Source organism: Niallia sp. Marseille-Q9988 (genome assembly GCF_976954375.1).
In genome coordinates, this window is sequence record NZ_CDRJSZ010000006.1 from 57,672 (window position 1) to 115,342 (window position 57,671).

55 protein-coding genes and 1 other annotated feature (1 of these 56 only partly in view) are annotated in these 57,671 nt (G+C 35.1%); of the genes, 49 read left to right on the forward strand and 6 right to left on the reverse strand.

From position 1 onward, the window contains the following. The first annotated feature begins 124 nt into the window (after window positions 1-124). Complete coding sequence (locus ACWNMZ_RS12165; RefSeq protein ID WP_284561821.1) at window positions 125-1,840, forward strand: sensor domain-containing diguanylate cyclase; 1,716 nt, start codon at window positions 125-127, stop codon at window positions 1,838-1,840. A gap of 98 nt (window positions 1,841-1,938) precedes the next feature. Here ACWNMZ_RS12165 and ACWNMZ_RS12170 read toward each other — a convergent pair whose 3' ends face one another. The 3 genes from ACWNMZ_RS12170 to ACWNMZ_RS12180 are packed head-to-tail and all read right to left on the reverse strand — an operon-like array spanning window position 1,939 to window position 4,585. Further along, on the reverse strand, window positions 1,939-3,627 hold the full coding sequence (locus ACWNMZ_RS12170; RefSeq protein WP_284561820.1) for a hypothetical protein: 1,689 nt from the start codon (window positions 3,625-3,627) through the stop codon (window positions 1,939-1,941). A gap of 18 nt (window positions 3,628-3,645) precedes the next feature. Continuing rightward, on the reverse strand, window positions 3,646-4,101 hold the full coding sequence (locus tag ACWNMZ_RS12175) for a PilW family protein (RefSeq protein WP_251627432.1): 456 nt from the start codon (window positions 4,099-4,101) through the stop codon (window positions 3,646-3,648). A 13-nt stretch (window positions 4,102-4,114) separates the two neighbouring features. After that, window positions 4,115-4,585 carry a type IV pilus modification PilV family protein gene (locus ACWNMZ_RS12180; RefSeq protein WP_251627434.1) on the reverse strand — a complete coding sequence of 157 codons (471 nt, stop codon included), beginning with the start codon at window positions 4,583-4,585 and terminating at the stop codon, window positions 4,115-4,117. 196 nt (window positions 4,586-4,781) lie between these two features. On the opposite strand from ACWNMZ_RS12180, the gene ACWNMZ_RS12185 reads away from it, so the two are divergent. From ACWNMZ_RS12185 to pheA, 28 genes are all read left to right on the forward strand, one after another. Then, window positions 4,782-5,561, forward strand: coding sequence for a hypothetical protein (locus ACWNMZ_RS12185; protein ID WP_449598640.1), 780 nt, complete (start codon window positions 4,782-4,784; stop codon window positions 5,559-5,561). Between the two features lie 73 nt (window positions 5,562-5,634). Then, window positions 5,635-6,966 (forward strand): VanW family protein, encoded by a 1,332-nt coding sequence (locus ACWNMZ_RS12190; RefSeq protein ID WP_284561818.1) that lies wholly within the window; start codon window positions 5,635-5,637, stop codon window positions 6,964-6,966. A gap of 69 nt (window positions 6,967-7,035) precedes the next feature. Next, on the forward strand, window positions 7,036-8,691 hold the full coding sequence (locus ACWNMZ_RS12195) for a GspE/PulE family protein (protein WP_031537085.1): 1,656 nt from the start codon (window positions 7,036-7,038) through the stop codon (window positions 8,689-8,691). Window positions 8,692-8,702: 11 nt separating this feature from the next. Beyond that, on the forward strand, window positions 8,703-9,755 hold the full coding sequence (locus ACWNMZ_RS12200) for a type IV pilus twitching motility protein PilT (RefSeq protein WP_284561816.1): 1,053 nt from the start codon (window positions 8,703-8,705) through the stop codon (window positions 9,753-9,755). After that, entirely contained in the window at window positions 9,742-10,953 is a 1,212-nt protein-coding gene (locus tag ACWNMZ_RS12205; RefSeq protein ID WP_284561815.1) for a type II secretion system F family protein, read from the forward strand. Before ACWNMZ_RS12200 ends, ACWNMZ_RS12205 begins: the two co-directional genes overlap by 14 nt. A 103-nt stretch (window positions 10,954-11,056) precedes the next feature. Then, window positions 11,057-11,539 carry a competence type IV pilus major pilin ComGC gene (locus ACWNMZ_RS12210; protein ID WP_284561814.1) on the forward strand — a complete coding sequence of 161 codons (483 nt, stop codon included), beginning with the start codon at window positions 11,057-11,059 and terminating at the stop codon, window positions 11,537-11,539. A 16-nt stretch (window positions 11,540-11,555) separates the two neighbouring features. Then, entirely contained in the window at window positions 11,556-12,302 is a 747-nt protein-coding gene (locus tag ACWNMZ_RS12215) for a prepilin peptidase (RefSeq protein ID WP_235247739.1), read from the forward strand. Window positions 12,303-12,313: 11 nt separating this feature from the next. Then, complete coding sequence (pilM, locus tag ACWNMZ_RS12220) at window positions 12,314-13,300, forward strand: type IV pilus biogenesis protein PilM (RefSeq protein WP_284561813.1); 987 nt, start codon at window positions 12,314-12,316, stop codon at window positions 13,298-13,300. Then, window positions 13,301-13,930, forward strand: a complete 630-nt coding sequence (locus tag ACWNMZ_RS12225) for a hypothetical protein (protein ID WP_284561812.1) — start codon at window positions 13,301-13,303, stop codon at window positions 13,928-13,930. It abuts the gene before it with no gap. Then, on the forward strand, window positions 13,927-14,673 hold the full coding sequence (locus ACWNMZ_RS12230) for a hypothetical protein (RefSeq protein ID WP_284561811.1): 747 nt from the start codon (window positions 13,927-13,929) through the stop codon (window positions 14,671-14,673). The genes ACWNMZ_RS12225 and ACWNMZ_RS12230 overlap by 4 nt, the downstream gene beginning before the upstream one ends. A gap of 118 nt (window positions 14,674-14,791) precedes the next feature. Further along, a complete protein-coding gene (locus ACWNMZ_RS12235) occupies window positions 14,792-15,889 on the forward strand; it encodes a hypothetical protein (protein WP_284561810.1) in 1,098 nt (365 codons plus the stop codon). Window positions 15,890-16,190: 301 nt separating this feature from the next. Beyond that, window positions 16,191-16,769: a Maf family protein gene (locus ACWNMZ_RS12240; protein ID WP_031537095.1), complete on the forward strand. Its 579-nt coding sequence runs from the start codon at window positions 16,191-16,193 to the stop codon at window positions 16,767-16,769. Between the two features lie 70 nt (window positions 16,770-16,839). Next, window positions 16,840-17,514, forward strand: a complete 675-nt coding sequence (radC, locus tag ACWNMZ_RS12245) for a RadC family protein (RefSeq protein WP_031537096.1) — start codon at window positions 16,840-16,842, stop codon at window positions 17,512-17,514. 169 nt (window positions 17,515-17,683) lie between these two features. Continuing rightward, on the forward strand, window positions 17,684-18,706 hold the full coding sequence (locus ACWNMZ_RS12250; protein ID WP_031537097.1) for a rod shape-determining protein: 1,023 nt from the start codon (window positions 17,684-17,686) through the stop codon (window positions 18,704-18,706). Window positions 18,707-18,727: 21 nt separating this feature from the next. Then, window positions 18,728-19,615 carry a rod shape-determining protein MreC gene (gene mreC / locus ACWNMZ_RS12255; protein WP_031537098.1) on the forward strand — a complete coding sequence of 296 codons (888 nt, stop codon included), beginning with the start codon at window positions 18,728-18,730 and terminating at the stop codon, window positions 19,613-19,615. After that, entirely contained in the window at window positions 19,612-20,127 is a 516-nt protein-coding gene (gene mreD / locus ACWNMZ_RS12260; protein WP_031537099.1) for a rod shape-determining protein MreD, read from the forward strand. Before mreC ends, mreD begins: the two co-directional genes overlap by 4 nt. 747 nt (window positions 20,128-20,874) lie before the next feature. Continuing rightward, window positions 20,875-21,552 (forward strand): septum site-determining protein MinC, encoded by a 678-nt coding sequence (gene minC / locus ACWNMZ_RS12265; protein WP_031537100.1) that lies wholly within the window; start codon window positions 20,875-20,877, stop codon window positions 21,550-21,552. Between the two features lies 1 nt (window position 21,553). Beyond that, the gene (minD, locus tag ACWNMZ_RS12270) at window positions 21,554-22,357 is read left to right on the forward strand and encodes a septum site-determining protein MinD (protein WP_031537101.1); all 804 of its coding nucleotides are present in this window, start codon (window positions 21,554-21,556) and stop codon (window positions 22,355-22,357) included. A 369-nt stretch (window positions 22,358-22,726) separates the two neighbouring features. Continuing rightward, entirely contained in the window at window positions 22,727-23,497 is a 771-nt protein-coding gene (locus tag ACWNMZ_RS12275) for a M23 family metallopeptidase (protein ID WP_284561809.1), read from the forward strand. Then, window positions 23,490-24,356, forward strand: coding sequence for a M50 family metallopeptidase (locus ACWNMZ_RS12280; RefSeq protein WP_031537103.1), 867 nt, complete (start codon window positions 23,490-23,492; stop codon window positions 24,354-24,356). The genes ACWNMZ_RS12275 and ACWNMZ_RS12280 overlap by 8 nt, the downstream gene beginning before the upstream one ends. A 167-nt stretch (window positions 24,357-24,523) precedes the next feature. Continuing rightward, on the forward strand, window positions 24,524-25,960 hold the full coding sequence (locus ACWNMZ_RS12285) for an Rne/Rng family ribonuclease (protein WP_284561808.1): 1,437 nt from the start codon (window positions 24,524-24,526) through the stop codon (window positions 25,958-25,960). A 79-nt stretch (window positions 25,961-26,039) separates the two neighbouring features. Then, window positions 26,040-26,120 (forward strand) — a sequence feature (ribosomal protein L21 leader region). A 15-nt stretch (window positions 26,121-26,135) separates the two neighbouring features. After that, window positions 26,136-26,444 (forward strand): 50S ribosomal protein L21, encoded by a 309-nt coding sequence (rplU, locus tag ACWNMZ_RS12290; RefSeq protein WP_016201698.1) that lies wholly within the window; start codon window positions 26,136-26,138, stop codon window positions 26,442-26,444. A gap of 12 nt (window positions 26,445-26,456) precedes the next feature. Continuing rightward, a complete protein-coding gene (locus ACWNMZ_RS12295; RefSeq protein ID WP_031540640.1) occupies window positions 26,457-26,789 on the forward strand; it encodes a ribosomal-processing cysteine protease Prp in 333 nt (110 codons plus the stop codon). 17 nt (window positions 26,790-26,806) lie between these two features. Continuing rightward, window positions 26,807-27,097, forward strand: coding sequence for a 50S ribosomal protein L27 (gene rpmA / locus ACWNMZ_RS12300; protein WP_016201696.1), 291 nt, complete (start codon window positions 26,807-26,809; stop codon window positions 27,095-27,097). Between the two features lie 501 nt (window positions 27,098-27,598). Beyond that, a complete protein-coding gene (locus tag ACWNMZ_RS12305; RefSeq protein ID WP_031540639.1) occupies window positions 27,599-28,150 on the forward strand; it encodes a Spo0B C-terminal domain-containing protein in 552 nt (183 codons plus the stop codon). A gap of 214 nt (window positions 28,151-28,364) precedes the next feature. Then, window positions 28,365-29,654 carry a GTPase ObgE gene (gene obgE / locus ACWNMZ_RS12310; RefSeq protein ID WP_284561807.1) on the forward strand — a complete coding sequence of 430 codons (1,290 nt, stop codon included), beginning with the start codon at window positions 28,365-28,367 and terminating at the stop codon, window positions 29,652-29,654. Window positions 29,655-29,855: 201 nt separating this feature from the next. Beyond that, window positions 29,856-30,311 carry an ACT domain-containing protein gene (locus tag ACWNMZ_RS12315; protein ID WP_284561806.1) on the forward strand — a complete coding sequence of 152 codons (456 nt, stop codon included), beginning with the start codon at window positions 29,856-29,858 and terminating at the stop codon, window positions 30,309-30,311. 118 nt (window positions 30,312-30,429) lie between these two features. Next, a complete protein-coding gene (gene pheA / locus ACWNMZ_RS12320; protein WP_031540636.1) occupies window positions 30,430-31,284 on the forward strand; it encodes a prephenate dehydratase in 855 nt (284 codons plus the stop codon). Window positions 31,285-31,851: 567 nt separating this feature from the next. On the opposite strand, the gene ACWNMZ_RS12325 is transcribed toward pheA, so the two are convergent. Continuing rightward, the gene (locus tag ACWNMZ_RS12325) at window positions 31,852-32,394 is read right to left on the reverse strand and encodes a transcription repressor NadR (protein WP_031540635.1); all 543 of its coding nucleotides are present in this window, start codon (window positions 32,392-32,394) and stop codon (window positions 31,852-31,854) included. 479 nt (window positions 32,395-32,873) lie between these two features. Here ACWNMZ_RS12325 and safA point away from each other — a divergent pair, with 479 nt between their 5' ends. The 11 genes from safA (at window position 32,874) to yajC (ending at window position 43,479) form a co-directional block, all read left to right on the forward strand. After that, on the forward strand, window positions 32,874-34,667 hold the full coding sequence (gene safA / locus ACWNMZ_RS12330) for a SafA/ExsA family spore coat assembly protein (protein ID WP_446715485.1): 1,794 nt from the start codon (window positions 32,874-32,876) through the stop codon (window positions 34,665-34,667). Beyond that, complete coding sequence (locus ACWNMZ_RS12335; protein WP_284561805.1) at window positions 34,657-35,637, forward strand: phosphotransferase; 981 nt, start codon at window positions 34,657-34,659, stop codon at window positions 35,635-35,637. The genes safA and ACWNMZ_RS12335 overlap by 11 nt, the downstream gene beginning before the upstream one ends. 110 nt (window positions 35,638-35,747) lie before the next feature. After that, on the forward strand, window positions 35,748-36,395 hold the full coding sequence (locus tag ACWNMZ_RS12340) for a YhcN/YlaJ family sporulation lipoprotein (protein ID WP_284561804.1): 648 nt from the start codon (window positions 35,748-35,750) through the stop codon (window positions 36,393-36,395). Window positions 36,396-36,679: 284 nt separating this feature from the next. Beyond that, window positions 36,680-37,603 (forward strand): NAD-dependent epimerase/dehydratase family protein, encoded by a 924-nt coding sequence (locus ACWNMZ_RS12345; RefSeq protein ID WP_284561803.1) that lies wholly within the window; start codon window positions 36,680-36,682, stop codon window positions 37,601-37,603. Window positions 37,604-37,749: 146 nt separating this feature from the next. Next, a complete protein-coding gene (locus ACWNMZ_RS12350) occupies window positions 37,750-38,280 on the forward strand; it encodes a BofC C-terminal domain-containing protein (protein WP_449598641.1) in 531 nt (176 codons plus the stop codon). Window positions 38,281-38,489: 209 nt separating this feature from the next. Further along, on the forward strand, window positions 38,490-39,101 hold the full coding sequence (gene ruvA / locus ACWNMZ_RS12355) for a Holliday junction branch migration protein RuvA (RefSeq protein ID WP_235247732.1): 612 nt from the start codon (window positions 38,490-38,492) through the stop codon (window positions 39,099-39,101). A 114-nt stretch (window positions 39,102-39,215) separates the two neighbouring features. Continuing rightward, window positions 39,216-40,211, forward strand: a complete 996-nt coding sequence (ruvB, locus tag ACWNMZ_RS12360; RefSeq protein WP_251627457.1) for a Holliday junction branch migration DNA helicase RuvB — start codon at window positions 39,216-39,218, stop codon at window positions 40,209-40,211. Between the two features lie 361 nt (window positions 40,212-40,572). Further along, window positions 40,573-40,779 carry a DUF2905 domain-containing protein gene (locus tag ACWNMZ_RS12365; RefSeq protein WP_031540626.1) on the forward strand — a complete coding sequence of 69 codons (207 nt, stop codon included), beginning with the start codon at window positions 40,573-40,575 and terminating at the stop codon, window positions 40,777-40,779. A gap of 37 nt (window positions 40,780-40,816) precedes the next feature. After that, entirely contained in the window at window positions 40,817-41,845 is a 1,029-nt protein-coding gene (gene queA / locus ACWNMZ_RS12370; protein WP_284561802.1) for a tRNA preQ1(34) S-adenosylmethionine ribosyltransferase-isomerase QueA, read from the forward strand. Window positions 41,846-42,006: 161 nt separating this feature from the next. Continuing rightward, entirely contained in the window at window positions 42,007-43,146 is a 1,140-nt protein-coding gene (gene tgt / locus ACWNMZ_RS12375) for a tRNA guanosine(34) transglycosylase Tgt (RefSeq protein WP_031540624.1), read from the forward strand. Window positions 43,147-43,176: 30 nt separating this feature from the next. Continuing rightward, window positions 43,177-43,479 (forward strand): preprotein translocase subunit YajC, encoded by a 303-nt coding sequence (gene yajC / locus ACWNMZ_RS12380; protein WP_031540623.1) that lies wholly within the window; start codon window positions 43,177-43,179, stop codon window positions 43,477-43,479. Between the two features lie 81 nt (window positions 43,480-43,560). Here the strand turns inward: yajC and ACWNMZ_RS12385 are convergent, their stop codons facing one another. Continuing rightward, the gene (locus ACWNMZ_RS12385; RefSeq protein ID WP_449598660.1) at window positions 43,561-43,980 is read right to left on the reverse strand and encodes a TIGR04086 family membrane protein; all 420 of its coding nucleotides are present in this window, start codon (window positions 43,978-43,980) and stop codon (window positions 43,561-43,563) included. Between the two features lie 231 nt (window positions 43,981-44,211). Between ACWNMZ_RS12385 and ACWNMZ_RS12390 the strand changes: the two genes are divergently transcribed. Then, window positions 44,212-44,853 carry a DUF421 domain-containing protein gene (locus ACWNMZ_RS12390; RefSeq protein WP_031540621.1) on the forward strand — a complete coding sequence of 214 codons (642 nt, stop codon included), beginning with the start codon at window positions 44,212-44,214 and terminating at the stop codon, window positions 44,851-44,853. An 87-nt stretch (window positions 44,854-44,940) separates the two neighbouring features. Here the strand turns inward: ACWNMZ_RS12390 and spoVB are convergent, their stop codons facing one another. Further along, window positions 44,941-46,485 (reverse strand): stage V sporulation protein B, encoded by a 1,545-nt coding sequence (spoVB, locus tag ACWNMZ_RS12395; protein WP_031540620.1) that lies wholly within the window; start codon window positions 46,483-46,485, stop codon window positions 44,941-44,943. Window positions 46,486-46,700: 215 nt separating this feature from the next. Between spoVB and ACWNMZ_RS12400 the strand changes: the two genes are divergently transcribed. From ACWNMZ_RS12400 to ACWNMZ_RS12435, 8 genes are all read left to right on the forward strand, one after another. Continuing rightward, window positions 46,701-47,000 carry a post-transcriptional regulator gene (locus ACWNMZ_RS12400; protein WP_031540619.1) on the forward strand — a complete coding sequence of 100 codons (300 nt, stop codon included), beginning with the start codon at window positions 46,701-46,703 and terminating at the stop codon, window positions 46,998-47,000. A 389-nt stretch (window positions 47,001-47,389) separates the two neighbouring features. Then, entirely contained in the window at window positions 47,390-49,642 is a 2,253-nt protein-coding gene (secDF, locus tag ACWNMZ_RS12405) for a protein translocase subunit SecDF (protein WP_449598642.1), read from the forward strand. Window positions 49,643-49,760: 118 nt separating this feature from the next. After that, on the forward strand, window positions 49,761-50,060 hold the full coding sequence (locus tag ACWNMZ_RS12410) for a LapA family protein (protein ID WP_031540617.1): 300 nt from the start codon (window positions 49,761-49,763) through the stop codon (window positions 50,058-50,060). Between the two features lie 212 nt (window positions 50,061-50,272). Then, window positions 50,273-50,566, forward strand: a complete 294-nt coding sequence (locus tag ACWNMZ_RS12415) for a hypothetical protein (protein ID WP_449598643.1) — start codon at window positions 50,273-50,275, stop codon at window positions 50,564-50,566. Between the two features lie 729 nt (window positions 50,567-51,295). Then, a complete protein-coding gene (gene ltrA, locus ACWNMZ_RS12420; RefSeq protein WP_449598644.1) occupies window positions 51,296-53,188 on the forward strand; it encodes a group II intron reverse transcriptase/maturase in 1,893 nt (630 codons plus the stop codon). A 129-nt stretch (window positions 53,189-53,317) separates the two neighbouring features. Further along, window positions 53,318-55,432, forward strand: coding sequence for a single-stranded-DNA-specific exonuclease RecJ (gene recJ, locus ACWNMZ_RS12425; RefSeq protein WP_449598645.1), 2,115 nt, complete (start codon window positions 53,318-53,320; stop codon window positions 55,430-55,432). After that, entirely contained in the window at window positions 55,423-55,935 is a 513-nt protein-coding gene (locus ACWNMZ_RS12430; protein ID WP_031540612.1) for an adenine phosphoribosyltransferase, read from the forward strand. The genes recJ and ACWNMZ_RS12430 overlap by 10 nt, the downstream gene beginning before the upstream one ends. Window positions 55,936-56,449: 514 nt before the next feature. After that, window positions 56,450-57,671, forward strand: the 5' portion of a protein-coding gene (locus ACWNMZ_RS12435; RefSeq protein ID WP_449598646.1) for a RelA/SpoT family protein. Its footprint extends 974 nt past the window's final position; 1,222 of the gene's 2,196 nt are visible here — the first part of the coding sequence; its start codon is at window positions 56,450-56,452; the stop codon falls past the right edge of the window.

The following is a 57,671-nucleotide window of genomic DNA, read 5'->3' on the forward strand; positions in this document are numbered from 1 at the left end:
GTTTGAAATGTGGGAATTTTAAGAATATGGTAAAATATTCTCTATTTAACGATATATTATAACAAAATGAATACCTATTATACTTGCAATACGAATATATTGGTTCAAAAGAAGGGGGAAGAGAATGGTAAAACCAAGCTATAAAAAAATAATATGGGCAGTTTGGATATTCCTTCTCCCTTTTGGTCTATGGTTCTCTCATAATATCTATCCTCCGCAAATTCGGGGGAATGAATGGGAGATTCTTGCATTTCTAATATTTATGACAGTTGTGGCGAGTATGCCAATGATCATAAATGGTACGCCGGTATTTTTCTTACAGTGGGCGACATTGTCTGTTTTTCTAATATTCGGATTATTTTTTGAAATTATCCTCGTTCAAATTGCGTTAATAGCAGTATTATATCAAGCGAAGTTGGATAAAAAGACACTTTTTCGTTTGCCTATGAATTCAATCATGTTTTTTCTTGTCTCTTTTTTTAGTGGCATTATCTACTATAGTTTTGGAGGAAAACACGGATTCGATTTAGCTTTCAATTTCCATTTATTTGTTTTGATAAGTTTGTATCTTGTTTCCTATTTGTTGCTTAATACGTTGGGAATCTTTTTGATAGACCGTTTTATCTATAAAAGAAAAGATCGTTTCATTAAAAAGGATTTAATATGGGAAATATTTACAACGATTATTACCTATCCAGTAGGTATTGCGTTATATATTATGTATCAATATGTTGGGCTTGCTGCATTACTTCTAATAGGTGTGCCTTTTATAAGCCTATCGCTCATTTTAAAGCTGTATCATTCAAGTCAAACTGCCAATGACTATTTAAGAAAAACAGCAGAAATTGGACATCAACTTTCTCAAAACTTGTATGTGAATGAAACCGTTGAGTTTTTTATTGAAAAGCTATATGAGTTATTTAAAGTTGATTTTGTGTTTATTCATCAAGTAAATGCTAATAATCAATTAGAAATGATTTCGCGTGTGGAGCAACAGGAAAAGCTACCAATTTTTTCTGAAGTGATGCATGAAAACGAAGGCATATGTGGTCGAGTGTTAGCCTCCCAAAAATCAAGTGTATTTCATTCTAAGCAAGATTGGCAGAATGTAAATAAGGGCTATATGCCTGAAGGAATTCAAAGTGTATTATGCATGCCGCTCATTAAAAATAAAAATGTGATTGGTGTATTATTATTGGGAAGTAAAAAAAAGAAGGCATTTGCCAATATAAAATTAATGGTATTGGATCTTTTATGTACCCAATTTGCCATTGCGCTAGAAAATGCAAAGTACTTTGAGCAAACAAAGGAAAATAGTGAGAAATGTGCTTTAACCAAGCTGTATAATTACCGCTATTTCGAAAAGCTATTAAGTGACCAGTTCAAGGAGCTTAATGAGGAGAAATTGGACAATCTTGCGCTGATTATGCTAGATATTGATCATTTTAAATCGATAAATGATCAATATGGTCATCAGGCAGGAAATGAAATTTTAAAAGCTTTTGCTAAAAGAATTCAAAAGCTTATTGGTGACCACGGAATTGTTGCTAGATACGGAGGAGAAGAGTTTGTGATTCTTCTGACCAATATTGCAAAAAAAGAAGCGCTTGATCTAGCTGAGTTTATCCGCAAGATGATTGCATCTAGACCCTTTGTTATTCAACAAAATATAGACGATTGTCAAAAAATAAAAAATGTAAATATCACAGCTTCATTAGGGTTAGCATATGCTCCAGAAGATGCTGATGAGTCGTTGGCATTGATTCGACATGCAGATAGAGCATTATATGTGGGAGCAAAAAGAGCAGGGCGTAACCGTGTTGGCAGTTATGTGAAATGACTGGAATAAAAAAGAAACAGGGAGTATGGATGAAACCCATCCACTCTTCCTGTTTTCTTTACATTTACAGTTATTATAATCGGGAAGATACTTTGAAATTAATAATTATAATCGACATTAATTTCACTATTCTCTACTCGTAAATCATTAGTGATCGCTGGTATATAAACAGTTTCTGGTGTATTGCTTCCTCCATCATTTTCATCCCCATCGCTAAATCCACTATTACAATTCGTTGCAAAATTATTGGGATTTGTATCAATTTTACTTCTATTGTTGTTATTTGTATCTGAAGATATTGCCGAAGCATACACTTTGCCATTTCCATTTAGATTAAAGTTTCTAGGGATACTTATAGTGCCTCTTACGCATATTTTTGAATCATTACCCATATTTATATCGTTAATTGTTCCATCACCACCAATATAAATAGCTGTTTTTGAGGGGTTATTTATAACCGAAATGGTAGCATTCCCTAAAATACTAATTATACTATTATCTCCAGGGTTATTAATATGATTGATAGTTGCTTTTCCTTTTATTGAAAGAACTGTATTACTAAAGGAACTATTTATATTATCGATCTCTGCCGTGCCGCCAATTGAAATAATGCTATCAGATGTATTATTCCAATTTTTGCTTTCAAAATCACCTTTTACTTCTAATTTGGTTTTTGTGAAGCTATTTCCATTTCTAAACGTAGCTTTCCCACCAACATAAATAGAGGAGTCAATTGTACTAATGTTTTCGAAAGTTCCATCCTTTGCTACTTCAATAATTGAATTATTTAAGGAACTGTTTAAATTGTTAAATTTCGCCTCTCCACCTACATGAATTTTAATTGAAGAAATCCCATTTAAATTTCCAGTAACATTCAAATTATTAGTTGTATAAATGGTGGAATTAGAAAACTGATTAACGTTAGAAGAAATAGTTAATGACCCACTTGTTTTTAAAATTGTACTTATTATATCTGTATTTTTTGTAATCGTTGTATCTTCATTATATTGACAGTTGTTATTGAATTGATAGTTATTTGGAATAGGACTCACGCAAGCTGTCAATACTCCAGGGTCTGGAATATCGTTCCCAGTCAAACCTGTCTTTACAGTGGCTTGGTCATCTGATGTGTCAGTGCTGCCCTCATTAGTACCATCTCCTGTTTCTGTACTAGCTTCTGCTTCCAATACAATGGGATCAAGTTTTATTGGAATGGTAAAGACCGATGATAATGTGATTTCTTTATCTCCATCGATTCCTTTACTATCAAATGTATAGGTAATCCCATCCTGATTACTAGTTTGCTTTATATTTGAAATAATAAAAGAGCTCCCCGCCGAACTATCAACAGAAACAGCTACGTTTTGAAAAAAGGTGCGATTTATTGTTTCTAGTTCCGTTTTTATTTTCTCCATATATTGATTGGAAGCAATTGCAGTTAATTTATTAAAATAAGCGGATTTATTGATTTCTGCTTCTGTAGCTTCCTTATTATTAGCTGTAATTTTTCCGAATGTGTCACTTATTTGTTTTGAAATCGATTGATTGATACTATCCTTAAAAGCACTATTTGCTTTTACTTCGCTACTTTTATTGTATAAGGCTGTTTTATAATAGGTGATTCCCATCTCGGCAATGGAAACAGCTTGTGCATTATCTTCTGTTATCGTAATCTGTTTAGAATTAGTAATCGATACACCAACAATAGAGATATAAAGAATACTAAAGACGGATATAAGGACAAGAATCAATATAAGTGTATTTCCTTTTTCGTTAAAATAACGCAATGACAAATTCCCTCCTTTCTATTTTAATCGTGATAATGTTGCGGTTGTTTGATAGGTTTGGTTTTCCTTATCTTTGCTCGTAATTTTAATCGTTAGGATGACATCCTCTTTGAGAGGATTAACAGTAAATGAATTAGGAATATAGGTATTATTTGTTCCATTTCTACTCATCAGCTCATATCGAAATTTTTTATTCTGAAAGGTAATCTTTTGCTTCCCATCCACCGTAATATACGAAGCATTTGGATTTTGATCAAATGTAATAGAATACGAATCAGAAGTCTGATGTATTTTTGTCATACTTGAAACCATATAGTTCGCTTCTTGCTGTAATAAGGTTTTATCATTGACTACTTTCGAGAAGTGAATTCCTTGAAAAAAGAACTGATAGATAAGGACTAGCACAATCGAACCGAGTGCAATAGAAATTAGCAATTCAATTAAAGTAAGTCCTCTTTCGTTTTGAATCGACATCTTTTTTCTCCCTTTATTTTTTCGTAATATATCCGTATATATTGCTGTTTAATTTATCTTGTTCATCAAAAACGTCAATCCGTATTTTATAAAGCGTATTTGCTCCCTTTAATGTTTCCTCCCGGTAAAATAGATAAAGATGAATAAAATAGTTATTTTCTTTAAAGATTAATTCTATAACATCTGAATTGCGATTTATATTTGTTAATAAATCTAAATCGCTTGTATTTATGGATGCAGATGGATTATCTGTTAGATTAATCAATTGTTTATGTAAAGTACTTTCACTATTTTGAGCTTGGACTAACCAACTCTTTGCTAGTGTAACACTTGTTAACTTCTCATCTGTCTTCTGATTAAAGGAAGATACTTGAGGAAAAAAAGTGAGAAAGGACGTAATGAGAATACTTAATAAAACAATCGAAACTAAAATTTCTATTAATGAAATGCCTTTATCATTTTGTATGAAACGCTTAAATGGCATGCTTTTGCCTCCACTCCTAGATGGAAATTTAAAATAGAAAGTATAAGAAAAATATTATGTGAAACTTTTGACCTATTCTTTTAAAATAATTGATTCTATTATACAATACATAGGATAAGAAAAAACGAAAAATTGTAGGACTAAATGCATTGGAAAATAGATAAGCTCTAGTTTGTTCTTACTATTTAGAATAGTGGTGATTAAAATGCAAGTATTATTAATCTCTATCGTTTGTTTACTAATTATTACAATAATTTTTGTTGTTTTTCCTTCTAGTATGACAATCAAGGGAAGATTTGTAGTGGTTGTGGTTGCTTTTGTGCTATCAAATATCGGCTTGGCTGTGCAATATTTATATGAGAATTATATGATTAGTTTAGGTAGTCTGTTGCTTTTAGTTTTGATGCTACCTTTATTAATGCAAAAAAGCGCTCGTTTTTTCTTTAAAGAAGAAATACATAGTGAATACATTACAACGTATACGGCAAAAGACATGAATAAGCAGAATATAGAATTAGAAGAAGAACTGTTAATTATGGATAAAGGGAAGCCTGCATTAAAAAAAGAGGGAAAAATAACATCTAACACAATAGTGGAAGAAGTAGAACAAGCCGAACGAAAACCTATTAAGGAAGTAGAATTTCCGCCCATTAAAGTGGACAACAACTCTAGTGTAATGGTTTCTTCAGAGGAAACAGAGAATGTAAAAAAGCAAGAAGAGGAAAAGGATTGGGTCTATGCTACATTAAATACTACCGAGGCTCATCCAAAAGAGGATTATTGGAAAAATGATAATGTAATGGTCAGGGAAAACTCGATTGAAGCTTTTTTAGAAGAATTAAATGCTAATAAAGATAATGATAAAGAGGAAGAACAACTAGAGGAAATAGAAGAAAAGCCAAACAGACGATATTTAGAGAGGTTAGAAAAAATTAGAATTTTAGACAACAGTAATTTACCAAAAGATAAGGATTAAAAACTGATCTGAAAATTTAAGTGCAAACAAAAGGAGTCTCTAAAGCCGTTTTTTTAGAAAGGTAGAATACAGAATGGATAAAAAAACTTTCACTTTATTTATTAGGCTTTTTATAGCAACATTTTTCCTTTTTGGAGGCACCAGTTTAGGTGTTTACGCCTTTCAGAAGGCAGATAAAGAAGAGCTTTACCCCATTAATACAAGTGTAGCTGGGATAAGCATTGGAGGATTAACAGAATTAGAGGCAAAAAATATGCTTGAAAATCATCTTATTGGTTGGAAAGCCAATGCTAAATATGAGTTTCAATATAAAGAAAAAACGGTTCAGATAAGTAATGATATATTTGCCTTTGATGTAGAACAAACACTAAAGAATATAACGGAAAACAGTGCAAATGATTTTGTTGTAAATGTAAGGGAAGAAGTTTTACAAACGGAATTGGAACAGTATAATTCGTTTTCCATGGAAGATATCGATATTGATCTTTTCAAATCAGCATTATTAGAAGCCGCATCCATTCTTCAAGTAGATAAGAAATTAGCTGTAGAAGAATACTTTGCTTCCTATGTTTCCGGAAAAGATTTGTTAAATACCGTCGAAATGACAGTGCCTGATCAAATAGAAGAATTGGAATCCGTTATTCCATCTATTAAAGAAATCACTATATTACCAAAAACAACTTTTTCTTTATTAGGATTATTAGAGGATGTAAATCAGAAAGGTGCAAAGGATGAAACGGTAAGTATACTGGCAACAGGTATTTATCAATTAGTTCTTCAAACCAATTTTGACATAAGAGAGCGTACAATAAGCAAGGAGCTTCCTGATTATGTAGATGTTGGTTATGAAGCGAAAGCAAGCTTTCGTAGTCAACTAGATTTACGCTTTACTAATCCAAATGAACATGCTTATATTATCGCTCTTAAGGTAGAGGAGAATCAATTAATCCTTCAATTAAAAGGGCAGGAATTTCCGAATCGTTATGAGATTGTTATAGAGGAGAAGGAAGAATATGAACCAAAAACAATTGTCCAATTTGATTCTTTGCTTGAGGGAGATCAGGTAAAGGTTAAACAGGAAGGGAAAAATGGTATCTCTGTTGTTGTCATCAAAGAAGTACTGGATAAAAACGGAGATCAGGTAAAAAGAGAATCAATCGCTACGGACTATTATCCACCTGTTTATAGGGAAGAAGTTCGAGGATTGCCAAATAACAAGGACATAGAGCAAACAGATAGTAAGGAAGATGGCGAAGAGGCACCAATAGAGGAAGATTTAAATGATCATGCAATAGAAGATTCCACAATGGACGAAGAGAATAATCCAAATCAAGAAATCGATCAGGAAAAGGAAGATGATGATCTAAACGATTCGATAGAGGATGACCAAATTATTGAAAAATAGCCAAGTAACATCCATTAAGGAAAATGTCGTTTTTCATACATAATACCAAATAGGTAAAGGAAGATGATAATGAAGAATACTCGTAAACGACTAGGGGATTTATTAATAGAGGCTAATCTGATAACACAAGAGCAATTAGACGAGACATTGGCTAGAAAAAGTTCTAATCAAAAGCTTGGAGATGCGTTACTTAAAGAGGGATTAATCACGGAACAGCAGCTTATAGAAGTGCTGGAATTTCAGCTTGGAATTCCTCATATTAGTTTATATCGGTATCCTTTTGAGCAAAATCTTTTTTCACTCGTACCAAAGGAAACAGCCAAAAGAAATATTCTTATTCCTTTAAAAATTGAGGGAGATAAACTTTTTGTTGCGATGGCGGATCCTATGGATTATTTTGCCATTGACGACCTTCGCCTAACGACTGGATTTCAAATTGAGCCGGCAATAGCAACAAGAGATGATATTATTCGGGCCATTAATAAATACTATGATGTGGATGATGAGTTTAAAGAATTGCTTTTTCCTGTGGAACAAGAGGAAGAAGTTGATTTAGATGTTGTTCAAGATTCTCCCATTATTAGGCTAGTCAATCAGCTAATAACAAATGCTATTCATGCAAAAGCAAGTGATATTCATATTGATCCCCATGAAACAAAGGTAACGATTCGTTATCGGATTGATGGAGTTCTTCGCACAGAAAGAATTTTGCCAAAGCATATGCAAAGTGTTTTGATTGCCCGGATAAAAATATTGGCTAATCTGGATATTACCGAATATCGTCTACCACAGGACGGCAGAATTAAGTTTAATCTGGAATTGCACCCAGTAGATTTGCGCATTTCCTCCATCCCGACTGTATATGGGGAAAAAATTGTAATGCGGATACTTGACTTAGGGAGTGCTTTAAATGACATTACAAAGCTTGGATTTCATCCCTACAATCTCCAATTATTTAATAAAATGCTTAAGAAGCCGAATGGGATTGTGTTGATAACAGGTCCAACAGGATCAGGTAAATCATCCACTTTATATGCAGCATTAAATCAGTTGAATAATGAGGAAGTCAATATTTTAACCATTGAAGATCCAGTAGAATTTCAATTGGAAGGGATTAATCAAATTCAAGTAAATGTAAATACAGGCATGGACTTTGCAGTTGGTTTGCGTTCTATTTTAAGGCAGGATCCAAATATTATCATGGTCGGAGAAATTCGTGATAAGGATACAGTAGAAGTGGCCATTCGCGCTTCCTTAACTGGTCATTTAGTGCTCAGTACTCTTCATACGAATGATTCTATAGGAACGATTACCCGCTTAATTGATATGGGAGTAGAGCCATTCTTAGTAGCATCTTCTTTAAATGGAATCGTTGCACAGCGATTAGTAAGAAAAGTATGTCGAGATTGCAAAAGAGAAGAAGCGGCTACCAAAAGAGAAATAGAGATTTTTGCAAGAAGAGGTATGTCTATCGAGCATATTGTTCGCGGAAAAGGCTGTTCTTCTTGTAATATGACAGGTTATCGCGGCCGAATCGCGATTCATGAGGTTCTAGTTATGAATGAAGAGATAAGAAAATTGATCATGAACGGTGAATCTTTTCTAAAGGTAAGAGAGCAAGCAGAAAAGGATAAAACCGTGTTTTTAATTGATGATGGGTTATTAAAAGTGAAACAAGGGATTACAACAACGGAAGAAGTACTAAGAGTCGTTCTTCCTGAATAGAGGGGAATATCTTGAAAGAGAAATTAGATGAGATTTTGAAGACTGCTTATGAAAATCGAGCTTCTGATGTTCATTTAACGGTAGGGATACCGCCTGTTATCCGCATAAATGGAGAATTGAAAAGGATTGGTGAAAAAAGCTTGGTGAAAGCTGAAACAGAAGGAATGGCAAAGGAAATTACTCCTGAAACGTTATGGGAAACTTTTTTAGAAAAAGGGGAATTAGATTTCTCCTATGAAATAAAGGGTCTTTCTCGCTTCAGAGTCAATATCTTTAAACAGCGTGGACAAGTATCCATTGCCTTGAGAATTGTGCCAACAGCCATTCCGACGATTGAACAGCTTGGTATGCCAGCTATACTACGTAAAATAGCGGAAAAACAACAAGGTCTTGTACTTGTAACAGGTCCTACTGGTAGCGGAAAATCGACCACTTTAGCAGCAATGATTCGGTATTTAAATGAGACATCCCATAAGCATATTATTACTCTTGAAGATCCAATTGAATATTATCATTCACATGGAATGTCGATTATTGACCAACGAGAGGTTGGCTTTGATACAAATAATTTTGCAAATGGGCTGCGTGCAGCATTAAGGCAAGATCCAGATGTAATCTTAGTAGGGGAAATGCGAGATTTAGAAACGATTCAAACTGCAATTACTGCTGCGGAAACGGGTCATCTCGTATTGGGAACATTACACACCTCTGGAGCACCAGCAACAATAAATCGAATAATTGATGTGTTTCCACCAGAACAACAGCAACAAATTAGAATTCAATTAGCTTCTGTGTTAGTTTCGGTTGTGTCTCAGCGCCTTTTCCCGACAGCCAATAAAAGAGGCAGAGTTGTTGCTTTGGAGATTCTCCTAAACAATTCAGCAGTGGCTAATTTGATTCGTAATGAGAAGATACATCAAATCATGAATATTATGCAAACATCCAAATCACAAGGAATGGTAACATTAGAAAATAGCATTAAAGAGCTTGTTCAATTTGGGCATATTCATCAAGATTTAGCTGCGCAATATTTACAGGAGTTGTCAATTAATGGCTCGATTTAAGTATACCGGGAGAACGATACAAGGAAAACGAGAGGGAAGCATTAATGCATCATCAAAGCGTGAGGCATTATTTTCACTAAGGGAACAAGGTATTCGAGTTACAGAAATAATGGAAGTCAAAGAATCATTCTTTACAAAGGATATTGTCATTGGCAATCCTGTGAAATTGCAGGATATGGTCATTTATTTACGACAGTTTGCAACGCTTTTGTCTGCAGGAATTTCCATTATCGATTCCACAAGAATACTTGCAGAGCAAACCTCAAGTAAAGTACTACGAAAGGTTTTAAAAGCAGTGGAAGAGGATTTAAGGGAAGGAAATCCTCTGTCTAATGCTGCAGAAAAGCACAGGAGAGTATTTTCGCCAATGTTCATCAATATGGTTCGAGCTGGAGAAGCGAGTGGTAATATGGATGAAACACTTGAACGATTAGCTATCCATTACGAAAGACAGCATTTTACAAAACAAAAGATTATTTCTGCACTTGCTTATCCGGCAGCTGTTGGATTACTTTCTATTTTTGTTGTCGTCTTTTTGTTAATTTATGTTGTGCCAATTTTTGTTGGAATGTTTGCTAGTTTAGGCGGAAAATTGCCGTTCATTACCCAATTTGTGCTAGATGCAAGTGCTTTTGTCCAATCTTACTGGTGGTTAATTGCATTTGTGGTCATACTAATTACGATTGTGTTTATACTGCTTCGAAATAATGAAACGTCTAAATATTATTTGGATTATGCGGTATTAAGGATGCCGGTTATTGGGAAGCTACTACAGAAGGCAGAACTAGCAAAAATGACACGTACACTAAGCTCGTTATTTTCTAGTTCTGTTCCAATATTGCAAGCATTAACCATTGTTGAATCAGTAGTAGAAAATAAAGTAATTGCAGAAGTGGTGAATAAATCCCATGCTGCATTGGAAAATGGTCAGTCGCTGATTGAGCCTATGAAAAAGCACTGGGCCTTTCCCCCTCTTATTACCCAAATGATTGCCATTGGGGAGGAGACAGGCTCCTTAGACCTCATGCTTGGGAAAGTTGCTGACTTTTATGAAAAAGAAGTGGAAGTTAGTACAGATCGGCTAAAAGCCATTTTGGAACCTTTATTAATTGTTCTTTTAGCTGGCCTTGTTGGGGTTATCGTTTCCGCGCTGATGATACCAATGTTTGAAATTTTTAACCAAGTGGATAATTACTAAGAAAAATATGTAATATTCCAAAAAAATAATTCTTCCTTTTAAAAAGAGAATCTGCTAAAGTACTACTTAGAATAGTAAAAAAGTACTAGGGAGGCAATAAAAAATGAAAAAAATAATAAATCGTATAAAAAATCAAAAAGGTTTAACGTTAATTGAGCTATTAGCAGTTGTCGTTATTCTTGGAATTATTGCAGCAATCGCTGTTCCGAGTGTTGGGAAAATAATCGACAACACAAAGAAAGATGCTCATGTGGCAAACGCACAGCAAATGATTAATTCTGCTAAATTGGCTGTATCGGCTGATACTGGGTTGTTGCCGAGTTCGGGTTCGAAGATTATCACCATGGCTTATTTAGAGGAACAGGGTTATTTAGATGTAGTGAAAGATCCTGATGGAGGAAGCTATGAAAAAGGAACTACTACTAGCCCTACTACTGGTGGGAATTTCTCTTATGTAATAATAACAAATGATGAAGCTGGTAAATATAGTTATAAGGCTAGATTATTTGGAAGTGAGCGAAAAATAAATGAAACCCCTGAAGCAGAATTAGCTAGGGAAAAAGTAGTATCAATAGCTGCTGATTAAGGAAAAGTTGTATATAATGCTATTCCTAATCTTCCTATACGGACTCCTCTTTGGCTCCTTCTTTAACGTAGTCGGTCTAAGAGTCCCTGTTAATCAGTCGATTGTTGCTCCGCGGTCAGCCTGTCCAAAATGTGGACATACTTTAAGCTGGTATGAATTAATACCTGTATTATCTTATATTTTTCAAAAGGGGAAATGCAGTCAGTGTAAGACTGCAATTTCCCCAATTTACCCGATTGTCGAATTGATAACCGGTCTTTTGTTTATTTTGGCACCAGTTAAATTAGGATGGTCAAATGAACTTTTTGTTGCCTGGACACTTATCTCCTTGCTTATGATTATATTGGTGTCCGATCTTGCTTATATGATCATTCCAGATAAGGTATTGATTGTATTTTCCATCCTCCTTATTATAGAAAAAATATTCATTCCCCAAAATTCTTGGGCTTTCTCTATTTCAGGGGCAGCTGTTGGCTTTTTCTTATTGTTATTCCTTGCCGTTATTAGTAAAGGCGGCATGGGTGGCGGAGATATCAAACTGTTTGCAGTCATTGGCTTTGTCCTTGGTCCGAAATTAGTTTTACTAGCTTTTTTCCTTGCTTCCTTATTTGGTGCTTTAATTGGTATAATTGGAATGTTATTAAAGCAATTTAAGAAGAGGGAGCCAATTCCGTTTGGTCCATATATTGTTTTAGGCACGCTTATCGCCTATTTTTATGGATTGGAGTTACTAGATTTTTACTTTCAACTTCTTAACATATAAGGAGATATCATATGGGATTGTTTCGAAACAAAAGAACTGTCCAGCTCATTTTTAATGATCATTCCATTCGATATATGGAAATGAAACAAATTAATCCTCCTCAACCAATCAAATGGGGGGAAAGGATTTTGGCAGAAGGTGTCATTAGAAATGGAAAAGTGGTCAATAAAGAAAGCTTGCAGTTAATTTTAGAAGAATGTGCGGAGACTTGGAAAATAAAGAAAAGGGACATTCAGATGGTCGTTCCTGATGCGCTAATTATTATTCGGAAAATATCCATTCCAGCAGATATAAAAGAAGATGAATTAAAAGAGTATTTATACTTAGAAATTGGCACATCCATCCATCTCCCATTTGAAGAGCCGGTCTTTGATACGGTTGTTCTAAAAGAAGAAGACGAAAAAAAGGAAGTTTTATTCATTGCTGCACAAGCAGAATTAGTTCAGGAATATGTGGATGCTCTAACAGAAGCAAAGCTATATCCAGTTGCTGCAGATATTTCCTCGTTAGCAGCCTTCCGTATATATGAACGACTTTATACAGCTGCAGAAGAGGAGAGACTGTTATTTGTACATATGGATTTAGAAAATGTGAATATAACTATTTTTGAACATGGATATCCGATTTTTGCCCACTTTTTGCCGCTTACCTTTATACGCGAGGATTGGGAAATTCGAGTAAATCGGTCACAGCAATCAGAGCTTTCCTTTCAAGGAGATATCGAGGAGCTTATGATTGAATATGATAATATTTTTCGAGAAGTAAACCGATTAATGGATTTTTATCGTTATTCTATTCATCAAGGAAGAGAACAATTGATGAAAATTATTTTGACGGGTGATCACCCTATGCTACCAACCATGAAAGAAGAATTATCTACTCGTTTTGAGCTGCCTATTATTATGCCAGAAGTAGATAGCCTATTAACTGGATTTAAGCGATCTTTGCCAAGTGGCTTTCACCTTGTTTTAGGATTAGCTTTAAAAGAGGTGAAATAGATGTTAGTGGATATCAATTTACTCCCAAAAAGAGAAAAAAGAAGTAAAAAATCCGTTTATATTCTTTTTATTTTTGCTGGGGTGGCACTGCTTAGTATAATTGTGATGCTGTTTATTGGCCAATCCATTCAGAAAAAGAATGATGAATTGGCAAAACAAGTAAATACAATGAAGGAACAAGTGGAATTATCTCAAACGCTGCTTACTACCTATGAAAATTCAAATGCTGCAGCAGAATTAGAAAAAGCAGTCATTTGGGCAGAGGACTATCCTTTAAAAACCGTTCCAGTAATAAGAGAGTTAACTTCCTACCTACCAGAGCGGGGGTTTATTCTATCTTTTCTTTATAATGAAGATGGAACAATTCAATTAGAGGCTCAATTTGATACAACTAGAGAAGCTGCCTATTATTTAAAGAGATTAATGGATTCAGCGTGGATTACTGATGTTACACTCTCTAAACTATCAACAACGACCATTACTACTTCTGTTGATGAAGGAGCTCTTTCTACAGAGCAAGATGTACAAAGATACATTGGTTCTTTTCAAATCTTCCTAAATAAAGAAACGATTAAAGAGGAGGAGCAAATGGATCAGCAAGAAAAGGAACAAGGAGATTCTAATTCATGAACCTTGATAGGCATAGATTGTTTACCATAAGTAGTATGCTGATTATATTCTGTTTTTTAGCAGGAATGTATTTCTTTTATTTACAGCCTAAGATTGTTGAAAATAATAAAAAAAATGATCAGATTGAGACAGAGCAACAGCTATTATCAGTGATAGAAACAAATATTCAAGAGAAGAAAGAATCTGGAGAAAAAAATACATTTGAATTGCAAAAAAGTGTTCCGATAAAACCGCTAACAGATCAACTGTTAATCGATATCGAAAAAGCAGAGCTACTTTCAGAAACGACGATACAGAATATGGTATTTAGTGATGGTGAGGTAGAAGTTGATTCTACGGATAATACCGGGATATTACAAGAACAATTTGATACAAGCACAAGCCTAGAAACCGAGGAAGAGACGAAAGAGGAGAATTCCGAGGAAACGGAGCTTTCATCTATAGAAATGCCTTCTGGGATGAAAGAGATGACTGCTACTCTTGAAATACAAGCACAGGACTACTTTGGATTGGAAAAGTTTATATCTGAAATGGAGAATAATGAGCGGATTGTATTAGTAAGAAATATAAACTTCTCTGGTGAAGAAGAAAAAACGACTGTTTCAGATGAAGAAAATCAGTTAGTAACATTTTATGTTACTTTTTCCGTCTTCTATATGCCGGAACTAGTAGATTTACAAGAAAGCTTGCCTAAACTAGATGTTCCGTCACCTGGCAATAAAATAAATCCTTTTGCTAACTAATGGCGAATAATTAAATAATTTGACGAAATCATTCTATAACAAGACGACAAAAGTCTTGTTATTTTTTTTTGCTTATATGATAGGATAAACAAAATAAATGAAAATGGGGGTAGGACGAGTGAATGAAAAACCGGAGAATCGCAAAACGATAACGATAAAAATCAACGGAAAAGACCGTCCATTCCAAAAAAAGGATACAGATGAAACAATGGAACGGAATGAACCTTCTGTTTTTCATAAGGACCAAAATAATAAAAAAAAGGAAGATACTGTTTTTAGCGAAGAGTCTGCAGCTGGACAAGAAGCAGAGCTAGAAGAAAGCTTTGATTGGATTCTTCCTGTACCAGAGGAAATGCCAGCAAAAAATAAAGAGAAAAGCATGTTTAGCTTTCAATCACCTTTGAGTAAAAAGGACAAGCCAACATCTTTTTCAAAGAGTGTTAAAAGTAAAGAAGGCAAAAAAAAGAGTTTGCCTAAGGAGATTGTAGCTTCTATTTTCTTTGCCGTCTTTTTTGCAGTCATATTAGGAACTAGCTTTGGGTTTATTTTATTAAACATGGTAAGTAGTGATCAGACTAGCACGACAAATGGGAATATAACTGCTTCAGCCAATATTTCTCAAAATAATGATGGACAAGCTTCTTCTGCTACGGAAAGTGCTACAAAAGCAGATATTAGCACATATGTCCTTCAAGCGAATGTTTTTTCTAATGAAGAGCGAGCAAAAAATGATCAAAAAAAATTAACAGAAGAAGGGACAGTTAGCCAAATTATTCCTTTAGAAGAAAAACAGTTCCTTCTGTTAGGGGTTACGAGTAATTTAGAAGATGCGAAAATCTGGCAAAAGGAAGTAGAAGGATCCTATGCAAAAGAGATGATTTTTAATGGGAAAGAAGTAAATAATGTCTCTAAGGAAGAGAAAGCTGTTATTGAAGGGTCGTCAGCTATTTATTATTCTGTTCTCCAAATCGTAACAAGTGCTCAATTTGATAAAGCAATTTCTGAGGATGATAGAAGTAAGTTGGAGGAGGAGCTTGCGATAGTGGATGAGAAGAATGTCTCTGCTATTACAAATGAAAAAATTCAAACCATGGCAACACACCTAGCGAAGGGTGGCGAGCTTGCAATGAATTTAACAACAAATAGTAGTCAAAAAGAAATAGAGGCAGTTCAACAGCAATTGTTAGATTACTTAGCCACATATGTCGCGCTATGATTTTTTCAGTAGAATATTAGTAGGGAGCGAAAAACGTTATTAACGAAGCGCTCCTTTTTTGTTTTTTCAAGAGGAGAATGCTTATTAGATGTACTATCAATGGTAGAGAACAAAGTAATAGTATAGCAATTAAAACAGCATTTATTATATCAAAATAATTATGGGAATATTTCTACAAATTTCGGCATATTACATTTCATTTACTATTCGATAAAAAATTACGTTTCAAAATTGTGTATCCTGTCATTCTTTGATAGGATTAATTTGTATCTCTCAATTTGAAAAGTAGGTAGGTGTAATAATGTTAAAGCAAACCCTCATATTGGCCTCTTCTTCTCCTCGACGAAAAGAGCTCCTTGAAGAACTCCAAATACCAATTGTTATATCCAGTAGTAACGTAGATGAAAGCTTTGATCCTACTCTTGCCCCAGAAGAAATTGTTATGTATTTAGCGAGAAAAAAAGTCGAAGCAGTTTATTCTAATGACAAAGAATCATTTATACTAGGTGCCGATACGGTAGTATGTCTAGATGGTGTCATACTAGGAAAGCCTCGTACAAGGGAAGAAGCATCTCAAATGCTGAGTCAGCTTTCAGGAAAAACGCATTCTGTATATACTGGTGTCGCTATTATGGCAAATGGAATATGCTCTACATTCTATGAAAAAACGGACGTGTTATTTTGGGAATTAATAGATGAAGAAATACACGATTACTTAGACACCGGGGAACCATTTGATAAAGCAGGTGCGTATGGAATTCAAGGAGTAGGCAGAATACTAGTGAAAGAAATTAAAGGAGATTATTTCACCGTAGTTGGTCTTCCGATTTCTCGAACAGTACGCGAATTAAAAGCAAAAGGCTTCAGTATGCCTCATTAAAATCAATGGTCCCTTATTCTATTCTTCCCAAAATCGACAGATAAGGGAGGAACAAATAAAAATGGATTCTATGTTAATAAGAGATTTTCCAGATGATGAACGACCGAGAGAACGTTTTATCAAACAGGGACCAGAGAGCTTGGCTAATCATGAATTAATCGCCTTATTGATTCAAACAGGTTCCAAAAACGAATCTGTCCTAACATTAGCTAATAAGCTTTTAATCCATTTTGATGGACTTCGTTTACTGAAGGATGCAAGTCTTGATGAGTTAAAAGCGATAAAAGGAATCGGTACAGCAAAAGCTATACAACTGATGGCAGCAATCGAGTTAGGTAGACGTGTTTCCAATTTAGAATTCACAGATAGATATTGTATTCGTTCTCCAGAAGATGCTGCCAAATATATGATGAATGAAATGAGATTTTTAACGCAAGAACATTTCGTTTGTTTATATTTAAACACTAAAAACCAAGTAATGCATAAGCAAGTTGTTTTTATTGGAAGTTTAAATGCGAGTATTGTCCATCCCCGGGAAGTATATAAGGAAGCATTTAGAAGATCTGCAGCATCGATTATCTGTCTTCATAATCATCCCTCTGGTGATCCTTCGCCAAGCAGAGAAGATATTGAAGTTACAAAAAGGTTAGTCGAATGCGGGAAAATTATTGGAATTGATTTGCTAGATCATATCATAATTGGGGAAAATAAATTTATCAGCTTAAAAGAAAAAGGCTACGTATGATGCTGTTCTTTTTTGAAGATATAAGCTATAATATATTTTATGATTTTTTGGCTATTTCTGTCTAATCATGACAAAATATAGATATGTAACAATTAGAAGATAATTACAAAGAGGAGAATATCTACCTACTTTATAATATTGCATTAGTTTCAGAAAGGGAGATACATTTATGTTAGGTTTTGGAACAAGAGATCTTGGAATTGATTTAGGAACAGCGAACACGCTAGTTTATGTAAAAGGAAAAGGAATTGTAGTAAGAGAGCCTTCTGTAGTTGCACTACAAACAGATACAAAGAGTATTGTAGCAGTTGGTAACGATGCGAAGAATATGATCGGTAGAACGCCTGGGAATGTTGTTGCATTGCGTCCTATGAAAGACGGGGTAATTGCTGATTATGAAACAACTGCAACAATGATGAAATATTATATTAAGCAAGCGATTAAAAATAAGGGCTATTTCTCAGGCAAACCTTATGTAATGGTTTGTGTACCCTCAGGAATTACAGCCGTTGAAGAGAGAGCTGTAATCGATGCAACGCGTCAAGCGGGTGCAAGAGATGCTTATACAATTGAAGAGCCATTTGCTGCTGCAATTGGGGCGAATCTTCCAGTATGGGAGCCAACAGGAAGCATGGTAGTGGATATCGGTGGTGGTACAACAGAAGTAGCCATTATTTCTCTTGGTGGTATTGTTACTAGCCAATCGATTCGAATTGCTGGTGATGAAATGGATGATGCAATCGTTAATTATATTCGTAAAACGTATAACTTAATGATTGGGGAAAGAACTTCTGAAAGCATTAAAATGGAAATTGGAAGTGCTGGAAATCCAGACCAAATTGAAAACATGGATATTCGTGGTAGAGATTTATTAACAGGACTACCAAAAACAATCAAAATTACTGCAGATGAAATTGCTAAAGCATTAAAAGATACAGTCACGGCGATTGTAGATGCAGTGAAAGTAACATTAGAAAAAACACCGCCAGAATTAGCAGCAGATATTATGGATCGCGGAATTGTTTTAACAGGTGGTGGAGCATTGCTTCGAAATCTTGATAAAATTATCAGTGAAGAAACGAGTATGCCTGTTGTCATAGCAGAAGATCCATTGGATTGTGTTGCTATCGGAACTGGTAAAGCTTTAGACCATATTCATTTATTTAAAAATAAAGCAAAAGATTCACGATAATTTTACTCGAGGTGTATAAGCATGCCACAGTTTTTTATGAATAAACGCCTGATTATTTTGCTTGTTAGCATCATTATTCTCGTGGCATTAATAGGGTTTTCTTTGAGTGACCGAAATAAATTAACCTGGCCGGAGCAATTCGTAAAAGATACAACCGGCTGGGTTCAAACCCTTGTTTCCAGACCTGCCCATTTTGTGGTGGGTTTTGTTGATAATGTCAAAGCATTAAAGGATACATACGAAGAGAATAAGGAATTAAAGGCGAAGCTAGAGGAAAATGCTCAGCTTAAATACCAGGTTCAAGGTCTCAAAAAAGATGTCCAAGCATTGCAAGAAACATTAGAAGAAAAAGAATCATTAAGCGATTATACCCTAATGAAAGCAACGGTAATTCGCAGAAATCCATCGCAATGGACGGAGCTAGTTACCATTAATCGAGGGGAAAATGATGGCGTTGAGAAAAATATGGCTGTTATTACTTCTGCTGGATTAATAGGGAAAATAAAATCAGTCGCTCCAAATACTGCTACTGTGCAACTATTGAGCTCTGAAGATCCGGCTAATCGAATCTCAGCTTTTATTCAGCCAAAAGATGAGGAAGAGAATAAAGATAAAACAGATGTTTTTGGCATTATTGCTGATTATGATAAAGAGACGAAGCAATTGATTATGACATGGGAAGAAGTCCCGAACGGATTAAAAGTGGAAAAAGGACAGCTTGTTACGACATCAGGAATGGGTGGAGTCTTTCCGAAAGACTTAGCAATTGGAACAGTAGAAAAAGTAGAGCCTGATGAAAATGGTCTGCAGAAAAAAGTGTTCATTAAACCAGCTGCGGATTTCTATGATATTGAGCATGTAATGGTAGTAGATAGGGAAGCTTTATCCCCTGAAGAGGATGAACAATGAGAAAAGTTTTAATTGGTTGCTTAATCTCATTTATGTTTATATTAGAGAGTGTTTTTCTGGAATTATTACCGACAGACCTTTTTGGAGGGAATTTGATATTCGTTCCGTATTTTCTCCTCATTACCATTCTATTCTTTTCTGTTTATGGAAATAGAAATGTTGGTGTGATCTATGGTTTTGTTTTTGGATTACTTTTTGATATTGTTTATACAGAAATTTTAGGTATCTATTTTTTTGCTTTCCCTTTTATCATCTATATTTTTAATAAATTGATGAAAATTTTTCATAGCAATATTGTGGTTGTTTCCGTGATGTGCTTGCTTGCTGTCTCGGCGCTAGAAATAATTGTTTATCAAGTGATAAAAGTTATAAATCTTACAACAATAGATTTTGCGAACTTCCTTCATTTAAGACTTTTTCCCTCTCTTGGGCTGAATCTTATTTTTATCGTAATTGTCGCATATCCATATAAACGTTTATTCGAGAAGTATGCAGCAGAGCTAAAAGAATGATATAGTTAGAAGTGAAATAAATTTCAGGTTGGACATTTCGTGTCTCGATCTGAAATTTATTTGATTGAAGAACTGTCTTCCACTTTAAGGTTAAAAAAGAGTTTAGCTTATCTTTAGTCTATTCGGTGTTTAGCACAAGCAGACAACCCTTTAAGTCTTCCTTTTTTAGGATTGCACGTCAACAAATGCTACCGATCTTTCCTGTTTCTTCATCATATTTGAGAAAAGGCGCTTCCATATTATGAATTTTTGAGAAATATATTTTGCTTGAAAAGGAATTTTAAAAACGTTTGTCGAATGATATTAAATAGGAATTAGAAACCATTGAATAGAGCTCTAAAGTCCTTAACAATTAATGTTATGTATGGATTTGGGTAAGACGCTTGTTAAAAGGGCAAGAAGTAAGGGGAAAATATTTTTGTATGTTAAAACGCATTTATGAAAAGAGTAAATGCTCTAGCTAAAGTGTCAACCATCTATCAAATGAAAAGGTGAGCTTGAATATGTGTGCACCATATTTATTCAGGTTTGATAACACTACATTATTTGATTAGGATGATTGCGCTTTTTTATGCAAAGTGAGATTTATAAGTATTACGATATCGAGCATTTGCGTCCATTTGCCTAATGTGGTTAAAACTATATCCTGTTTGTACAATAGCATAAACAGAAGTATTTTATGTATTTTAGTGGTTACGGGATGAAAGGAGACGCTTACGCTTTTCTTACAGAGGTGAACAACTTGATATGAAAAAAAGGCAGCTAGTAACAATTAAAGGAACGAAGAATGGACTGGGCCTACATCTGAATGATAATTGTTCATATGAAGAGTTATTAAGAGAACTCCAGTTTAAATTAAATGAAAGCTCGAGTCTGCATAATGAAAAACGAGATATAAAAGTGACAGTAGAGCTTGGAAATAGATATGTAACAGATGAACAAAAAGAAGAAATTGTTCATTTAATTCAGGAAAAACAAAATCTATCCGTTCAATCTATTAATAGTAATTTAGTTACAAAGAAAGAAGCGGAAACTTGGCTAAGACAAAATGAAGTGAAATCGATTACCAGTATTGTGCGGTCAGGTCAAATTCTAGAAGTTCCTGGTGATTTATTGCTAATCGGAGATGTAAATCCAGGTGGGAAAGTTATTGCTGGGGGCAATATCTATATCATGGGCCAGTTAAAAGGAATAGCTCATGCTGGATATAATGGAAATGATGATGCGGTCATCGCTGCTTCTATTATGAAACCGACGCAAATTCGCATTAGCCATTTTATCGAGAGAGAGGTAAAGGATGCCTCTTCTGAAAATACGAGAGAAATGGAATGTGCATATGTGAATAATAGTGTAATTAAGATAGATAGATTACAAGTATTACCACATTTAAGACCAAATTTGGTGAAATTGGAAGGAGGATATTAAGATGGGAGAGGCAATTGTTATAACATCAGGTAAAGGTGGAGTTGGAAAGACGACCACTTCTGCAAACATTGGAACAGCACTTGCATTACAAGGAAAAAAAGTCTGTTTAGTAGATACAGATATTGGCTTACGAAATCTTGATGTCGTAATGGGATTAGAAAATCGAATCATTTATGATTTAGTAGATGTGGTAGAAGAAAGATGTAAAATTCATCAAGCACTTGTTAAAGATAAAAGATTTGATGATTTGTTATATTTATTACCTGCTGCACAAACGAGTGATAAAACAGCTGTTCGACCAAATCAAATGAGAGAGTTAGTTCTTCGCCTAAAGCAGGATTATGATTATGTCATCATTGATTGCCCTGCAGGAATTGAACAAGGATATCAAAATGCAGTGGCTGGTGCGGATAAAGCTATCGTGGTTACTACTCCTGAAGTATCCTCTGTACGAGATGCAGATAGGGTAATTGGATTACTAGAAAAAGAAGAACAAATGGAACCACCAATGCTTGTTATTAATAGAATTAGAAATCATATGGTGAAAAATGGGGACATGCTAGATATTGATGAAGTAACAAGCCATCTGTCCATTGATCTATTAGGTATTGTTGCAGATGACGATGCTGTCATCAGAGCTTCTAACAATGGGGAGCCAATCGCTTTAAATCCAAATAGTAAATCTGCCATTGCTTATCGCAATATTGCTAGAAGAATTTTAGGAGAAACGGTTCCCTTGCAACACTTGGAAGAAGAATCAAAAGGTGTCTTTGCAAAGATTAAGACATTCTTTGGTGCTAGATAGGAAAGCTACTAGGTTAGTCGATTTTTTGCTGGCATACGTACATAAAATAGGACGTATTAGAAGTAAGCAAAGATTACGGAGAATAAAGCTCTTATCTATTTTAATTGGATAATGAAGGAAGATTTAATCTTATAGCCCTTAGACTATATGCTCTGTTTTTAAATTAGCCCTGTAAAGCCGTAGATATTGGTTCGGAAGAATCATTCTACAGCTTTACAGGGCTTTCTGTACCCTTCCTATTTACTTTAAGATTAGGAGGATTAGTTCCTTATCTTTTCGTAATGCATACACCCTGATTAAAGGCATACTTTGTTTCATCGTTACATAAATATAGGATTAAAAGGACAAGTATGTAGGGGAGAGGAGTAAATGGGGTCAAGAAACGATGATGTTAGAAAAAAAATTGAAAAAAGAAGAAAAGAACGGGCGAGGATAGAAAAAAATATCGATAGTCGAGTGTTATGGTCAGATGAAGAGGAGGGCCAAGACTACCTTTTTACAAGTAAAGAGGAAAATTATCCAACAAAGATACATCCATTATTTCGGAAAGATTTATTCATGTTAAAAATCCTAGGAGCAGCCGTTCTTTTTCTTGCTGTTGCAATCATTGTAGATCATCCATCTGCAAAACTTGCGAAAGTAGAGAATTCGCTTAAACAGGTGATGTCGCAGGAATTTAACTTTATGGTTGTAACAGATTGGTATGAAGATAAATTTGGAAAACCATTAGCATTTCTACCAGAGCAAAAAGAACAGGTACAAGATACAGAGCAATTACAGCAATATGCATTATCTGCATCTGGTAAAGTATTAGAGGAATTTGAGAAAAATGGACAAAGAATCGCAATAGAAACAGGAACAGATACAACGGTGCAATCTTTTAATGAAGGACAAATAACCTTTATAGGAGAGAAAGAAGGGTTTGGGAAAACAGTTGTCATTAAGCATAGTGACCAAAGTGAATCATGGTATGGAAACTTAGAAGAAGTGGATGTAAAGTTATACGAAAATATTAACAAAGGAACAAAAGTAGGAAGTGCCTCAAGGTATGAAGGAGATGAAGCACTAGGTTTATTCTTTTTTGCAATAAAGAAAAATGATGATTTTATCGATCCTTTACAGGTGATCGAAATTGAATAGGTTCCTTGGTGTTTTTAAGTGCCTCCATATTCATCCACTATTATGGGTTGTCATTGCTATCGGTGTAATGACTGCCCATTTTTATGAATTATGCTTATTGTTTATGATCATCCTTATCCATGAATTAGGTCATGCATTTGCTGCTGCTTTTTTTTCATGGAGAATAAAGAGAATATCTTTATTGCCATTTGGAGGAGTGGCGGAAATGGATGAACATGGAAATCGACCATTGCTAGAGGAGGCAATTGTCATTATTTCTGGACCTATCCAGCATATTTGGCTAGTAGGGCTAGGCTTTCTTTTATGGCAAGGAGAGATTCTTACTGATTCCTTATATCAAACATTCACCCAATATAATATCATGATATTTTTCTTTAATTTACTTCCCATCTGGCCGCTTGATGGCGGTAAGCTAATGTTTCTTTTATTTTCCTTAAAAAATTCCTTTCCTAAGTCGCATAAATGGACGCTTTATTTTTCCATTTTCGGGGTTTTTATCTTTCTAATAACAGTCCTAATTAAGATGCCAACAAATATAAATGCTTGGATTATCATAAGTTTCTTACTTTTTTCTATTTTTTATGAATGGAAACAAAGAAGATTCTTATTTATGCGATTTTTACTCGAACGTTACTATGGAAAAACAAATGAATTTCGAAAATTACTGCCGTTAGAAGTTCAGGAAGAGGATCATCTGTTGGACGTTTTAGAACGATTTCACAGAGGGTGTAAGCATCCGATTATTGTAAAGGCAAAGAGTGGGGATAATACGATGCTGGATGAAAATGAGCTATTATACGTCTATTTTAAAGAAAAGAATGTGACTGCTAGGGTAAAGGATATAATCGCTGTTTTATAGGTATACATAAAAAAGAATGTTTACAGATGTTTCTGTTTTAATAAGTGTGTTTAGGTAAACGAAATTTGAGCGGAAAGGAAGTTAGCATCATTAAATAGATGTATGAGTTTACTAAAACATTTCATCTAAGCTAAAATAGTAAGATAACCATAAAAAGAGGATGTATGATGTTGAACCAAGTAATCGTCAATATGAGAACAAGAGAAAATAGATTTGCTTATCTGATAAATGGAAAGATAGAGAAAATTTATGTCCAGCAGCCTCAATATAAAACGACTGTTGGCAATATTTATTTAGGACAAGTGACAAAGGTGATTCCAGGGATGAATGCAGCATTTGTTGAAATTGGAGAAGGAAAAGGTGCGTATTTACCGAGAGAAAAAATGATTTCCTTTGTTCGAGATGAGGGAACTTTAGAAGAGAAAAAAAAGAAGAGTGTATCCTCTTATATTAAACAAGGGGAACGAGTACTAGTTCAAGTAATAAAAGATGCTGCAGGACCCAAAGGAGCAAAAATAACGGGCATTATTGAGATATCTGGTGATAATCTAGTATATATGCCTTATGGCCGATATGTTGCTGTATCTAAAAAAATAAACTCCAAAGCTGCTCAAGTAAATTTGAGAAGCTTTGGAGATACCATCAAGTCAGAGAAGGAAGGGCTAATTTTTCGTACTTCAGCAGCAAATTGTTCGGAAGCGGACCTAATAGAGGAACTGGAAATTTTACGTCGGCAATATTGCGACTTGGAAAAGAAAGCTATGCAGAAAAGAGTCATGCTTTTACAGGAGACTAATGAGTTTAACAAACAGCTACTCTATCTGTTTAAACAAATGAAAGAGGGAGAAGTGATAGTCGATAGGTTAGAAGAGAGGAAGCATTGGCAAGAATTATTTCCCCATTTAATATTTTCCTTCCATCAAGGAAACGAGGATATTTTCACACATTATCAGCTTGATACCGAAATAGAGAAAGCATTAAAAAGAGTTGTTTGGCTAAGCAATGGTGCATATTTGATTATTGATCAGGCGGAGGCAGCGACGATTATAGATGTAAATACAGGCAAATATGAAGGAAAGCATCAGCTAGAACAAACCGTTTTTCAGACAAATATGCTTGCTGCAAAAGAAGTAGCAAGACAAATTGCCCTAAGAGATATTTCTGGGATTATTTTAATTGATTTTATAGACATGAGAAAAACGGAAGAAAAGCAGATTATTGATAGTATGCTTAAGGAATTAAAAAGGGATAATAGGCAATCAAGAGTAGTAGGATTTACAGAGCTTGGGATATTACAATTAACGCGAAAAAAGACCATGAAATCTTTATCTGAAACGGTACAGAGCAAGTGTATGACTTGTGAAGGTACAGGCGTTGTAAAGAGTGCTGAAAGTATGGCATTTCAACTAGAAAGAGAGCTCTGGGAATATCGAAATAAAGATATAGCTCTTGTAGAGATACAAGCAACGGAAGAAGTGACTAAGATATTTAGTGGTGAAGGAAATGTTCATAAAAAGCGGCTAGAAGAAGCATTAGGTATTACAATTAAGATAGAAGCAGCTCCATTTCCAAAGCCAGACTACTTTATCCGAATGGTTAAATGAATACTCAACAGGGATTAATTAGAATATGATTGACAGTATCATGTAAACATGTTAGTATTTTAATGTTGTTTGTAGCACCCGTGCTCTACAACCGCGCATAGCAGGTAATGAAGCTTTTGCTTTAGCAAAACGCCTGTCATTGGCGAGTCTTAGTCTATTAAGGAGGTGCAGTTTAATGTACGCAATTATTGAAACAGGTGGAAAACAAATCAAAGTTGAAGAAGGTCAAGCTATCTACATCGAGAAATTAAACGGTGAAGCTGGTGACACGGTTACTTTTGATAAAGTTCTTTTCGTTGGCGGAGAAAATGTAAAAGTAGGAAGCCCAGTTGTTGAAGGAGCTACTGTTACAGCTAAAGTTGAAAAACAAGGCCGTCAAAAGAAAATCATCGTTTTCAAATACAAAGCGAAGAAAAATTATCATAAAAAGCAAGGTCATCGTCAACCTTACACTAAAGTTGTTATCGAAAAGATTAACGCTTAAGGTTGAATTTGTATGATTGAAGTAACGATTGACAAATCAAACGATGGTCTCATTCATTCGTTTACCATTAGCGGTCATGCCCTTTTTGCAAATAGTGGGAATGATATAGTATGTGCAGGAGTATCGGCTGTTTCATTTGGAAGCATTAATGCCGTTATTTCCCTTACTGGTATTACACCTATTATTAAGCAAGGAAAAGATGGAGGTTTTATCTCTTGTACAATTCCTGAGAATATTCCGGAAGAAACAAGAGAAAAAATTCAACTTCTTTTAGAAGGAATGGTTGTTTCATTAGAAACAATTGAAAGAGACTATGGAAAATACGTAACTATCACTTATAATTAAATAGGAGGTGGAACGAAATGTTAAGATTAGATCTTCAGTTTTTTGCATCTAAAAAAGGGGTAGGTTCTACTAAAAACGGACGTGACTCCATTTCTAAACGTTTAGGAGCTAAACGTGCAGATGGTCAATTAGTAACTGGTGGAAGCATTCTTTACCGTCAACGCGGTACAAAAATCTATCCAGGAGTAAACGTTGGTCGTGGTGGCGATGATACACTATTCGCAAAAGTTGACGGAATCGTTAAGTTTGAGCGTCTTGGTCGTGATCGCAAACAAGTTAGCGTATACCCAGTAGCACAAGAAGCATAAGTTAATGATTAGATAGGCTGGCTCGTATAGGGTCAGCCTATCTGTTTGTTAAGGGATTGATTTCTTGAACTAAAATGAATGTTGATACAAGAGATAAGTTGTGGAGGATTTCAACACTTAGACAAAAAGCAGGAGGGGCTTTTTGTCTAAGTGTTGAAAAATAGAGAGAGGAATCAATTGCTTTTTCGTATGCTAACAAAGGATAAAGTTTGGCTCTTATGTATAGTTTGTTGTTACCACAGCCTTAATACACTTCGTTTTCAACATTTCTTTATCAAATTAATTCAAAATAGCTCTCTTTATAATTACTGTTTAGAGTTTTTATATATCTAGGAGTTGTATGCTTCTTCCTATTCCCATCGATTAAAAACTTTAAAATCAGTCGAATGTTAATCGTCAAGGCTTAGCGAGTTATCGTTTTTGTTCATAGATGATTCATTTTTTGTTATACTTACTAAAAGCAGTCTTCTAAGACTTAATAACCTTTTTAGGAGTACAAGAATGAATAAAGACTGGAATACGATAGATTTTTTAAGACATGTTCGCCATGATTGGCTAAATAAAATTCAATTAATTAAAGGGAATTTGGATTTAAATAAACCAGAGCGAGTAAAAGAAATAATAAATGAGATTATTACAGAGACAAAACAAGAAGCTAAGTTATCTAATCTTAATATACCGCAATTTGCTACAAAGTTATTAATAGCAAACTGGGAAAATTATTATTTTAGGTTGGAATATGAAGTGTTGGCAGAAGAAAAATGTCAATTAACAGAAGACGAAACGCTTACTCCATGGATAACCTTGTTTTTTCAGACATTAAATCAGCATAGTAAACCTTTTGCAGACAATCACTTATTCATTTCCATTCATTCCATGGTGGAAGGGCTTCGGTTGTATGTTGATTTTAACGGCCAACTATTAAATGCAGAGTCAATAATTCCATTTCTTCAACAACCGTTTTCCAAACAATTGGCGGTGGAAAATATAGAAATTAGTGATAAAGAGCTGGTATTTGAAGTCTGGATGATTAGAGAGAAAACAGGTAAATAATAAGAAGAACTCGTTGACTAAAATCAATTAGATTCGGTCAAATTACTTAAAAGAAAAATTGTGAGTTATAGAAAAATAGTAGCTGTAAATGCCTGTAAGTTCGAAAATAGGATATCCTAAAGCTTTACAAGTAAAATAAATCATAAGATATTCTCATGTTCTATACTAAACATGCAAGCTGCATATGTTTTTCTTAATAGGAGGAAATGAATTTATGTTTGTGGATCAGGTTAAGATTTATGTGAAGGGCGGAGACGGCGGAAATGGAATGGTGGCCTTTCGCCGAGAAAAATTTGTCCCTAAAGGTGGACCTGCTGGTGGAGATGGCGGTAAAGGAGCAAATGTAGTATTTGAAGTGGAAGAAGGTTTACGGACATTAATGGATTTCCGCTATCAACGTCATTTTAAGGCACCGCGTGGCGAGCATGGAATGTCTAAAAATCAGCATGGGCGTAATTCTAAGGATATGATTGTAAAGGTTCCACCTGGTACAATCGTATCAGATGCAAATACGAAAGAAGTGATCGCTGATTTAACAGAACATGGGCAACAAGCAATTATTGCACGAGGCGGTCGTGGGGGAAGAGGGAACTCCCGCTTTGCAAGCCCATCTAACCCAGCTCCTGAATTATCGGAAAATGGCGAGCCAGGTCAAGAAAGAGATATTATACTGGAGTTAAAAGTATTAGCAGATGTTGGTTTAGTCGGTTTTCCTAGTGTAGGTAAATCTACATTACTTTCCGTGGTATCTGCAGCCAAACCGAAAATTGCAGATTATCATTTTACAACGATTGCGCCTAATTTAGGAATGGTGGAAACAGAAGATAACAGAAGCTTTGTAATGGCAGATTTGCCAGGACTGATTGAAGGAGCACACTCTGGTGTTGGATTAGGCCATCAATTCCTTCGTCATATTGAACGGACAAGAGTTATTGTCCATGTCATTGATATGGCTGCTACAGAAGGCAGGGATCCATATGAAGACTATGTTACAATTAATAACGAGCTTCAAGAATACAATATGCGTTTATTAGAAAGACCGCAAATTATTGTTGCCAATAAAATGGATATGCCAGATGCAGAAGAAAACTTACAAGCGTTTAGAGAGAAACTGCAAGATGACTATCCGATATTCCCTATTTCAGCGATAACAAGATCTGGTTTACGTGAACTCCTTTTTGCTATTGCTGATAAATTAGAGAATACATCAGAATTCCCATTAGAAGAAGTGGAAGAAGAAGCAGGGATTCACCGTGTTGTGTACAAGCATGAAGTCGATGAGAGACAATTCTATATTACAAGAGATCCAGATGGAAGCTTTGTCCTATCTGGTGAAGGAATTGAAAAACTCTTTAAGATGACAGATTTCTCCCGTGATGAGTCTGTTCGTAGATTCTCTCGCCAAATGCGCGGAATGGGTATTGATGAAGCATTGCGTCAACGTGGTGCAAAAGATGGCGATACAGTAAAAATAATGGAGTATGAATTTGAATTTATCGATTAATAAATCGAAATAAGCCTAAGAACATTAAAAGTGGTAATAGAAGATCTTCCCTTTCGTCGAATGGATTAGACGGGAGGGGAGTTTTTCTACAGAAAAGACGAATGAATATATTTAAAATAGCTTTTTTAATAATGGATAAAAATTGAAATTTATATTAATCATACATAATGAAGTTTCCGTTATGCCTTGAGGGGTGAGCAGATGAAACATAGTAAATTGGATCAGAAATTTTTTTTAGTAAGAGAAGATGTACTTTCTGAAGCGATGCGAAAAACCTTGGATGCGAAAGAACTATTGGAAAGAGGAAAAGCAGAATCAGTACATGAAGCTGTAAAGCAAGTCGATTTAAGCCGAAGTGCATTTTATAAATATCGAGATACAATTTTTCCTTTTCACACAATCGTGAAGGAGAAGTTAATAACATTATTCTTTTATATTGAAGATCGATCGGGAACTTTATCCAAGCTATTAAGTGTGGTTGCTTCTGGAGGATGTAATGTACTTACGATTCATCAAACGATTCCGCTTCAAGGAAGAGCAAATGTGACATTATCTCTAAATACAGCAGAAATGGAGATTTCTATTGATTTGTTGCTAGAGCGTTTGCGTATGCTTGAATTTGTCGAAAAGGTTGATGTATTAAGCTCCGGAGGCTAAATACTTCTAAAATGGTTAGAATAGCTTTAGCGTTCTTGTAGGAAGAAGGCTTATTTAAGTCTTTCTTCTTCTATAGTAGATAAATTCAGAATAAATAATTTTTTTGGAGGAGAAATAGGTGAAAGTAGGTTACTTAGGCCCAAAAGCAACATTTACAAATATGGCGGTAAATCAGCAATTTCCTGGTGTTGAATCAATCCCATTTCTTACGATTCCAAATTGCTTTGATGCTGTTATGGAAGACAAAGTGGATGTTGCTTTAGTACCGGTTGAGAATACATTAGAAGGTTCTGTCAATATCACCCTAGATTATTTAATTCATGAAGTATCTTTACCTATCTGCGGAGAAGTGACCGTTCCGATTAAACAACATTTAATGGTTCATCCCCTTCGTAAAGATAAATGGAGAGAAATTGATGTTGTTTATAGTCATTCCCATGCAATTGCTCAATGTCATAAATTTTTACATACAGAATTTAACGGGATTGTTTGTGAGTATATGACCTCAACAGCAGCAGCAGCTCAGTTTGTTAAGGAGAACTCAAATATAAATGGTGCAGCAATAGGAAATTCGCTAACAGCTGAAGAATATGGGCTTGAAATAGTGAGACATCATATTCATGATTCCAATAACAATCATACAAGGTTTTTAATTCTTTCAAAGAACCCTCTAAGCTATACGGCACCTTCAAGTAATTTGGCAGGTTATAAAACGAGTTTAATGGTCACTTTGCCATCTGATCGTTCTGGTGCCTTACATCAAGTATTATCCGCTTTTGCTTGGAGAAAATTGAACTTGGTGAAAATTGAATCGAGACCAACTAAAACCGGCTTAGGAAATTATTTCTTTCTTATTGATTTAGATAGAAAAATGGACGATGTTCTAATACCTGGAGCGATCGCAGAACTGGAAGCAATCGGTTGTGAAGTAAAGATACTTGGAAGTTATCCCTTTTATAATTTAGAGAAATAAAATTAATCTATTGAAAGCTTTGAGTATAAAAGGAGAAGGGCTAAAAAAAGAGGCTGGGACAAAACTAAATAGCCAATCTGTAAAGACGAACAATCTCTAATTTAGCTCTTAAATAAAGACTATTTTTTCATATTAGTTATTTATGGTTATAAATATATTCAAGTGTAAAAAACAATTCGTTCCATTGCGCTACGGACACTTCCTTTTCGCGGGGAGGAAGCCTGAGCCTCCTGTGGGATTAGCGAGACAGTCTGAGACCCTGCAGGCGGAAGCAGACCGCGGCTCGGCGCTCGCTCCATGGAAAGCAAGCTGTCGCCTCGGAAAACAAATGAAATACCCGAATTTAAAAGTCGGCCACCAACAATTATGATTATATTGCAGTTTTTCAGTGGTCTCAAGCGAAGTATATTCAGGCTGCGGAATAGCAACAAACTTCATGGAACATCCTTTTTAAACGAATAAAAAAACCCTAATGATTATACGAACCTTTCATTGGCATCTTCGTATAATCATTAGGGTTTATTTTAAGCTGGAATACTTATGTCTTAGCCTCTTTTTTCAACTTCTTTAAGTCTCTTCTTTGATTAAAAAATGTGCCTTGCGTAAAGCCTCTTCTGCCTCTATCAATGTGTCAATAGAAGGTGCAGTAATGGTATGTAAATGGATACCAGAAGTTAATTCTGATAGATAGGCTGCGTTTGTATGCTTTATCTTCTTCATAAATTGCTTAACTTCTTTTCGATTAGAAACGAGAATAGAAGCTGTTAAATCCCCATAGACTGGATGTTCAATTTTAACATCTTTAACCGTTACTCCATTATCAACAAGGATATTTAATTCTTCTTCTGTTTTCTCTGGAGGATGATTACAAGCAATAATTCTCTCATAAAGAGATGGTTTTGATTCCTGTAAATATAAATAGCCTTGACTAGTAGCCAATATCGGTTCGTTTTTCGCTTTTAGAAGGGTAATGTCTCCGACGATGATTTGTCGGCTAACATTCGTCAATTTGGAAAGCTCGCTACCGGTATAAGGGCGATTATTTTCTTTTAATAAGGAAAGAATGTAAGCTCTTCTTTCTTCTCCAAGCATTTTCTTTGATTCTGTCATCTAATCTCTCCTTTAATGATTCTTTCTTTTTAGTAAAAGGTTATACGTATACTCTTGCTATAGTTTAGAGTTTTATTAAGAATTGCATTGTTCAAAAAACAATAACAGACAAAATATATAAGATGCCATTAATTAGCTATATTCAGGCTGCAGAAAATAGCAAAAACGTTTGCGAAAAGTCTCTTTTTAATAAAGAAAGGATTAAAAATAATTTTTCTTTATATATTGGTGGATTTTGTTTATATATTCTTTCCTTTCTATTTTATCAAAAGTCTCTATAAATTGAATAAAATAAATTTGATTTTTGATAGGTTCTTGGTACCAAAAATATAGTTGAAAAGAAGGACAAAGGATCTCCTATCTTTATGTTGCTAAAACACATAATTTGAAAAAAAGCGCATAGATTTTTGAATAGAATGATAACCATTTTGCATTGTGAACATAGACTATATGGACATATGCATAGGAGGGAATCTATAGTGAAGATCCATATTGTTCAGAAAGGGGATACTCTTTGGAAAATCGCAAAAAAATACGGGGTGAATTTCGAAGAGTTAAAAGCATTAAATTCCCAATTGAGTAATACAGATATGATTATGCCCGGCATGAAAATTAAAGTTCCAACTTCAGGAGGAAATATAAAGAAAGAAGCTCCTATTATGGGAACAAAAAAAGAAATGCCGATAGCAATGGAGCCAATTGTAAAGGAAGCACCGAAAAAAGAAATGCCTATTAAAGAAATGCCCAAAAAGGAAATGCCGAAAAAAGAAGCGCCAAAGGAAAAACCATACACTCCTAAAATGCCTACGCCAATCATTCCAGAAATTGATGTAACTAATTATTATTCCATGAATATGACGAATGTGGACGTAGATGTTGATGTGGACATGAAAGAAAAGGTAGTTTTGCCACCAAAGCCTGCACCAGTAGTACCTAAAGAAAAGGCAGTAAAGCCAATAAAGGCAGTAAAACCCGAAAAACCAGTAGTTCAACAAGATGAGTGTCCGCCTATTGTGCCTTATCAGCCATATTGTTATGAAGTTTCTCCAATGATGCCAGGAAGCGGTTTTCCTCCAGGAGTATGCCCTCCAGCTGGAATACCAGTAGAACAACTAGGTTCACAAGCTACGCCACTACCAGGTGTAGATTTTACAGATAAGCATAAATGGGAAGAGTCTTCATCTTCTTATTCTGCTTATACACATGGCGAAGCGCCGGTACACGGCAGTAATGTGCCCCCTGACTATTATCAACAGCCATTAGTGCAGTACGGTCAAATGCCTGTGGAACATCAGCACCATAAAAAAGAATCTTCAGACATAGCCGGATTAGGACATCAACCCTTTGTCCCTACCCCAACGCATACAGCGCCAGTATTACCATCCTATAACCTTCCTTATAAGGAGGATTGTGGATGTGGTGCTCCATCATTCCCGCAACAATCAGCGTTTCCAGCAAGCGAAGGTTTTCAATTAGAGGGAATGGGGCAAGGTTATGCACCAGGAATGGGAATGGCGCCAATGCCGCAAGGATTCAGCCCAGAAATGGGACCGATGGCAGGAGGTGCACCAGGAATGGGAATGGCGCCGATGCCACAAGGATTTAGCCCAGAAATGGGACCGTTGGCAGGAGGATATGCACCAGGAATGGGAATGCCAGCAATGCCACAAGGATTTAGCCCAGAAATGGGACCGATGGCAGGAGGATATGCACCAGGAATGGGAATGCCAGCAATGCCACAAGGATTTAGCCCGGAAATGGGGCCGATGGCAGGAGGATATGCACCAGGAATGGGAATGCCAGCAATGCCACAAGGATTTAGCCCGGAAATGGGGCCGATGGCAGGAGGATATGCACCAGGAATGGGAATGCCAGCAATGCAACAAGGATTCGGTCCAGAAATGAGACCGATGGTAGGAGGATATGCACCAGGAATGGGAATGGCGCCAATGGCGCAAGGATTTAGCCCAGAAATGGGACCAATGATGCAATCTCCTTATCCTCAAGGTATGGGCGGGAATACACCAATGCCTTATCAGGTAGAAAATAATAGTCCAGTTGGAGATTCTCCATCTTATGAAGCAAGTATTGGGCAGCCAGTTGCACAAGAAATGGTCCCGCCAGTTTATGGACCTGGAGGCAATGCACCAGTATTTACCCCTCCGTATAATCCTACTATAGGGCAGCCGCCATATATGAATCCTTATGGCGTTAATCAAGGGACTCCATTTGGAATGCCAAGATACCAAGAGGACGAAAGCAGTGATTTATGATTTTTATCATAGAGGGGACGATACTTTTTATTATCGTCTCCTTTCTTTATTAGAAAAAAAAATTCCTGCTAAGATTTTAGAAATAAGCAGAATTAGGAATGAGGTATACTTAGTTAAAACCAATCAATTTTGGATGATTTTAAAAGGATATAATAGCTATCAAAAATTAAAAATTCAAGAGGCTTTTACAAGAGCGCTAAAACAGGAGGGCTTCACACATACGTACCAATTTTATGTGTTCGATGATGAACCGATCATTATAGATGAGATGGTGTTTGGTATGATTGAATACATTTCTCCTCATAAAGATTCCTTTACATATAGTAGTAAAGGCAATAGAAGGGAAGCCCTTCAATTATTAGAACACTATTATACAGTTACAGAACGTCTTGTAGAAATTTATAAATATATTTTGCCTTCCTTTCTTTTAATGAAAAAATTAGAACAACGGTTAGTGGAATTTCGAAGTAATAAGTCAATAATAGAGCATTATTTGAAAATGGAAATCGTGGAGGAAATTTTCGAATGGGCTAATATTTCCTTTCTTTATATACAAGAGCATAATGAATATCTTCATTCAAAATCAAATGTTATATTGCATGGGGATGTAGCCCACCATAATTTTATGCGTGACATTAATAATAAACTATATCTAATTGATTTTGATTTAATTAGTATTGGTCCAAGAGTGGGCGATTATTTGCAGTTTGCTAATCGGATTTTGCCGAATATAGGTTGGTCCCTCCAACAATTACAAAAGATGAGTGGATATTCTCAGTTATTCAAAGAGGAATGGTTTTTAATCGCTTTAATGTATCCAACAGATATTCTTAGAGAATGGAATAGAATAATCAGAAACAAACATCTTTCAAATGACTTTTTATTAAAACAAGTGCTTGACTTAACAACAGATCAGTATGAAAAAAGAAAGAAATTTTACCAAAAGCTAAGACAAATTGTAGATATATAATCGGGCAATTCTATAATGGCTAGACTTTACAGTATGATTCTCTCCGAAGAGCAGAAGATAAAAAAGAGCAACGTCTTGCTCTAGATTTAAATAAAGGGGAGAATATTACTGTGAATAAAAATAAGTTAGTTGCTCCAGTTCTTTTAACGGTAACTTTTGGCTTGGCTGGCTGTGGTGTGAACGATGACCAAACCGCAGATCAAAATCGTCTCAATAATGCTAGACCGATTGGATATTACTCCAATGAACAACATGATGTAAACAATAATAACAGTTTTACAACAGACAATGACGGACCAATTACAGAAATGATGGACCATACCTTTGGGGATGAAGATAATAAAAATGGTGTTGGTGTCCAAAATGTTAACAATAAAAATACTACGAGGGAGAATAGAAATAACGATAATCAAGATAATCGCGTTTCATATGATACAGAGTTAGCTGAAAAGGTATCAAATGCAGCTGCTAAAATGGATAATGTAAAAAATGCACATTCAATTGTTTATGGAGAAAACGTTTTGGTTGCACTTGAAGTAGACGATACGAAAATTGTTGATCAGACAAAAGCAAAAGTAAAAGATAAGTTAAATGATTCTTTAAATGGAAAAGATATTTCTGTAGTGACAGATAGAGGAATATTTACGAGCATTGAGGATATAAATCGTTCAATAAAAAATGGTCAACCGCAGCAAACGATTAACAATAATATAGAAAATATCTTTAATCGCTTAAATCCGACAAAAGAAAACAGATAATAAAAAACTAACTTCGAAAAGGTTCGCCCCATTCGAAGTTAGTTTTTTATCATATGTTCTTTATTGGAAACGAATTGATTGGTTTGATTTATCACAAATAATGGATTTAAAAGACATTTTTTAAGAAGTTAAAAGTGTATATTTATAAAACTGTTCTATATAATGAATTTATTTGTTGATATTACGAATGAAAAGAGTTATGCTTTATAATGAAATAATTATTCGTTATAAAGAACTTATTAATCGGTTTTTTCATAGAGGCAAAAAGTGCGGAGGGATTCAAAGTGAGAGTGTTAATTACAGGTGGACAAGAGAGTGAAATGGCAACTGCTCTAAAGGAACAACTTTCAAAGAATAATGTTTATTGTATAGTAGCTGGAAAGCAACAGAAACATAGTGAAATTTCAACTCTAGTACATAATGATGTATACACTTTCTTAAACGGGATGGAATTAGCCGACATACTGATGGAGAACCAGGTAGATTGCGTTATCCATCTATCTAACAAGGCCATAACATCCAACAGCATGAAGGATTCATTTGAACAGTCAGAAGAGAATATTGCTTGTACGATTGAAGTGCTCGAAGCATGTGTGCAAGCAAAAGTACATAAAATCATCTTCCCCTCCACGATTGCTGTTTATGGGGACATAGAAGGAGCTATAACGGAAGAAAAGCTTTTGCAACCTGTACTTTTTGGAGGGCTTTCTAAGAAGATTGAGGAGAAATATATACAAAACTACCACACTCTTTACGGTCTTTCTTTTACAATTTTACGCTTTCCCATAATTTATGGAGCAAGTTCCAAACATATGAATACAGAGAGTATGATAGAATCAACGATTAAAAAAGTGATTGAAAATCGTCCACCTATCGTATTTGATGATGGAGAACAGAAGAAGCACTTTCTTTACATAAGTGATGCCATTCAAGCAATTATCTCAAGTTTAAATAATGGAGAGAATCAAGTATATAATATTTGTCCTAAGGAAATATATTCTATGAAGGAAGTTGTCTCCATTATTCATTCTTCTATAAAAGAAGATGTACTTCATTCGTTAGAAGAAGGGGAGAAAAGTAGAATATCAACAACGAAGGCACAAATGGATCTGAAATGGCATTCTCTTGTACCATTTTCGGAGGGAATTCGTTTAACAATCAAAAATATAAAACATCAAGCTGAACAGATAAATAGAACATTAAAATAAGATTGCTATGAATTTGGAATGAAAAAATTATTTATGGTGAGAATAATAGAGAGTTAGGTTATTTCAAACCTAGACTTTAGATTGACAGTACCCTATTTCCTTGGAAATAACGAAGCTGTTTTGAGTAATGTGAAGAGGTGGTTATAATGAAAACCAGATTCCTTTTATTTTCAGCTGTTCTTCTTGTCAGTTTTATAACAATCATTTCATCAACTGGACAAGTTTATGGAAAGAGTGGAAGCACACATTCTTTGAATGAAAATCCTAAGAAATTGGAAGTGGTGTTGAAAAGGATTTATTTAGATGGAGAAGTGAGCGAAGAAGTGGTAGAAGAAACAGTATGGTCGATGGAAGATTTCTGGTCAAAGTACGATAAATGGCAGTTGGTAGATATGACAAGTAAAGAGCTTGTATTTAAACAAGAAATCGACGATATATCTCCACTATTAAAGGCTAATGGATATTTTGGCATTAATGACGAGGGGATTTTAACCATTTATAATGGAAAACCTGCTCAGGAAAACATTATTCAGTCTTTTTTCCAAATTGATCTAAAAAAACTGGAATCAAAGCAGCAGGAAGGCCTACAAAAAGGAATTCCCATTAAATCAAGGGATCGATATGTAAAAGTACTTGAAACCTTTAAAAACTTAACAACAATCGAAACGACGAATTAAGAAAATCACCCCCAGTGAACAGAAGAAGCACAGAAAATAGTGCCATTCTGATCACTGTTTTTTTGTTTTTAAAGAATATTATGAAAATCATCTATAATAGCAGTTCAATAAAATAGTATGATAAAATAAGCTTTAGGATTTATCCCCCACTTAATGGGAAGTGAGACCCCAACTAATGGAAGTGTTCTTTATAAGGGAGAGAATTTAATTTGTATGAATATATAAAAGGAAATGTAGAATTTATTGGACCTGAATATATCGTAATCGAAAATAATGAAATTGGTTATCAGATTAAAACACCTAATCCATTTTCATTTTCAGCCTTTTCGGGTAACAAGATTACAGTATTTACCTACCATTATGTTAGAGAAGATAATATTAGTTTATATGGTTTTCGTTCACAAGATGAAAAAGCCTTATTTACAAAGCTTCTAAATGTTTCTGGAATTGGACCTAAAGGAGCATTGGCTATTCTTGCATCTGGAGAACCAAGTCAGGTTATATCTGCAATAGAAGCAGAAGATGAAGCGTTTCTTGTGAAATTTCCAGGCGTTGGAAAGAAAACGGCAAGACAGATGATTCTGGACTTAAAAGGGAAATTAGCTGATTTTATGCAAGATTCCTCCCCAGATTTATTTACAGTAGATAAGCAATTAGCCAAAGTAGAAAGTGATTCAGCAATGGATGAGGCGATTCTAGCGTTAACAGCTCTTGGATATTCAGAAAAAGAGGTGAAGAAAATTTCTCCTCATTTAAAAAAGGAGCAGTTAACAACAGATGGATATATCAAGCTGGCATTAAAGCTTCTGTTAAAAAGATAAGATGTTAGCTTTTTTAAGATTCTTGTTTTTCCATAGGGGAAATCAATAGATTGAATAAAGAGTAGTAGTAAATACGTAGATTTACTTGAGGACTTATGGAAGGGAGTGAATGGTATGGATGATCGAATCATTTCAAGTGAAGCAGATACGCAGGATTTATCGTTTGAAAAAAGTCTGCGTCCTATTCAATTACATGAGTATATTGGTCAAGATAAAGTAAAAGACAATTTAAAGGTGTTTATTGAGGCTGCTAAATTTAGAGAAGAAGCACTGGACCATGTTTTATTATATGGACCACCAGGACTTGGGAAAACTACGCTTGCGACGATTATTGCTAATGAGATGGGTGTTAATATTAGAACAACTGCAGGTCCAGCGATTGAAAGGCCTGGTGATTTGGCAGCAATATTAACTGCGTTAGAGCCCGGGGATGTGCTGTTTATAGATGAGATTCATCGGTTGCCACGTGCAATAGAAGAAGTTTTATATCCAGCGATGGAAGATTATTGTTTAGATATTGTTATTGGGAAAGGACCTAGTGCTCGATCTGTTCGGCTTGATTTGCCCCCTTTCACCCTCGTTGGTGCAACAACAAGAGCTGGTTCTGTTTCTGCACCGTTAAGAGATCGGTTTGGAGTTTTATCTAGACTAGAATATTATGAAATAGAACAGCTCAAAGATATTGTTGTGAGAACAGCTGATGTTCTACAAATTGGGATGGAAGAACTTGCTGCATGGGAAATAGCAAGACGTTCGAGAGGGACTCCCCGAATAGCCAATCGCCTTTTACGAAGAGTACGTGATTTTGCCCAAGTAAAGGGAGATGGGATGATTACTAAAGATTTGGCGGACAATTCACTTGAACTTTTACAGGTTGACCGTTTAGGGTTAGATCATATTGACCATAAATTATTACTAGGAATGATTCATAAATTTAAGGGTGGACCAGTCGGATTAGAAACGATTGCAGCAACTATTGGAGAAGAAGCTCATACAATTGAAGATGTTTATGAACCATATTTGCTTCAGATTGGTTTCTTGCAACGAACTCCTAGAGGGAGAAGTGTTACACATCTTGTTTATGATCATTTAAATATTAAACCTGAATAAATTTTCTAATCTATAGGCTGTTTTCTAAAGGATTGTTGTTTTTTCAATAGGAAAAAAGAATTAGTTGGTAAAATGGAGCAGCCGGAATACACGAAGACTCCTGTGGGATTAGCGAGACAGTCTGAGACCCCGGAGGCGAAAGCTGAGAGGCTTAAGCTTAGCCCCACGGAAAGCGAGCGGTAAGCCTCGGAAAACAAAAGCCTACACTAAGTTAGAATGGTTTGGTAACTACCGATTCACCAGGTAATACACTTTTTCAGTGGCCTCAATCGAAGTGTATTCCGGCTGCGGGTAATCGCAACAAACTTTACGAAAACAGCCAATCTATAAAATAAAACAAATGATATAAAGGAAGAGAATGATGAATGAAATTTCCAAATATATAATGATCATCGGCATAATTGTATTTCTGATCGGGCTTATCATGCAATTTGTCCCTATTGGAAAGCTTCCTGGTGACATTCTAATAAAAAAAGAACATTCGACTTTTTATTTTCCGATTACAACTTGCATTGTAATTAGTATTGTTTTATCGCTCGTTTTTTATTTTATAGGAAAATTTCGTTAAGATTTTAATTGCATGAAAGAAAGAATAGGTGACAGACATGAAAGTAGATTTATTTGATTTTCATTTACCAGAAGAATTAATCGCACAAACTCCTTTAGAGGATCGCACAAGTAGTCGATTAATGGTTGTAAATAAAGATACTGGTGAATTAGAGCATCGCAAATTTAAGGATATTTATGAGTATATCAATCCTGGTGATTGTCTAGTATTAAATGATACAAGAGTATTGCCAGCAAGATTACATGGCGAGAAAGAAGATACTGGAGCACATATCGAGGTGCTTTTATTAAAGCAACAAGAGGAAGACAAATGGGAAACACTTGTCAAGCCTGCTAAAAGGGTAAAAGAAGGTACGATTATTACCTTTGGAGACGGTAAATTAAAAGCTGTGTGTGTAAAAGAATTAGAGCACGGAGGTCGGATTCTCGATTTTCAGTATGAAGGGATTTTTTATGAGATTCTAGATCAACTTGGTGAGATGCCGTTGCCGCCATATATTAAAGAAAAATTAGACGATCAAGATCGTTATCAAACAGTTTATGCAAAAGAAAGAGGCTCTGCGGCTGCTCCGACAGCTGGACTACATTTTACAACTGATTTATTGGATGCTTTGAAAGAAAAGGGAGTACATATTGCATTTATTACTCTTCATGTTGGTCTTGGTACCTTCCGTCCTGTTAATGTAGAAGAAGTAGATAAGCATGAAATGCACGCCGAATTTTATCAAATTAATGGAGAAACGGCATCATTATTAAATAAAGTACGTGCAGAAGGTGGGCGGATTATTTCCGTTGGGACAACGTCTACTCGAACACTTGAAACAATTGCATCCGCAAATAACGGAAAATTTGTAGAAAGCAGTGGATGGACAAGTATCTTTATTTATCCTGGCTATGAGTTTAAAGGAATTGATGGAATGATTACGAATTTTCATTTACCTAAATCAACTTTGATAATGTTAGTTAGTGCACTAGCTGGAAGAGAAAATGTACTTCATGCTTATGAAACGGCAGTAAAAGAAAGATATCGATTCTTTAGTTTTGGCGATGCTATGTTTATACGTTAGATAAAGGAAGATAGGTTCACGAATTACTTGAGTTTCGCAGTGATATTCATTAGAATATATAGTTGATTCTATAAGTTTGTTTAATAAATATCATTATGTAAAAAACGATAGGAAGTTGATGAATCGATGGAAGTTTCACTTTATATAAAGGAGAAAATAATTTGACAGCAATACGTTATGAATTCATAAAAACATGTAAGCAAACAGGTGCTAGATTGGGCATAGTACATACACCACACGGTTCTTTTGAGACACCTGCTTTTATGCCGGTTGGAACGTTAGCAACCGTGAAGACGATGGCTCCAGAAGATTTAAAATCAATGGGAGCAAATATCATTTTAAGTAATACCTACCATTTATGGCTAAGACCAGGACATGAAATCGTGAAAGAAGCTGGTGGTCTTCATAAATTCATGAATTGGGATAAGGCGATCTTAACGGATTCTGGTGGGTTTCAAGTCTTTAGTTTAAGTGATTTCCGCAAAATTGAAGAAGAAGGCGTGCACTTTAGAAATCATTTAAATGGGGACAAATTATTCCTTTCTCCTGAAAAAGCAATGGAAATACAAAATGCTTTAGGGTCAGATATTATGATGGCATTTGATGAATGTCCTCCTTATCCAGCGGAATATGAATATATGAAGAAATCGGTGGAACGAACTTCCCGATGGGCAGAGCGTTGCTTAAAGGCACATAATCGTCCAGAAGATCAAGGATTATTCGGCATTATTCAAGGTGGAGAATATGAGGAACTTCGCAAGCAAAGTGCAAGGGACCTTGTTTCATTAGACTTACCTGGGTATGCAGTAGGTGGATTATCGGTTGGTGAACCAAAAGACGTTATGAATCGTGTACTTGAGTTTACAACCCCTCTAATGCCAGATAATAAGCCACGATATTTAATGGGAGTAGGTTCACCAGATTCTTTAATTGAGGGTGCTATTCGTGGGATTGATATGTTTGACTGTGTATTGCCGACAAGAATCGCAAGAAATGGAACAGTGATGACAAGCGAAGGACGACTAGTCGTTAAAAACGCTAAATATGCAAGAGATTTTGGACCTTTAGATCCAGAATGCGATTGCTATACTTGTAAAAATTACAGTCGTGCGTATATTCGTCATCTTATTCGATGTGACGAAACATTCGGAATAAGGCTTACATCTTACCATAATCTATATTTTCTGTTAAACTTAATGGAGAATGTCCGAGATGCGATCAGAAATGACCGTTTAGGAGATTTCAAAGAAGAGTTTTTCGAACGTTATGGATTTAATAAACCGAACGCTAAAAACTTTTAATAGAAGAACTTGAAAGGAGGGGAAATATAAATGGCACAACTTGCAAGTTTATTACCGTTTATTTTAATGTTTGTATTATTCTATTTCTTGCTAATTCGTCCACAGCAAAAGCGTCAAAGATCTGTACGCGATATGCAGAGTAGCTTGAAAAAAGGGGATAAGATTGTCACGATTGGCGGCATGCATGCTACAATCGATGCAATTGATGAGGGGACAATTGTATTAAAATCAAAAGATGGTTCACGCTTAACTTTTGATCGCAATGCAATTCGTGAAGTTGTAGAATCTTCCGCAACAGTTGCAAGCCCAACTTTAGACAAAGTAGAAGAATAAGAGCAAAAAGTGCAGTCTTACCAATAAGATTGCACTTTTTATTTTTTTAGTTGCGGTAAATATACATTTTTAAGTGTGTTATTAATTATTTTTTGAAAGATTTACACCCAAAATTCCACCCATCATACAAATAAGCGTATAACATACATGATAAATTGTTTGCTCCATCGTAAATAGCTGATCAGATCCTAAAAAGGAAAATAAAAAAATGATGGTAGAATAGATTAGCCCTGTAAGACCGCCTAGAAACCAGCCTTTTTCTTTCCCTTTCCCACCTGAAATAAAACCACCTGCAAACAAAGTAATAAACGATACAGCAGTAATAATATATTGCAGAGATGATTCTTGAATAGATGTAAATCTTAATAATAAGGAAAAGAATAAACTACTCGTTATTAACATAATGAAAATGGCAATTAAACCGTATAAAACAGAACTGCCAACATGCTTACTCTCTTCGATTGTAAACCTCTCCTTTCCATCCCATCTTAAATCTTCTATAAAAGTATTCTAGTACAAGCATATTCAGTACAAGTAAAAATAGAATAAAAAAATAGTTGAAATCGTATTTTTCTGATTAAGATGTGCAAAATGAAAGAATCACCTTCAGATTATCCCTATTTAGATAGCAGTTTTTCAGTGTTTGGTGATGTGTCAACGTGTTCTTTCTCGTATTATTTTTTCTGTATGGTGCAGATTAAATAGGGAACATATTTGATCGGAGGAGATAATGTGGAACAATATTTGATCATTTTGTTTAGAACGATTTTGATATATGTGCTTATCGTTCTTATTTTTCGCTTAATGGGAAAAAGGGAAATAGGAGAATTAAGTATATTAGATTTAGTTGTTTTCATCATGATTGCTGAAATAGCTGTTGTCGCAATAGAAGATTATCAGGATCCTCTATTGCCAACTTTATTGCCAATGTTTATTCTTTTATCCATTCAAGTGTTACTAGCATTCTTATCCTTGAAAAGCAAAAAAATGCGCGATTTTATTGAAGGAGAACCAACCTTTATCATCAAAAATGGCGAAATTGATGAAACAGCAATGAAAAGTCAGCGATATAATTATGATGATTTATTAATTCAGCTGAGAGAAAAAAACATCCGCAATATTGCAGATGTAGAATTTGCGATATTGGAAACATCAGGAAAATTATCTGTATTTGAAAAAGAAAAAAATAAACTATCTATTACCATCCCACTCATTATGGATGGGATCATTCAAGAAAGTAATTTAACAAAAATAGGCAAAACAAATTTATGGCTTAGGCAGCAATTAAAAGAAAAAGGCTATACCAATATTAAAAACATATCATTTTGCAGCTACCAAGATGGGGAATTTTATATTGATTTAATGGATCATTAAAAAACATTCTGACAATCGTTTACATGATAGCAAAAGCAATCAGTGGAATGTTTTTCAACATCTGCTGATTGCTAGTAAAATAAATATTTAAGAGAAAAAGCGGCCAAACCATGGGATTTTTGCTAAATCTTTTTTGGTCATTAAACGGAAAAGGAAAAGCAATATTACATAAAAAATACATATGATGCTTGTAATACTAATTAATTGCAATAAGATAGAAGAAAATGAAATAGTCTTGACTAAAAAGGTTCCTAAATATGCCGTTAAGGAAATACTAAGTAGCATTTTCAGATAATCTTTGACAATTATAGAAAAGCTAATTGTCTTTAAGATTGTTGCAAAATGGAGCATTGTTACTAAAACAAACCCCACAATTAACGCAATGGCTACACCGTATATTCCGAATTCTGGCCTACTTGCAAGAAGCAAAATCAACCCTGTTTTTACACCGGCGCCAATAAAACTATTAATCATTGCTGCTCTGGCAAAATTCAAGGCTTGCAAAGCTGCTTGGAGAGGTCCTTGATAATAATTGAGAATAAAAAAAGGTGCCATTAATTGAATGAAAGAGGTTCCTCTTGTACTTCCATACATAATGGTCATTAAAGGCTCTGCTAATACATAGAGCACAATAATGGCTAGGCCACCCGTCATAAAGGTAAATTTAAGTGCTTGCTGTAATAAATGCTCAATTAGCTTTAATTGATTACTTGCTTTGGCTTCACTAATTGCAGGAACAAGAGAAGTTGATAAGGATTGAGTAAAGAAGGATGGCAGCATCAAGAGTGGAAGCGCAAATCCAGTTAATACCCCATACTGTTTTGTTGCATTTACAGCAGAGAGACCTGCTATAGATAAGCTGTGAGCAACAACAATTGGTTCAATAAACCAAGCGATGCTTCCAACCATTCTGCTCCCTGTAGTCGGTAATGCAATAGTCATTAGCTCTTGAAAAGTACTTTTCCCATTATGTACGTATTGAAAGAACCTTTTCCGTAAATGGAATGTTTTTCTCCATTTAAAGGATGCTAGTAAATAAAACAAGGAAGCTAGTTCACCAAGAACAGATGCTAACATTGCGCCAGCTGCAGCATATTCAACACCAAGTGGTAAAAACGCTTTTGTTAAGGTGGCAATCAATGCAATACGAATGACTTGTTCAATTACTTGCGAGGTTGCTGCAGGCTTCATGTTTTGTCTTCCTTGAAAATATCCTCTTAATACAGAGGAAACAGCAATAATTGGTATGATTGGCGTAATCGCAAGAAGCGGCAAAAGTGTCCGTTCATCTGTAAACAATGTTTGAGAAAGATAAGGAGCCAAAAGAAATAAAGCTGGTGTAAATAGGAGAGTTAAGCCTAGGGTTGTACTTAATGAAACAATTAATATGCTCTTTACTTTACGTAAATTACCCTCCGCTTCCGCTTCTGCCACATTTTTAGAGATGGCAACAGGTAGTCCAAGTTGAGTGATGGTAACAACTAAAATCATTGTTGGATATACCATCATATAAAGCCCAACCCCATCATCTCCAATAAACCGTGCAATCACAATTCGATTTATAAATCCTAATACTCTGGTAATAAATCCAGCTATAAGTAAAATCATTGTTCCTTTTAAAAACTTAGACATTTTATTCCCTGCCTTCTCAAATAGCGAATAATACTATACAATTATCTATATGCAACAATGTGGACAAAGCATGACAAGGTTTTTTAAAAGTAAACGTGTTGATTGCAAAGAAGCTATTTTATAAAGGGTTGTTTTCAAAATATTGTTGCTTTGGTAACAGAGATTGCTCATGATTATAGATTAAACATAAAATGACTGTAATGGAGTGGATTGGAATGTCGTCAACACATATATATGACCAGTATCGTTCACAAGTAAAGCCTGCATTAAATAGTAAAATAGAAGAGTTTCATTTACTTGGTTATGACACCATTAAGGAAGACGAGCTGTGGGTGTTTTTGACAAAGAAAAAATGGAAAAAGCCCTCTGAAGCTATTAGAATCGCAGAATTAGTGCAGGATATACTTAATGTTAAGGTAGCAAACTTCATGAACTATGCTACTATCGAGGCATTCAAAACAACAGATTTGCTTTCTGTCTTATCAGAAGAAGAGAAAAAAGAATTATTGAAATAAAGAAAGCTTCTGTCGAAGGAATAATCAAAAAAGCTTCCTCTTAACTTCTTTTGGAGCTATTTTTAAAGGATTTAGAAAGGAAAGAATAGGGATGAACAAAAAGGCGTTAAATTTATGTGACAGGTAGAATAATTTTACTAGTATATTTTTCTTATACAAATTGACAGTCATGATAAACTGTTCCATAATGAGTTTATTCTAAATAATTTGAAGTACTTGCTATTATTAAGTTACTTGAAAGAAGTGAGACATCTAGAAAATAGAATAACAGCCGATTGAAAGGTTCATATTAAAAAGATGACATCATTTAGTTTGGCCAACCAACGGTAAAGTATGGCCATAAGTGGGGAAGTTTCTGCTTTGTATTACATGAGGAGGATTAATACATAATGGTTAAACGCAGTAGAATTGTTGCTTTTTTATTAATCATTGTTTTGGCGGCAGGATTAATGGGAGGAACAACCAATAAGATTTTAGGTGAGATTAAGCTAGGATTAGACCTGCAAGGTGGCTTTGAAGTGCTATATAAAGTAGAGCCACTGGAAAAGGGAAAAGGGAAAATTGATGAATCGGCATTAAAAAGCACGGCCCAAGCTTTGGATAAAAGGATTAACGTTTTAGGAGTTAGTGAACCAGTTATCCAAATTGAAGGCAATGACCGAATAAGAGTACAGCTAGCAGGAATTACAGATCAAAATGAAGCTAGAGAAATGCTTTCAACAGAAGCAAATTTAACATTTAGAGATATTCAAGATAAGAAATTACTGGATGGCTCTGATCTAGTGCAAGGTGGAGCTGCCCAAGAATTTGATCAGTATGGCAAACCTAGTGTTTCTTTAAAGCTTAAAGATGCAAATAAGTTTAAAGAAGTAACTGAATCTGTTTTAGGTAGTCCATTGGTAATCTGGTTAGATTTTGAAGATGGAGATTCTTATAGTGAAGAGGCAGCAAAGGAAGAGCCTAAATATTTATCAGCACCAATGGTAAGTGAAGTCATTAATTCCGATACGGTTTCTATCACTGGTAATTTTACAGTGGATGAGGCTACTCGATTAGCGGAATTATTAAATGCAGGAGCTTTACCAGTAAAATTGACTGAGGAATATTCCACTAGTGTTGGCGCTCAGTTTGGAGATCAGGCATTAAAAGATACAGTAAAAGCAGGTATTATTGGTGTAGGAATCGTATTTTTATTTATGCTTTTATACTATCGTCTACCAGGATTAGTGGCTGTTATTACACTATCTATTTATGTCTATTTAAATCTGCTCGTCCTTGATTTAATGAATGGTGTACTAACACTTCCAGGTATTGCAGCACTTATTCTCGGGGTTGGTATGGCAGTAGATGCAAACATCATTACTTATGAAAGAATTAAGGATGAATTAAGAGTAGGAAAGTCACTAAGAGCTGCTGTTCAGGCTGGAAATAAAAATTCAACTTCAACCGTAGTTGATGCCAATTTAACAACTATGCTTGCAGCTATCATTCTATTTGTTTATGGGACAAGCTCTGTTAAAGGGTTTGCGACATTGTTAATTGTCAGTATTTTAATGAGCTTTGTTTCTGCAGTCTACGGTTCGCGTTTATTGCTTGGTTTACTTGTTAAGAGTAAGGTTTTTGATAAAAAGATTACCTGGTTTGGCGTAAAGAAAAAAGATGTCAAACATATAAGTGAAAATTATGATATTTTAACATTGCCAACAAAATTCGATCGTCTTGATTTTGTAAAATACAAAAATGTATTCTTTACTATTTCAAGTGTTTTAATTGTTGCAGGGCTTGTCATTATGTTTATATTCAAGCTTAATCTTGGAATTGATTTTGCAAGTGGATCACGTATAGAAGTCATGGCAGACAAAGCATTAACAACTGCTGAAATTGAGGATCAATTGGACACGCTGAATGTAAAAGCAGATGATATTATTATTTCAGGTGATAAACAAGAGGTAGCAGCTATTCGTATTAAAGGTGATTTAAGCCAAGATGAAATTAATACAATTAAAGCAGAGTTTAAAAATACTTATGGCCATGATCCAAATGTAAGCAGTGTTTCTCCAACAGTTGGGAAAGAACTTGCTAAAAATGCGATTTATGCGATTATTTTCTCATCCATTGGGATTATTATTTATGTAGCGATTCGCTTTGAAATATTTATGGGACTTGCAGCCGTGTTAGCGTTACTTCATGACGCGTTCTTTATTATCGTAATTTTTAGTCTCACACGATTGGAAGTAGACATAACCTTTATTGCAGCAGTGCTTACGATTGTTGGTTATTCGATAAATGATACGATTGTAACATTTGACCGTATTAGGGAAAACCTAACGAAGAAGAAGCGCATTAAAACACCACAAGAAATCAAAGATATTATTAATGTTAGTATTAGACAAACGCTAGCACGTTCGATTAATACTGTAGTAACAGTTGTCATTTGTGTAGTTGCTCTATTACTATTTGGTAGCAATGCAATAACAAACTTCTCACTAGCGTTATTAATTGGTTTAATTGGTGGTGCATATTCTTCTATCTTTATTGCATCACAGCTATGGTATGTGTGGAAGAAGAAGGAATTGAAGAGAAAAGGTGTCTTAGTTACGTATAAGGAAAAACGCCCAATTTCTGATGAGCCACAAGTGTAATAATTTTAATATGCCTGTCCCCTAAATTAATTGGAGGCAGGCTTTTTCGTTTAATTTAGTGAGAAATAGGAAATTAGGAAATAATAAGGATAGAAAGTATGAAAAAGGGGGGAAGAAAGTGAAAATTCAATGGAATATGTTGTTTGGAATTATCTTTGCATTAATCGTTGCAGTATTCGCAGTTATTAATGTAGATTCAGTATCTGTTAATTATTTATTTGGGGTAGGGCAATGGCCGCTTATTTTAGTTATTTTAATTTCTGTTCTTCTTGGCGGTCTAATTATTGGATCAGCTGGTATGATTCGTATTTATTCATTGCAAAGACGGGTTAAACAATTAGAGAAAGAAAAAAGAGAACGGGAAGAAAAAAACAATAGTAAAAATAAAAATTTTGATGCTCCCATAGATTCAAAATAAAAACTAGATGCCTTGCAGAGAAGATGCTTTGTTTATTACTATCATTTTTTTCTGTATAGGCATCTTTTTATAGGATAAACAAATATTACCCCCTATTCATAAATCTTTGCAAAAGGTGAATTTTTTGTAAAAATAGCGTAAGGCTTTTTCCATTGATCTTAGATTGAAACCACTTCTTTTAACTTGTATAATAGTTAGATTGAGGTGATTGAATGTTACGTTCTAAAAAAAGATGGATACAAGAAGAAATCCCAAATAAAGAAAAAGCATCTGTATTAGCAGAAGAATTAAAAATATCCCCAATTGTTGCCTCTCTATTATTAAAAAGAGGATATCATACAACACAAGAGGCAAAAGCATTTTTATATGATGATAATAATGAATTTCATGACCCGTTTTTGTTATTAGGAATGGACATAGCGGTGGAAAGAATACGAAAAGCAATCGCTAATAAGGAATCAATTTTAATCTTTGGTGATTATGACGCGGGTGCGACACGTTTCTAAGTGAAAAGCTTAGACACTAGGGAGTCGCTAATGTCCCTAGTAGAACTGATTTCTTGACAGGTGGAATGATAGGGTAACGCCTTGAAACGCCTACTCTGATACTCCGACATGCCTTCTCTAAGGTTAAATGGAAAGGTATGAAGCTCGGTGAAGTCGGCAGAGAGATACCGTAAAGCTATTGTATGTAGAGAGTTCCAGCCTACATACAGCATACGAAAGCTGTCCAGCGGTGGATGGTGTATCCTATATGCCGGGAGTCCATAAAGTATCTATGGTTAGAATGTGCTGCATAAGCACTGACGAATCTCCGAATGTACGGGTCTAGACGTAGATGTTGTAGAAATGCAACAGGTGGCAGTGCCATCGTATGTGTGGGTAAGTAAGAATCTGGCGTTATGAAAGCCCATAGCTTGTTACAGGCAAGTTCCAGCATACAGGACTATAGGAGAAACCTAAGGATATATGCAAGGATAAAGAAATCGGAACGTGGAAAGCGAAGAATGTGGAGGTATTAACCTACCTATGAAGCATTTCAGTATATAAAGGGTTTTACACCCACTAAAACTGATTTATCTTCGTGAGAGTGGAGCCATAGTACCTTTGAAGCCATGATAATAAGTGGTGGAGGGATAGGCTCTAGTCGGAGGTTTCAAAGACTTATAAATGCATAATAGACACAGATTCGAGTATGACTAAAAGAATCTTTCACCTGTAAAGGGGTTGATGTCTGTGGCAAATTCACAAATCGTAAAACATGTTAAAAAGTCCAAGTTAAGAAACGCAGAATATTACAGTATGCAGGATACATTTGATGAACTCTATCAAAGAAGCTTAAGCAATCATAACTTTTATCATCTTATGGAAATTATATCAACTGATGAGAACATCAAACTTGCATATCGGAATATCAAAAGAAATACAGGAAGCAAAACTGCAGGTGTTGATGGCAGAACCATTGAACACGTAGCCAAGCTAACCGAGAGACAATTTACAGACTTTGTGAAGAATAAATTGAGGGATTACAAACCAAAAGCGGTAAGAAGAGTTGAGATTCCGAAACCTAATGGTAAAACTAGACCCCTAGGGATACCTGCAATTTGGGATAGAATAGTACAACAATGTATACTTCAAGTTCTTGAGCCAATCGTAGAAGCCAAATTTTCAAGCAGAAGTCACGGGTTCAGACCAAACCGGTCAGTTGAAAATGTAATAGCACAAAGCTATAGGCTGATGCAAAATTCTAAAATGTCTTATGTAATTGATATAGACATTAAGGGGTTCTTCGATAATGTCTCACATGGAAAACTACTTAAACAAATGTGGGCATTAGGTATAAGGGACAAAAATTTACTATCAGTGATTTCTAAAATGCTAAAAGCTAAAATCAAGCTACCAAATGGACAAATCATTGAGAATGAAAAAGGTACACCACAAGGAGGAATTCTTTCTCCTTTGTTATCCAATATAGTTCTGAATGAATTAGATAAATGGATTGAAAGTCAGTGGGAAAGATTTCCGACTTCAAAGGATTATACGGTATATACGGGAAAGGGAACAAAAAGGCACCCACATAATGGATATAAGTATCAGATACTCAGAAAGAAATCGAAGCTAAAAGAATGTTACATCGTTAGATATGCAGATGATTTCAAGGTATTCTGTAGTAATCCACAGCACGCCCGTAAGCTATTCATCGCAATCCAAAAATGGCTTAAAGATAGACTTGGCTTAGAAACTAGCACTGAAAAATCCAAAATAGTAAATTTGAAAAAGGAGTATTCAGAATTTCTAGGAATCAAAATGAAGCTAATTCCAAAAGGTAACAGATGGATTGTTAAAAGTCATATGTGCGATAAAGCAGTGCAGAGAACAAAAGACAATCTTAAAACAATCATAGATGGAATTAGATATGATAAGGGCTCAAATGATCAACAACGAAAAGTAGCCTTATATAACTCAACCGTAATTGGACTTCATCAATACTTCCGTATTGCAACAATGATAGCTGAAGATATGGGAAACATAGCATACGAAATTAATGCTTGCATGAAAGACCATAGAATGCAAAGGCGAATCAAGAAAACTGGTACTATTACATCAGAGTTCATCAAGAGAGAATACGGAAGAAGTAAACAGATTCGATTTATATCAAGAGAACCACTACTGCCTATTGGATATATTAAGCACAAGAATCCAATGATGAAACGCAATGTAATTAATGCATATACCAAAGAAGGTCGAGCTGAAATTTATAAAAATCTGACACAGGTAAATGTGACAATACTAAGATACATTATGGAAAGACCGGTTATGAATCGAAGCGTAGAGTACAACGACAATCGCATAGCACTATACAGTGCTCAATTAGGGAAATGCAGAGTCACAGGCGAAGAATTAAGCCCAATCTCAATACATTGCCATCATATAACACCTAGACACAGAGGCGGTACCGATGGATATAAGAATCTATGCTTAGTGGATAAAGATATTCATATCCTAATCCACGCCACTAGTGATGAAGTAATCTCACAATATAAACACCTTATTAAAAACAAACAAAGTCTAAATAAATTAAATACTTTTAGGAAGAAGCTTGAACTTGAAGAACTAAAATTGGACTAGTTAAACCATAGTAAGATAAAATGTGAATTCTGTTAAATTATGTAGATTACCAAAGTTTTGAAACCTTTCGATGGAACGCCGTATGCGGTGAAAGCCGCACGTACGGTGTGAAGTGGGGGAAAAGGTGGAGTGAATACGAAACCTTACCTATCACTATATGGGGTAACCAGTACAACAGTCATGATGAAAACATTAGAGAGTCTTGGTGCTAATGTAGAATTTTATATTCCAAACCGATTTACAGAAGGCTATGGACCAAACGAAGGTGCTTTTCGTTATGCAAAAAGCATTGGAGTGCAATTAATTATCACGGTTGATACAGGTATTGCTGCTGTTCATGAAGCAGAAGTGGCAAAAGAATTAGAGATAGATCTAATCATTACAGATCACCATGAGCCAGGTCCGATTTTGCCAGAGGCTATTGCAATCATACATCCGAAAATAGAGGGTAGCAAGTATCCTTTTCGTGATTTAGCAGGGGTTGGTGTTTCCTTCAAGTTATCCCATGCACTACTTGGCCATGCTCCCCTTCCTTTATTGCCATTTGCTGCAATAGGAACAATTGCCGATCTTGTTTCTTTGACTGGTGAGAATCGTCTCCTTGCCAAAAAAGGGATAAAAGCCTTACAAGAAACAGATAATATTGGCTTAAATGCTTTATATCGTCAAATGAATGTGGAGAAAAATTCCATTAATGAAGAAACAATCGGGTTTATGCTAGCGCCACGAATAAATGCAATTGGTAGACTTGGTAGTGCAGATCCTGCTGTAGAGCTATTGCTAACAGAAGATCCCGACTTAGCCAAAGAACTTGCACTAGAAATGGAAGAAACAAATAAAGAGAGACAAGCAATTGTTAATCAAATAACAGAGGAAGCTATCGCTCAAGTTGAACAATATTATCCTTTAACAGAAAATAATGTTCTTATTGTTGGAAAAGATGGCTGGAATCCTGGTGTGGTCGGAATCGTTGCTTCCAGATTAGTGGAGAAATTTTACCGTCCAACGATTGTATTAAGCTTTGATTATGAAAAGGGAATTGCTAAAGGTTCTGCTAGGAGTATAGAAGGCTTTGATTTGTATCATAATTTATCCACATGCAGAGATATTCTTCCTCATTTTGGTGGACATCCTATGGCAGCAGGAATGTCATTAAAAATAGATGATGTAGAAGTGCTTAGAAGTAACTTAAATAAATTAGCCTTTGAACAACTAACGAAAGACAATCTCGTTCCACTAACAAAGGTGGATGGAAGCTTTTCTCTAAAAGAGATTTCCATCAAATCAATCGAAGATATGCAAATGCTTGCTCCGTTTGGAGTAGATAATCCCAAGCCGAAAATGACTTTTCATGACCTAGAAATAGAGAATATGAGGAAAATAGGCTCCAATCAAAACCATTTAAAGATTATCTTAAAGCAAGACGAATTTGATTTAGATGGAATAGGATTTGGAATTGGAGAGCTATGTGATCATATTTCACCAAGTGCGAAGGTATCTGTTCTTGGTGAGCTTTCAATAAATGAATGGAATAATCGTAAAAAACCACAAATCTTTATACAAGATATGGAGGTTTCTCATTGGCAGTTGTTTGACTATAGAAGTTTAAGGAAAATGGATCATTTATATGAAACAGTTCCTATGGATGCTCTCTGGATCTTTTTCCATCAAGATTCTGTTCCAAAAGGGATGGAACTGCGAGTCTCCTACCAGGTAATTGAAACGATAGAGGATGCTGCCTTACTTGTTTCGATGGATAAGTCTATCGTCCTTGCAGATTATCCTCCAAATTTGGATATGTTAAAAACATTGCTTGCTAACAATCAACCTGAAAGAATCTATGCCGTTTTTTATAAACAACAAAGTGATTTTTTTAGTACAATGCCAACTCGTGACCATTTCAAATGGTTCTATGCATTTTTGGCAAAACAGGGAATGTTTCACCTTGATAAATTTGGTGGCGAGCTTGCTAGAAGGAAAGGTTGGAGCAAAGAAACGGTAGATTTTATGTCAAAGGTGTTTTTTGAACTAAATTTTGTTACAATGAAGGATGGATTTATTTCATTGAATAAGAATGTACCGAAAAGAGATTTATCAGAGTCGATCTCATTTCAACAAAAGCAAGCGCAATTTGAGCTAGAAAATGAATTAATTTATTCATCTTATGAGCAACTAAAAAATTGGTTTGATCTTATTCTAATAAAATCCGTTAATAATGAGGAGGAAGTAAAAGAATGGATTTAAAACAATTTGTTACGATCGTTGAAGATTGGCCAAAAGAAGGGATCAGATTCAAGGATATTACAACATTAATGGATAATGGCGAAGCATATAGATATGCAACAGATCAAATTGTAGCGTATGCGAAAGAAAAAGAAATTGATATAGTTGTAGGACCAGAAGCTAGAGGGTTTATCATTGGCTGTCCAGTTGCATATTCCCTTGGAGTGGGTTTTGCTCCAGTGCGAAAAGAAGGAAAATTGCCAAGAGAAACAATTAAAGTAGAATATGGATTAGAGTACGGTAAAGACGTATTAACAATCCATAAGGATGCTATTAAACCAGGTCAGCGTGTCCTAATTACAGACGATTTATTAGCAACGGGTGGAACAATTGAAGCAACAATTAAATTAGTAGAAGAGCTAGGTGGCATTGTAGCTGGTATTGCATTTTTAATTGAATTATCTTATCTTGAAGGACGTAAAAATTTAGATGGATACGATGTTTTAACATTAATGGAATATTAATCCATAGAAGGATTGTTTTAGCTTAAATATTTTGAGGGAGCGCTAATTAAGAGCGCTCTTTTTCATAAACTAAGGCAGTTTCCTAAGTTTTTTCTTGTAGATATTTTTAAGCATAAGGGACCAGCCGACTATATGTAGACATATTATTGGGAGTAAGATAAGGGTTTGGCTTCCCAGAAGCTAAGTTAGGCTTGAGCTAGACCAAAGCAATCAAACATGAATTTTAGACGGTGCACTTATTGCAACAAATATATTATAAAAAGAAATTAATTTAAAACGGAAAAAAGGAAGAAAATTCACTAGTTTTTTATAGAAATCGCCTTCATTCGACATTTTTCTATGTTTCTGTATAAAATTTACTTCCAATCCCTTTACAATCTTCCTTTTTTTTTCGATAATAGTAATAATCATTCTAAAATAAATTTTATTCTTTTTAATGTGCTTAGCTTAAAAATAGTGAAATAGAAAGAATGTTTAAATATAATAATATAATTGTGATATGAAAGGTGATTACATGGCGAATGATCAAGTATTAACCGCCGAACAAGTCATCGATAAGACTAGAGGATATTTAAACGAGGAGCACGTTGCTTTTATTGAAAAGGCTTATGAATATGCAAGAGATGCTCATCGTGAACAATATAGAAAATCTGGGGAACCATATATCATTCATCCAATTCAAGTAGCAGGCATTTTGGCTGATTTAGAAATGGATCCAGCAACAGTTGCAGCAGGTTTTCTCCATGACGTTGTTGAAGATACTGAAATTACTTTAGAAGATATAACTAAAGCATTTAACAGTGAAGTGGCCATGCTCGTTGACGGTGTAACGAAACTCGGGAAAATTAAATATAAATCTCATGAAGAACAGCAAGCAGAAAATCATCGTAAAATGTTCGTAGCTATGGCGCAAGATATTCGTGTCATCTTAATTAAACTTGCAGATAGACTTCATAATATGAGAACACTGAAGCATTTACCGGCTGAAAAACAGCGCCGAATCTCAAATGAAACATTGGAAATTTTTGCCCCACTTGCACATCGTCTAGGAATTTCTACTATTAAATGGGAACTAGAGGATACAGCATTACGTTATATGAATCCACAGCAATATTATCGTATTGTAAACTTGATGAAGAAAAAAAGAGCGGAAAGAGAACAATACTTAGATGAGGTAATCACTGAAATTCGTGAAGGAACGAAGGAAGTAAATATTCTGGCTGATATTTCAGGTAGACCAAAGCATATATATAGCATTTATCGCAAAATGGTTATTCAGAATAAACAATTTAATGAAATTTATGATTTATTAGCAGTTCGAATTGTTGTCAACAGTATTAAAGACTGCTATGCGATTTTAGGCATTATTCATACAAGATGGAAGCCAATGCCAGGTCGTTTTAAAGACTATATTGCAATGCCTAAGGCTAATATGTACCAGTCCTTACACACAACTGTAATCGGCCCAAAAGGTGACCCATTAGAAGTACAAATTCGTACACAAGATATGCATCGAATTGCAGAATATGGGATTGCTGCACATTGGGCATATAAAGAAGGAAAGTCGGTAAATGAAGGATCTTCTCTTGAAGAAAAATTAACTTGGTTTAGAGAAATACTAGAATTCCAAGATGATATCGTCAATGCAGAAGAGTTTATGGAAAGTCTGAAAATTGATTTATTTTCTGATATGGTATTTGTCTTTACACCAAAAGGAGATGTATTTGAGTTACCTT

What these genes read in the sequence shown, in the direction of transcription:
- ACWNMZ_RS12305 (WP_031540639.1), top strand. Translation starts at nt 27,599, where the DNA reads ATGAATAAAGACTGGAATACGATAGATTTTTTAAGACATGTTCGCCAT.
- ACWNMZ_RS12175 (WP_251627432.1), bottom strand. Translation starts at nt 4,101, where the DNA reads ATGTCGATTCAAAACGAAAGAGGACTTACTTTAATTGAATTGCTAATT.
- mreC (WP_031537098.1), top strand. Translation starts at nt 18,728, where the DNA reads ATGCCACAGTTTTTTATGAATAAACGCCTGATTATTTTGCTTGTTAGC.
- rplU (WP_016201698.1), top strand. Translation starts at nt 26,136, where the DNA reads ATGTACGCAATTATTGAAACAGGTGGAAAACAAATCAAAGTTGAAGAA.
- rpmA (WP_016201696.1), top strand. Translation starts at nt 26,807, where the DNA reads ATGTTAAGATTAGATCTTCAGTTTTTTGCATCTAAAAAAGGGGTAGGT.
- ACWNMZ_RS12350 (WP_449598641.1), top strand. Translation starts at nt 37,750, where the DNA reads ATGAAAACCAGATTCCTTTTATTTTCAGCTGTTCTTCTTGTCAGTTTT.
- ACWNMZ_RS12205 (WP_284561815.1), top strand. Translation starts at nt 9,742, where the DNA reads ATGGCTCGATTTAAGTATACCGGGAGAACGATACAAGGAAAACGAGAG.
- pilM (WP_284561813.1), top strand. Translation starts at nt 12,314, where the DNA reads ATGGGATTGTTTCGAAACAAAAGAACTGTCCAGCTCATTTTTAATGAT.
- ACWNMZ_RS12240 (WP_031537095.1), top strand. Translation starts at nt 16,191, where the DNA reads ATGTTAAAGCAAACCCTCATATTGGCCTCTTCTTCTCCTCGACGAAAA.
- ruvB (WP_251627457.1), top strand. Translation starts at nt 39,216, where the DNA reads ATGGATGATCGAATCATTTCAAGTGAAGCAGATACGCAGGATTTATCG.
- ACWNMZ_RS12195 (WP_031537085.1), top strand. Translation starts at nt 7,036, where the DNA reads ATGAAGAATACTCGTAAACGACTAGGGGATTTATTAATAGAGGCTAAT.
- ACWNMZ_RS12230 (WP_284561811.1), top strand. Translation starts at nt 13,927, where the DNA reads ATGAACCTTGATAGGCATAGATTGTTTACCATAAGTAGTATGCTGATT.
- ACWNMZ_RS12180 (WP_251627434.1), bottom strand. Translation starts at nt 4,585, where the DNA reads ATGCCATTTAAGCGTTTCATACAAAATGATAAAGGCATTTCATTAATA.
- ACWNMZ_RS12430 (WP_031540612.1), top strand. Translation starts at nt 55,423, where the DNA reads ATGGATTTAAAACAATTTGTTACGATCGTTGAAGATTGGCCAAAAGAA.
- ACWNMZ_RS12215 (WP_235247739.1), top strand. Translation starts at nt 11,556, where the DNA reads ATGCTATTCCTAATCTTCCTATACGGACTCCTCTTTGGCTCCTTCTTT.
- ACWNMZ_RS12315 (WP_284561806.1), top strand. Translation starts at nt 29,856, where the DNA reads ATGAAACATAGTAAATTGGATCAGAAATTTTTTTTAGTAAGAGAAGAT.
- ACWNMZ_RS12275 (WP_284561809.1), top strand. Translation starts at nt 22,727, where the DNA reads ATGGGGTCAAGAAACGATGATGTTAGAAAAAAAATTGAAAAAAGAAGA.
- minC (WP_031537100.1), top strand. Translation starts at nt 20,875, where the DNA reads ATGAAAAAAAGGCAGCTAGTAACAATTAAAGGAACGAAGAATGGACTG.
- ACWNMZ_RS12400 (WP_031540619.1), top strand. Translation starts at nt 46,701, where the DNA reads ATGTCGTCAACACATATATATGACCAGTATCGTTCACAAGTAAAGCCT.
- ACWNMZ_RS12250 (WP_031537097.1), top strand. Translation starts at nt 17,684, where the DNA reads ATGTTAGGTTTTGGAACAAGAGATCTTGGAATTGATTTAGGAACAGCG.
- ACWNMZ_RS12225 (WP_284561812.1), top strand. Translation starts at nt 13,301, where the DNA reads ATGTTAGTGGATATCAATTTACTCCCAAAAAGAGAAAAAAGAAGTAAA.
- ACWNMZ_RS12325 (WP_031540635.1), bottom strand. Translation starts at nt 32,394, where the DNA reads ATGACAGAATCAAAGAAAATGCTTGGAGAAGAAAGAAGAGCTTACATT.
- obgE (WP_284561807.1), top strand. Translation starts at nt 28,365, where the DNA reads ATGTTTGTGGATCAGGTTAAGATTTATGTGAAGGGCGGAGACGGCGGA.
- queA (WP_284561802.1), top strand. Translation starts at nt 40,817, where the DNA reads ATGAAAGTAGATTTATTTGATTTTCATTTACCAGAAGAATTAATCGCA.
- mreD (WP_031537099.1), top strand. Translation starts at nt 19,612, where the DNA reads ATGAGAAAAGTTTTAATTGGTTGCTTAATCTCATTTATGTTTATATTA.
- ACWNMZ_RS12285 (WP_284561808.1), top strand. Translation starts at nt 24,524, where the DNA reads ATGTTGAACCAAGTAATCGTCAATATGAGAACAAGAGAAAATAGATTT.
- ACWNMZ_RS12295 (WP_031540640.1), top strand. Translation starts at nt 26,457, where the DNA reads ATGATTGAAGTAACGATTGACAAATCAAACGATGGTCTCATTCATTCG.
- minD (WP_031537101.1), top strand. Translation starts at nt 21,554, where the DNA reads ATGGGAGAGGCAATTGTTATAACATCAGGTAAAGGTGGAGTTGGAAAG.
- ACWNMZ_RS12365 (WP_031540626.1), top strand. Translation starts at nt 40,573, where the DNA reads ATGAATGAAATTTCCAAATATATAATGATCATCGGCATAATTGTATTT.
- yajC (WP_031540623.1), top strand. Translation starts at nt 43,177, where the DNA reads ATGGCACAACTTGCAAGTTTATTACCGTTTATTTTAATGTTTGTATTA.
- spoVB (WP_031540620.1), bottom strand. Translation starts at nt 46,485, where the DNA reads ATGTCTAAGTTTTTAAAAGGAACAATGATTTTACTTATAGCTGGATTT.
- ACWNMZ_RS12165 (WP_284561821.1), top strand. Translation starts at nt 125, where the DNA reads ATGGTAAAACCAAGCTATAAAAAAATAATATGGGCAGTTTGGATATTC.
- ACWNMZ_RS12190 (WP_284561818.1), top strand. Translation starts at nt 5,635, where the DNA reads ATGGATAAAAAAACTTTCACTTTATTTATTAGGCTTTTTATAGCAACA.
- radC (WP_031537096.1), top strand. Translation starts at nt 16,840, where the DNA reads ATGTTAATAAGAGATTTTCCAGATGATGAACGACCGAGAGAACGTTTT.
- secDF (WP_449598642.1), top strand. Translation starts at nt 47,390, where the DNA reads ATGGTTAAACGCAGTAGAATTGTTGCTTTTTTATTAATCATTGTTTTG.
- ACWNMZ_RS12415 (WP_449598643.1), top strand. Translation starts at nt 50,273, where the DNA reads ATGTTACGTTCTAAAAAAAGATGGATACAAGAAGAAATCCCAAATAAA.
- ACWNMZ_RS12210 (WP_284561814.1), top strand. Translation starts at nt 11,057, where the DNA reads ATGAAAAAAATAATAAATCGTATAAAAAATCAAAAAGGTTTAACGTTA.